The 46,626-nt window shown below is 55.5% G+C and carries 45 protein-coding genes (1 of these 45 cut by a window edge); 22 read left to right on the forward strand and 23 right to left on the reverse strand.

All coding sequences use genetic code 11. The features are described from left to right. The 3 genes in view from ruvB to ruvC are tightly spaced (at most 18 nt apart) and all read right to left on the reverse strand, a layout consistent with a single transcriptional unit that may run on beyond the window. A protein-coding gene (gene ruvB / locus C8N36_RS15015; RefSeq protein ID WP_097805503.1) for a Holliday junction branch migration DNA helicase RuvB crosses the window boundary here: on the reverse strand, positions 1-300 show its 5' portion. The gene continues 729 nt to the left of window position 1, outside the view; only the first 300 of its 1,029 coding nucleotides appear in the window; the start codon lies at positions 298-300; its stop codon lies beyond the left edge, outside the window. Positions 301-318: 18 nt separating this feature from the next. Beyond that, entirely contained in the window at positions 319-990 is a 672-nt protein-coding gene (gene ruvA / locus C8N36_RS15020; RefSeq protein ID WP_097805504.1) for a Holliday junction branch migration protein RuvA, read from the reverse strand. Continuing rightward, on the reverse strand, positions 987-1,475 hold the full coding sequence (ruvC, locus tag C8N36_RS15025; RefSeq protein ID WP_097805564.1) for a crossover junction endodeoxyribonuclease RuvC: 489 nt from the start codon (positions 1,473-1,475) through the stop codon (positions 987-989). Before ruvC ends, ruvA begins: the two co-directional genes overlap by 4 nt. A gap of 309 nt (positions 1,476-1,784) precedes the next feature. Between ruvC and C8N36_RS15030 the strand changes: the two genes are divergently transcribed. Next, positions 1,785-1,991 (forward strand): DUF1127 domain-containing protein, encoded by a 207-nt coding sequence (locus C8N36_RS15030; protein WP_097805505.1) that lies wholly within the window; start codon positions 1,785-1,787, stop codon positions 1,989-1,991. Between the two features lie 79 nt (positions 1,992-2,070). On the opposite strand, the gene C8N36_RS15035 is transcribed toward C8N36_RS15030, so the two are convergent. From C8N36_RS15035 to C8N36_RS15045, 3 genes are all read right to left on the reverse strand, one after another. After that, positions 2,071-2,415, reverse strand: a complete 345-nt coding sequence (locus C8N36_RS15035; RefSeq protein ID WP_141468117.1) for a hypothetical protein — start codon at positions 2,413-2,415, stop codon at positions 2,071-2,073. Positions 2,416-2,519: 104 nt separating this feature from the next. Next, positions 2,520-3,392, reverse strand: a complete 873-nt coding sequence (locus C8N36_RS15040; protein ID WP_097805507.1) for a 50S ribosomal protein L11 methyltransferase — start codon at positions 3,390-3,392, stop codon at positions 2,520-2,522. A gap of 63 nt (positions 3,393-3,455) precedes the next feature. After that, positions 3,456-4,688: an MFS transporter gene (locus C8N36_RS15045; protein WP_097805508.1), complete on the reverse strand. Its 1,233-nt coding sequence runs from the start codon at positions 4,686-4,688 to the stop codon at positions 3,456-3,458. 180 nt (positions 4,689-4,868) lie between these two features. On the opposite strand from C8N36_RS15045, the gene C8N36_RS15050 reads away from it, so the two are divergent. Further along, the gene (locus C8N36_RS15050) at positions 4,869-5,930 is read left to right on the forward strand and encodes a YeeE/YedE family protein (protein WP_097805509.1); all 1,062 of its coding nucleotides are present in this window, start codon (positions 4,869-4,871) and stop codon (positions 5,928-5,930) included. 107 nt (positions 5,931-6,037) lie between these two features. On the opposite strand, the gene C8N36_RS15055 is transcribed toward C8N36_RS15050, so the two are convergent. Continuing rightward, positions 6,038-6,799: an ABC transporter permease gene (locus C8N36_RS15055; protein WP_097805510.1), complete on the reverse strand. Its 762-nt coding sequence runs from the start codon at positions 6,797-6,799 to the stop codon at positions 6,038-6,040. Beyond that, the gene (locus C8N36_RS15060) at positions 6,796-7,737 is read right to left on the reverse strand and encodes an ABC transporter ATP-binding protein (protein ID WP_097805511.1); all 942 of its coding nucleotides are present in this window, start codon (positions 7,735-7,737) and stop codon (positions 6,796-6,798) included. The genes C8N36_RS15055 and C8N36_RS15060 overlap by 4 nt, the downstream gene beginning before the upstream one ends. Positions 7,738-7,888: 151 nt before the next feature. Here C8N36_RS15060 and C8N36_RS15065 point away from each other — a divergent pair, with 151 nt between their 5' ends. Continuing rightward, positions 7,889-8,866, forward strand: a complete 978-nt coding sequence (locus C8N36_RS15065) for a DMT family transporter (protein WP_097805512.1) — start codon at positions 7,889-7,891, stop codon at positions 8,864-8,866. A 17-nt stretch (positions 8,867-8,883) separates the two neighbouring features. On the opposite strand, the gene hemE is transcribed toward C8N36_RS15065, so the two are convergent. Beyond that, positions 8,884-9,915 carry a uroporphyrinogen decarboxylase gene (hemE, locus tag C8N36_RS15070; RefSeq protein ID WP_097805513.1) on the reverse strand — a complete coding sequence of 344 codons (1,032 nt, stop codon included), beginning with the start codon at positions 9,913-9,915 and terminating at the stop codon, positions 8,884-8,886. A gap of 99 nt (positions 9,916-10,014) precedes the next feature. On the opposite strand from hemE, the gene hemC reads away from it, so the two are divergent. Then, a complete protein-coding gene (gene hemC, locus C8N36_RS15075; RefSeq protein WP_097805514.1) occupies positions 10,015-10,971 on the forward strand; it encodes a hydroxymethylbilane synthase in 957 nt (318 codons plus the stop codon). Between the two features lie 115 nt (positions 10,972-11,086). On the opposite strand, the gene C8N36_RS15080 is transcribed toward hemC, so the two are convergent. Both C8N36_RS15080 and C8N36_RS15085 read right to left on the reverse strand, forming a co-directional pair. Continuing rightward, positions 11,087-12,070, reverse strand: a complete 984-nt coding sequence (locus C8N36_RS15080) for an NAD(P)H-quinone oxidoreductase (protein WP_097805515.1) — start codon at positions 12,068-12,070, stop codon at positions 11,087-11,089. Positions 12,071-12,139: 69 nt separating this feature from the next. Next, positions 12,140-12,829: a COQ9 family protein gene (locus tag C8N36_RS15085; RefSeq protein WP_097805516.1), complete on the reverse strand. Its 690-nt coding sequence runs from the start codon at positions 12,827-12,829 to the stop codon at positions 12,140-12,142. Positions 12,830-13,234: 405 nt separating this feature from the next. Here C8N36_RS15085 and C8N36_RS15090 point away from each other — a divergent pair, with 405 nt between their 5' ends. Continuing rightward, a complete protein-coding gene (locus C8N36_RS15090; RefSeq protein ID WP_097805517.1) occupies positions 13,235-14,980 on the forward strand; it encodes an alpha/beta hydrolase in 1,746 nt (581 codons plus the stop codon). A gap of 10 nt (positions 14,981-14,990) precedes the next feature. On the opposite strand, the gene C8N36_RS15095 is transcribed toward C8N36_RS15090, so the two are convergent. Then, the gene (locus C8N36_RS15095) at positions 14,991-16,349 is read right to left on the reverse strand and encodes a D-alanyl-D-alanine carboxypeptidase family protein (RefSeq protein ID WP_097805565.1); all 1,359 of its coding nucleotides are present in this window, start codon (positions 16,347-16,349) and stop codon (positions 14,991-14,993) included. A gap of 347 nt (positions 16,350-16,696) precedes the next feature. Then, on the reverse strand, positions 16,697-17,392 hold the full coding sequence (locus tag C8N36_RS15100; protein ID WP_097805518.1) for an HAD family hydrolase: 696 nt from the start codon (positions 17,390-17,392) through the stop codon (positions 16,697-16,699). A 163-nt stretch (positions 17,393-17,555) separates the two neighbouring features. On the opposite strand from C8N36_RS15100, the gene clpS reads away from it, so the two are divergent. From clpS to hemF, 4 genes are read left to right on the forward strand one after another with little or no spacing between them, the layout of a single operon-like run. Next, positions 17,556-17,882 (forward strand): ATP-dependent Clp protease adapter ClpS, encoded by a 327-nt coding sequence (gene clpS / locus C8N36_RS15105; protein ID WP_176527106.1) that lies wholly within the window; start codon positions 17,556-17,558, stop codon positions 17,880-17,882. A 21-nt stretch (positions 17,883-17,903) separates the two neighbouring features. Then, on the forward strand, positions 17,904-18,890 hold the full coding sequence (locus C8N36_RS15110) for a class I SAM-dependent methyltransferase (RefSeq protein ID WP_097805520.1): 987 nt from the start codon (positions 17,904-17,906) through the stop codon (positions 18,888-18,890). 41 nt (positions 18,891-18,931) lie between these two features. After that, positions 18,932-19,732, forward strand: a complete 801-nt coding sequence (locus C8N36_RS15115) for an SDR family NAD(P)-dependent oxidoreductase (RefSeq protein WP_097805521.1) — start codon at positions 18,932-18,934, stop codon at positions 19,730-19,732. Positions 19,733-19,769: 37 nt separating this feature from the next. After that, positions 19,770-20,660, forward strand: a complete 891-nt coding sequence (hemF, locus tag C8N36_RS15120; protein ID WP_097805522.1) for an oxygen-dependent coproporphyrinogen oxidase — start codon at positions 19,770-19,772, stop codon at positions 20,658-20,660. A gap of 3 nt (positions 20,661-20,663) precedes the next feature. Here hemF and C8N36_RS15125 read toward each other — a convergent pair whose 3' ends face one another. Both C8N36_RS15125 and C8N36_RS15130 read right to left on the reverse strand, forming a co-directional pair. After that, a complete protein-coding gene (locus C8N36_RS15125; protein ID WP_097805523.1) occupies positions 20,664-21,206 on the reverse strand; it encodes a pseudouridine synthase in 543 nt (180 codons plus the stop codon). After that, the gene (locus C8N36_RS15130; protein ID WP_097805524.1) at positions 21,203-21,655 is read right to left on the reverse strand and encodes a nucleoside deaminase; all 453 of its coding nucleotides are present in this window, start codon (positions 21,653-21,655) and stop codon (positions 21,203-21,205) included. Before C8N36_RS15130 ends, C8N36_RS15125 begins: the two co-directional genes overlap by 4 nt. 44 nt (positions 21,656-21,699) lie before the next feature. Between C8N36_RS15130 and C8N36_RS15135 the strand changes: the two genes are divergently transcribed. The 7 genes from C8N36_RS15135 to C8N36_RS15165 all read left to right on the forward strand — a co-directional run bounded on the left by C8N36_RS15135 (position 21,700) and on the right by C8N36_RS15165 (position 28,377). Further along, on the forward strand, positions 21,700-22,686 hold the full coding sequence (locus tag C8N36_RS15135) for a pseudouridine synthase (protein ID WP_097805525.1): 987 nt from the start codon (positions 21,700-21,702) through the stop codon (positions 22,684-22,686). A 75-nt stretch (positions 22,687-22,761) separates the two neighbouring features. Further along, positions 22,762-22,959, forward strand: a complete 198-nt coding sequence (locus C8N36_RS15140) for a hypothetical protein (RefSeq protein WP_097805526.1) — start codon at positions 22,762-22,764, stop codon at positions 22,957-22,959. A gap of 77 nt (positions 22,960-23,036) precedes the next feature. Beyond that, positions 23,037-23,801, forward strand: coding sequence for a hypothetical protein (locus C8N36_RS15145; protein ID WP_097805527.1), 765 nt, complete (start codon positions 23,037-23,039; stop codon positions 23,799-23,801). Between the two features lie 197 nt (positions 23,802-23,998). Next, entirely contained in the window at positions 23,999-24,877 is an 879-nt protein-coding gene (locus C8N36_RS15150) for a 5-bromo-4-chloroindolyl phosphate hydrolysis family protein (protein ID WP_097805528.1), read from the forward strand. 26 nt (positions 24,878-24,903) lie between these two features. Beyond that, positions 24,904-26,100 (forward strand): toxic anion resistance protein, encoded by a 1,197-nt coding sequence (locus tag C8N36_RS15155; protein ID WP_097805529.1) that lies wholly within the window; start codon positions 24,904-24,906, stop codon positions 26,098-26,100. 5 nt (positions 26,101-26,105) lie between these two features. After that, the gene (locus tag C8N36_RS15160; RefSeq protein ID WP_097805530.1) at positions 26,106-27,083 is read left to right on the forward strand and encodes a DUF2927 domain-containing protein; all 978 of its coding nucleotides are present in this window, start codon (positions 26,106-26,108) and stop codon (positions 27,081-27,083) included. A gap of 184 nt (positions 27,084-27,267) precedes the next feature. Beyond that, the gene (locus C8N36_RS15165) at positions 27,268-28,377 is read left to right on the forward strand and encodes an SPFH domain-containing protein (protein WP_097805531.1); all 1,110 of its coding nucleotides are present in this window, start codon (positions 27,268-27,270) and stop codon (positions 28,375-28,377) included. On the opposite strand, the gene C8N36_RS24190 is transcribed toward C8N36_RS15165, so the two are convergent. After that, a complete protein-coding gene (locus C8N36_RS24190; RefSeq protein ID WP_170125884.1) occupies positions 28,349-28,522 on the reverse strand; it encodes a hypothetical protein in 174 nt (57 codons plus the stop codon). The genes C8N36_RS15165 and C8N36_RS24190 overlap by 29 nt on opposite strands. A gap of 74 nt (positions 28,523-28,596) precedes the next feature. Between C8N36_RS24190 and C8N36_RS15170 the strand changes: the two genes are divergently transcribed. Both C8N36_RS15170 and dtd read left to right on the forward strand, forming a co-directional pair. After that, positions 28,597-29,721: a TFIIB-type zinc finger domain-containing protein gene (locus C8N36_RS15170; RefSeq protein ID WP_097805532.1), complete on the forward strand. Its 1,125-nt coding sequence runs from the start codon at positions 28,597-28,599 to the stop codon at positions 29,719-29,721. Between the two features lie 11 nt (positions 29,722-29,732). Continuing rightward, positions 29,733-30,176 (forward strand): D-aminoacyl-tRNA deacylase, encoded by a 444-nt coding sequence (gene dtd, locus C8N36_RS15175; RefSeq protein WP_097805533.1) that lies wholly within the window; start codon positions 29,733-29,735, stop codon positions 30,174-30,176. Positions 30,177-30,191: 15 nt separating this feature from the next. Here dtd and C8N36_RS15180 read toward each other — a convergent pair whose 3' ends face one another. The 6 genes from C8N36_RS15180 to C8N36_RS15205 all read right to left on the reverse strand — a co-directional run bounded on the left by C8N36_RS15180 (position 30,192) and on the right by C8N36_RS15205 (position 41,099). After that, on the reverse strand, positions 30,192-31,373 hold the full coding sequence (locus tag C8N36_RS15180; RefSeq protein WP_176527107.1) for an HlyD family type I secretion periplasmic adaptor subunit: 1,182 nt from the start codon (positions 31,371-31,373) through the stop codon (positions 30,192-30,194). Continuing rightward, complete coding sequence (locus tag C8N36_RS15185; protein ID WP_097805535.1) at positions 31,373-33,568, reverse strand: ATP-binding cassette domain-containing protein; 2,196 nt, start codon at positions 33,566-33,568, stop codon at positions 31,373-31,375. Before C8N36_RS15185 ends, C8N36_RS15180 begins: the two co-directional genes overlap by 1 nt. Positions 33,569-33,588: 20 nt before the next feature. Further along, positions 33,589-34,914: a TolC family protein gene (locus C8N36_RS15190; protein WP_097805536.1), complete on the reverse strand. Its 1,326-nt coding sequence runs from the start codon at positions 34,912-34,914 to the stop codon at positions 33,589-33,591. Between the two features lie 98 nt (positions 34,915-35,012). Then, on the reverse strand, positions 35,013-39,101 hold the full coding sequence (locus tag C8N36_RS15195; RefSeq protein ID WP_097805537.1) for an Ig-like domain-containing protein: 4,089 nt from the start codon (positions 39,099-39,101) through the stop codon (positions 35,013-35,015). 193 nt (positions 39,102-39,294) lie between these two features. Further along, a complete protein-coding gene (locus C8N36_RS15200; protein ID WP_097805538.1) occupies positions 39,295-40,386 on the reverse strand; it encodes a Gfo/Idh/MocA family protein in 1,092 nt (363 codons plus the stop codon). Between the two features lie 11 nt (positions 40,387-40,397). Then, on the reverse strand, positions 40,398-41,099 hold the full coding sequence (locus tag C8N36_RS15205) for a GntR family transcriptional regulator (protein ID WP_097805539.1): 702 nt from the start codon (positions 41,097-41,099) through the stop codon (positions 40,398-40,400). A gap of 83 nt (positions 41,100-41,182) precedes the next feature. Here C8N36_RS15205 and C8N36_RS15210 point away from each other — a divergent pair, with 83 nt between their 5' ends. From C8N36_RS15210 to C8N36_RS15230, 4 genes are all read left to right on the forward strand, one after another. Next, on the forward strand, positions 41,183-42,337 hold the full coding sequence (locus C8N36_RS15210; RefSeq protein ID WP_110767918.1) for an LLM class flavin-dependent oxidoreductase: 1,155 nt from the start codon (positions 41,183-41,185) through the stop codon (positions 42,335-42,337). Between the two features lie 121 nt (positions 42,338-42,458). Beyond that, the gene (locus tag C8N36_RS15215) at positions 42,459-43,346 is read left to right on the forward strand and encodes an aldo/keto reductase (protein ID WP_097805566.1); all 888 of its coding nucleotides are present in this window, start codon (positions 42,459-42,461) and stop codon (positions 43,344-43,346) included. A gap of 21 nt (positions 43,347-43,367) precedes the next feature. Continuing rightward, entirely contained in the window at positions 43,368-43,871 is a 504-nt protein-coding gene (locus C8N36_RS15220; RefSeq protein WP_097805541.1) for a flavin reductase family protein, read from the forward strand. 183 nt (positions 43,872-44,054) lie between these two features. After that, positions 44,055-45,365 carry a cytochrome-c peroxidase gene (locus C8N36_RS15230; RefSeq protein WP_245910852.1) on the forward strand — a complete coding sequence of 437 codons (1,311 nt, stop codon included), beginning with the start codon at positions 44,055-44,057 and terminating at the stop codon, positions 45,363-45,365. 6 nt (positions 45,366-45,371) lie between these two features. On the opposite strand, the gene C8N36_RS15235 is transcribed toward C8N36_RS15230, so the two are convergent. Then, a complete protein-coding gene (locus C8N36_RS15235; RefSeq protein ID WP_097805544.1) occupies positions 45,372-45,830 on the reverse strand; it encodes an NUDIX hydrolase in 459 nt (152 codons plus the stop codon). Positions 45,831-46,626: the final 796 nt, after the last annotated feature.

The following is a 46,626-nucleotide window of genomic DNA, read 5'->3' on the forward strand; positions in this document are numbered from 1 at the left end:
GGTCAAGATCGCCGCCAGATCCCCCGCCTTGGCCAGAACCGGCCCAGAAGTCATTCGAAAGCCCACCCCAAGTTCGCGCGCCATAATCTGCGCCAAAGTGGTTTTCCCAAGACCGGGAGGGCCGTGAAACAGCGTGTGATCCATCGATTCCCCCCGCTGGCGGGCCGATTGGATGAACACCCGTAGATTTGATCTTGCCTCGGCCTGACCGATGAAATCATCCAGCATTTTCGGCCGCAAAGCACGGTCACGGTCTTCGGGCAGTTGTTCAGGGCGCAAGGCGGGATCAGGTTCGGTCATACGGGTTCTTTATCTGCCTCAATTCGCCGGAGCGAGCAGTTTCAACGCCGCCCGTATCAACATAGGCGTGTCGGCCTCGGGAGCATCTGCGGCGGCCTGTGCCACCGCAGCGGCCGCCTCACCGGGGGCATAGCCAAGGTTCCCCAAAGCCGACAAAGCATCAGGCTGCGCCGTTGCATTGGCGCGCGGGGCTTTACGTTTGGGCGCAGGCTTTTTCGGTGTCTCAACGATGTCTTCAATCACATCACCGTCTGTGTCGGTCGGGGCCGCTGCGCCCATCGCCATAACTGCCGGTGCTTTGTCTTTTAATTCAATCACCACGCGCTGCGCCGTCTTGGGGCCAATGCCTCTGGCGACCTTGATCGCATTCCAATCGCCCAAGGCAATCGCGCGGCTAACCCCATCTGCGCCCAGCGCACCAAGGATTGCCAGCGACGCTTTTGCCCCGACGCCCTGAACACTCATCAACAAGCGGTGCCATTCCTTTTCCACCAGGGTTGGAAAGCCAAACAGTTGCAACAGGTCCTCGCGCACTAATAGGTCGGTATAAAGCGCAGCCGCTTCGCCGACGCCCGGCAACGAGGCCAGCACCCGGTCCGTGCAATACACGACATACCCTATGCCACGCACATCGATCAGCACGTGATCTGTGGCTTTGTATTCGATCCGTCCCGCAATCCGTCCGATCATGCCCGCACCTTCATTCTATTGACGCTTTGATGATGCGCATGGCAAATCGCAATCGCCAAAGCATCCGCCGCATCCGGCCCGGCCAAATCAACACCGGGCAATTGCATCTTTACCATATGTGCGATCTGGTTTTTGTCTGCATGACCGACACCAACCACAGTTTTTTTGACACTGTTTGGCGCGTATTCACCGATTGGCAGCCCAAATTGCGCAGGCACCAACAAAGCAATGCCCCGCGCCTGACCCAATTTCAAAGTGCCAACAGCGTCTTTGTTCACAAATGTCTTTTCGACGGCAGCAATATCGGGGGCATATTTGTGCAAAACATCGGTCAGTTGTTCATGCAGCGACAGCAAGCGCACGGCCAATTCGGTCCCTGTTGAATGGCAAACGCCGTTCCCGATGTGCCTGAGTCGGCTTCCGTCGACCTCAATCACACCCCATCCAAGGTTCCGAAGACCCGGATCAATACCCAATACTCGCATGGCTGCCCGCTTATGTTGCTTTTTAAACACGAGTAGCACGAAACGCGAACAAACACCAAGGTTAATGCGCAATGTCGCGAATGCGACAGCCGCAATCCAATGGGCGACACGCGAGGTACAAAACCGCCTTCACTGCGTTCAAAAACGACACAAACGACAGCGCTTTTTCGCCGATATTTCAGTCCGTTAACCAACATACAAGCCATGCAAGAATCGCATATGACCCATGCAATAAATGTCCCTTGCCGGACTCATTTGCTCAAACTATGTGCGGTTTAGAAATTTCAGTCAAACTTAAGGAGACCAGACATGGCCGCAACTGACCAGAACATCACCTTCGAAGCCACTGGCTCCCATATTGGCCTCGGAGCGCTTTTCGCATCTTTCATCGGCACATACGCCGCATGGAGAGACGCCCGTGACACACACAAATCGCTGTCCTCTCTGACAGACCGCGAACTCGACGATATCGGCCTTTGCCGCGGTGACATCGACCTTATCTCTGGCCGCTACTAAGCCGAACGCTTTGAGTGACCAAAACGACCAAGCCGCGCCTCCTTACCGGAGCGCGGCTTTTTCGTGTTTGGTCTGCGGGTCAGGCCGTAAAAAATTTGAACAGCTGCGCAATTTGAGCCGAAAGCGGATCAATCTGCATCAAAAATGCACCCGCTTTGTCGATGGCTGTCCCAGTGTTCAATGCGTCAACCTTGCCCTGATAAACATCTGACCCTAGCCAATACAGCACAAAGCTTTTGAAGGTTAACAACCCCACCAACGCGATCATCAGCTTGCGCATGACATAGCCGCTGGCCTTGTGGTCTGGTTCTTGAACAAACACGCCGTGTTTATTCAATTTGGTGACATATCCTTTGGCCATACGCGTATGCTTACGGCGAACCGCCTTCTGGCGATTTTCAAACGAATAAAGAGTGTCTTCCATTGCAGCCTCTAAGGTTCCGGCCCCCACCGGATCCCTAGAAAATATCGCTCAATTATGGCGAAACTTGGGCAAATGCGGCGAATTTACCTTAACTCAGGCTAAAATTAAGCCGCTTTGCGAAGCGTAAGTGTCACCCATTCGCCAATTGTGTCGCATCGAACAAGGTTAACGCCATTGGTTTCGTAGACTGCAATCACCTCATCTGCCTGACGGGTCAGGATGCCGGACAAGATGCCATAGCCGCCCGGCTGCAAGGCCTGCGCGAAATCTGGTGACAAATCAATCAAGGGCTGTTTCAGGATATTGGCAAAAATCAAATCATAAGGCGCATGGGCGGCAAGTTCGGGATGCCCGAATCCGGCGGCTTCAACGCAGGTCACATTGCCTGTCAGGTTGTTGGCCGTGACATTCGCCGCAGCGACCTCGACGGCGACCTCATCAATGTCAGAAGCAATCACTTGGTCTGGCCAGATACTGGCCGCACCCATTGCCAAAACAGCCGTACCGCAGCCGATGTCCGCGACGTTCTTGCCAACGAATCCTTCGGTTGCCAGACGGTCCAGTGCTTCCAAACAGCCCTGCGTTGTGCCGTGGTGGCCGGTGCCAAAGGCCATCGCGGCCTCGATCAGCAAAGGCACACTGCCTTCGGGGATTTTGTCGGCGTCATGGCTTCCGTAGACAAAAAAGCGGCCTGCCACGACGGGTGTCAGATCACGGCGCACCTTGGCGACCCAATCGGTGTCGGGAACTTCGGAGACGACGAATGGCGCGGCGTTGTAGGCAGCGGCCAGCAAGGTTAGCTCGATGTCGTCAGGTTGCTCCAGAAAGAAGCCGCCAACTTCAAACGTTTCGCTTCCGTCTTCGATGATGAAAACCCCAACGCCTGTGGGTTCCGGATCCATGCTTTCCAAGGCAAGGCCAAGCGCCTCTGCGGCGTCTTTTTCAGGCAGTTTGGTAAAGGCGGTAAAGGTCGGCATGGGGTTCTCCGAATGCGTGTTCCGCGCCGTCCTACACCAAGCATCCCCCCTACGCCAGCGCGCCTATTCAGCGGGCGCAGGCAGGCCGCGGGCAAAGACCGTTTCATAGCCCGGTTCCGGATGGCGTGGGATCATCAAAGCCAGCGCAAGGCTGATCGCAGCCATCGCCGCCGCAAGACCAAAGACCGCACCAGGGGACACCAACCACAGGTAGCCAAGCAAAGCAGGCAGGAAAACCGCCGCGATGTGATTGATGGTAAAGGCCACGGCCGCAGTCGGCGCAATATCCCCCGGATCGGCGATTTTCTGAAAATAGGTTTTCAGCGCCAAAGCTAGTGCAAAGAACAAATGGTCAATCACATAGAGAGCGGAGGCCAGTAAAACACCCCAGCCAAACCAGTAGATGCCGCCATAGGCCAGAAACACAATAATCAATCCGACGTATTCAAACACCAAGGTCCGGCGTTCTCCAAAGCGTGACACCGCGTGGCCAAACACTGGGCCCAACAGGATGTTTGCGACCAGATTGATCAAATACAGGCTGGTGATTTCATGCACGTCAAAGCCAAAGCGTTCGACCATCATAAAGCCGGCAAACACCACAAAGATCTGTCGCCGCGCACCCGCCATAAACTGCAAGGCATAGTAGAGCCAGTAGCGACGGCGCAGGATGAATTTTTTCACCTGCGGGTTCGGGCTTTCGAATTGGGGGAACATCAGCACGCAATAGGCAACGATCACAAGGGTCAGCCCGCCTGACGCCATAAAGACGGTGTTGTAGGACAGCTCCAATCGTTCCCACGTCATCACAATCAACAGATAAGCAACCAGCGTCGCAGCAGAACCCGCAGCGATGAGCCAACCCAGTGTTTTGGGCGCGCGCTCTTTTGACAACCATTGCAACTGGAGACTTTGGTTCACGGTTTCATAATAGTGAAACCCGATCGAGCTGAAGAGCGTGACAAACATAATGCCGCCAACAGATGGAAACCAAGCTGTGACTGCGGTGGCCACCCCCAGCAACGCCAAGGAAATCATCGCCAATACTTGTTCACGCACAAATATGATGACCAGGATCACGCCCACGGCCAGAAATCCGGGTATTTCGCGCACCGTGTGCAGCCAACCAATGTCCGAACCATCAAACTGCGCGACTTCGATCACAAAGTTATTGAGAAGCGCCGACCATGTCGAAAACGACAATGGCATGGCCAAAGCCATCAAAAATAGCAAGGTCACAGGGCGTCGCCAGATCGGCAACGATTGGGCATCGGTCAGGGATACAGATTTCATCACTCGGCTCTACGCCCCCAAACCTGTTTTGGCGAGTCCGCTCTTGGTGCTTTTATGCAGGGTGTTCCCCGACACTGCACACATTCACAAAAAACGAATAATGATTCGTGCATGCGTATGACATAAATCAAGGCGGCCCCGGCTCTCTTCGGTGATTTTGCCCAAATCAGGAAAGGATTGCGCATGGACCTTGTCCCTTTGGTGGAACGGATCGGTGAAAACCCGACAGCGGCCTTGTTTGGCCTCATCACCGGAATCCTTTTTGGGGTTGCAGCCCAGCGATCCAGATTTTGCCTGCGGGCCGCAACCGTTGAATTTGCGCGCGGCCGCATGGAAGACAAAGTCGCCGTTTGGTTGCTAACCTTTTCGACAGCGGTTGTCTGGGTCCAAGGTGCCCAATGGATCGGCCTGATCGATACAACCGAAGCCCGAATGATGGCCGTTCCGGGCAGCTGGTCCGGAGCAGTTGTGGGCGGTTTGATCTTTGGTGCCGGTATGGTTTTGGCACGCGGCTGTTCGGGACGATTGCTGGTTTTAGCGGCAACGGGTAATATGCGGTCCATTGTGTCGGGTCTGATTTTCGCAGTTGTCGCCCAGATGAGCCTGACGGGATGGCTGGCCCCTTTGCGCAACTATATTGCCTCGCTCTGGATCACATCAGGCGGGCGCAACATGGATTTGCTGGCAGCCGTTCATTTGCCGCAAGAGGCGGGCCTGATTATCGGCTTGTTGATCGCATTGCTGGCGCTAGAACTGTCGCGACGCAATCGCATCGGCTTTTCCCGACTGGTTTTTGCATCAGGTGTCGGGTTCGCGGCCGCAGTTGGCTATTGGCTGACCTTCTCCTTGGCGCAAGTCGCCTTTGAACCCGTCCAAATCGAAAGCCTGACCTTTACCGGCCCTTCGGCCAACACACTTATGTTCTTTTTGGATCGGACATCGGTGCTGGAATTCGACATCGGGCTGGTTCCCGGCGTTGTCGTCGGCTCGTTCCTATCTGCCGTTCTGGCCAAAGAGTTCCAATTCCAAGCTTTTGAAGGTGCTGGCCCAATGCGCCGCGCAATGATCGGGGCGGTCTTGATGGGATTTGGGGGAATGCTGGCGGGCGGCTGCGCCATTGGCGCGGGGGTTAGCGGCGGATCAATCTTTGCCGGAACCGCGTGGCTGGCACTGTTTTGCATGTGGATCGGCGGAATGGCGATGGACATGGCCCTGGGTGGGCGCCGCGAAACCGCTCCGATCTAGTCAAGACACCTACTAACACGGGATGGGCCGCGTGGGTTTGGCAATCAGCGCAGCTTGCAGGGCAGGAACGGGACGGCCAAGGCCATCTCGTTCCTGTTTCTTTCGGGTTACTGACGGATGCGCCAGCCGGTTTTGAAGATCCACCAGATCACTGCCAAACACAGCGCTGTAAACCCGCCAATCGCAAACAGACTGGTTGCAATCGGCACATCCGCCACGCCAAAGAAAGACCAGCGAAACCCCGAGATCAGATAGACCACCGGATTAAACTTGGTGATAATTTGCCAAGCGGGTGGCAGCATCGAGATCGAGTAGAACGCGCCGCCAAGAAAGACCAAGGGGGTAACCACCAGCAGCGGAATCAGCTGTAGCTGCTCAAAGTTTTTCGCCCAAATGCCGATGATAAATCCAAACAAGGCAAAGCTAACGCAGGTCAGCACCAAAAACAGCAGCATCGCCAACGGATGCATAATCACCAGATCAACAAACAAGGCAGAGGTCGCAAGGATGACTACGCCGATAAACAGCGCTTTGGTGGCCGCAGCCCCAACATAGCCCAGCACAATTTCCAAGAAACTGACCGGGGCCGACAGCAATTCAAAGATAGTGCCGATGAATTTGGGGAAATAGATGCCAAAAGACGCGTTCGACAGCGCCTGCGTCATCACCGACAGCATAATCAAGCCCGGTACAATAAAAGCCCCATAGCTGACCCCTTCGACCTGATCGATCCGCGATCCAATGGCTGTTCCAAAGACCACAAAGTACAACGACGTCGAAATGACAGGGGAGATAAAGCTTTGCGCCAAGGTGCGGAAGAACCGCGCCATTTCATAGCGGTAGATCGAAACGACGGCTTGCCAATTCATGCTGCGCCCTCCTGTTGTTCTTGGGCATTTACAAGGCCGACAAAAATGTCTTCCAGAGAGCTTTGAGAGGTATTCACGTCGCACACCTTGAGGCCCGCATCCGGCAGCGCCGCCATCAACCTGCCAATCCCCGTCCGGTCTGCTTTGGCGTCAAATGTGTAAACAAGGCCTTGGCCATCGTTGGTCAGTTCCAGATTGTATTGGGCCAAAGATGCGGGGACCTCGGTCAATGGATCAACCAGATCCACCCGCAATTCTTTTTGACCCATCCGCGCCATGAGGGCGGCTTTTTCCTCGACCAACAAAATCCGCCCACTGTTTATGACACCAACACGGTCGGCAATCGCCTCGGCTTCTTCGATATAGTGGGTCGTCAAGATGATGGTGACGCCATCACGTTTCAGTTCTGCTACGGTTTCCCACATGTCGCGGCGCAGTTCGACGTCAACGCCCGCAGTCGGTTCGTCCAGAAACAACACCCGTGGCTCATGGCTCAGGGCTTTGGCAATCAACACGCGGCGCTTCATCCCGCCCGACAGCTCCATAACGCGCGCATTGCGCTTGTCCCACAGCGACAGTTTGCGCAGCACTTGTTCAATAAAGGCATCGTTGCGCGGCTTGCCGAACAAACCGCGCGAAAACCGCACTGTGTTGATCACCTTCTCAAAAGGTTCCAGATTGATTTCTTGCGGCACCAGCCCGATCAAATTGCGCGCCGCACGGTAGTCTTCGATCACATCATGACCGCCCACTTCGATCGAGCCCTCTGTGGGCAATGTGATGCCGCAGACCGCTGAGATCAACGTTGTCTTGCCTGCCCCATTGGGACCAAGCAACGCAAGGATCTCACCCGCTTCAATGTCGAGAGACACATCTTTGAGCGCTTCGAATCCACCTTCATATACTTTCCGCAGGTTGCGGATGCTAACCATCGCCATTGTCGGTCCCCCTTTTCGCGCAGTCGCAACCTATCCGCCGCACGAATAATGGCAATTCAACAATCATGCACAGCACCCATGCATTCCGCGAACGACGTATTGTGTCGTTTCTGGGCTGGACCAAGGCAATACACACCTCTACGGCTTGCCTATGAACTCCGAAAAACTCAACCGCCCCGGAATGGGGATCGTATTCATCTTGATTGGTGTTGTGGCGATCTCTGTGAATGATCTTTTGGTTAAAATGCTGTCGGACGGCTATCCTCTGCACCAAACCATTTGGTTTCGCTCCTTTGTCGGATTGATGTTTTCCTTTGTGTTTTTGTACTTTGAAGGTGGCCTGAAGGTCTTGCGCACATCAACGCCGGGCATCCATGCCCTGCGCGGCACATTGATTGTATTCGCAAATATGACGTTTTATGCCGCGGTGGCGGTCATGCCCTTGGGACAAGCAACAGCACTGTTTTTTGTAGCGCCCTTGTTTATCACCTTGCTGGCCATTCCTTTTCTTGGGGAACCGGTTGGCCCTATGCGGCTGGGTGCGGTGGTGGTTGGCCTAGTCGGCGTAGTGATCGTTCAACAACCTTGGAGCAGCGAAATCACGGTATCGCGCGGCGTGTTGTTTTTGCCGGTCATTGCTGCCTTTTTGTATGCTTTCACACAGGTGCTCACCCGCAAATTGGGGGTCTCTACACCGGCATCCGCCCTTGCTGTCTATATTCAAACCACCTTCTTAATCGTTTCGACTGGCTTCTTTTTAGTGGCCGGCGACGGGCGATATGCGGAAGGGGTTGAGGATGAGAGCATCAATTTTTTGCTGCGGGCATGGCGCTGGCCGGATGCCGAAGACATTCCGGTTTTTCTGGGGCTAGGGCTGTGTTCCGGTGGGATCGGCTATTGCCTAAGCGCCGCCTACCGGTCGGCCAATGCCGCGACCATTGCTCCGTTTGAATATGTCGGGCTGCCACTGGCGATTTTCTGGGGGTGGCTGGTGTTTGGCGAATGGCCCGATTTGGCCATGTGGATGGGCTGTGGGTTGATCATCGCAGCCGGATTGTTCGTTTTCATCCGCGAGCAGCTGAAAAGCCGCCCCCTGCCCGGTCGTCGTGGGCGCTGGGGACGGCGTTAAGGAACCAGCAGGTTCGGTTAGACCTTGCCGCGCACCGCGTCGATCATCAATTGCACGTTCTCGGGATCTGCATCCGGCGTAATGCCATGACCCAGATTGAAAATATGCGGGCCTTTTGAGAAGGCTTTGACGATCCGTTTGGTTTCATCCACCAGTGTTTGACCACCTGTCACCATGTGGCTACTGGCCAGATTGCCCTGAACACAGCCGCCGGGCTGCACATGTTCGGCCCCCCATTCTGCTGTCACACTGTCGTCCAGCGCCACACAATCAGCACCGGTTGCTTTGTGAAACCCGATGTATTTGTCACCCGCTTGGCGCGGGAAGGCGATGACAGGCAGATCGGGGAAGCGTGACTTCAGCTCACCCGTTATGATCCGCGCGGGTTCTTTGGCATAGCGGTCAAAATCATCGCCTTGCAAAGACCCGGCCCAGCTGTCGAAAAACTTGACAACTTCGGCCCCTGCTTTGACCTGCTCGGTCAAATAATCGATTGTGGATTCGGTCAAACGATCGATGACCTTCTCGAACAGCTCGCGATTTTCTGCCTTCAGTGCATGCGCTGGCCCCTGATCTTTGGTGCCCTGACCTGCGATCATGTAGGTCGCCACAGTCCAAGGTGCGCCTGCAAATCCGATCAAAGTCGTCTCTTCTGGCAATTGTTTACGCAAAAGCCGGACAGTCTCGTAAATCGGGTTCAGCGTGTCGTGGATCATCTCGCCGCGACCCAGTTTGTCAAAATCGGCGTCAGATTGAATTGTCGACAAGCGCGGACCTTCACCGGTCACAAACCACAGGTCCATGCCCAGCGCTTGCGGCAGCAGCAAAATATCGGCGAACAAGATCGCTGCATCAAACCCATAGCGCCGGATCGGCTGCAAAGTGACCTCGGCTGCCAGTTCCGGATTGTAGCATAATGACAAGAAATCACCGGCCTGTGCGCGGGTCGCTTTGTATTCCGGCAGATAGCGTCCGGCCTGCCGCATCATCCAGATCGGCGGTGTGGGCAGTGTCTCTCCGGCAAGCGCACGCAAAATGGTTTTGGTCATGGGGCACCCTTCCTCTTTGTGCCTGTGGTCCGGCACCTGAGACAGGATGTCAAGCGCTGCCCATTGTCACCCCGCGATTGCAGCGCTAAAGCTTGGGCCATGACACAGATGCCCTCAGCAGACGCCCCGTTGAAAATTGGCACCCGCGGCTCTCCGCTGGCGCTGGCCCAAGCCCATGAAACCCGCGCGCGCTTGGCGGCGGCTTTCGAATTGGCCGAAGACGCTTTTGAAATCGTGGTGATCAAAACCACCGGTGACGATCGCAGCCTGATTGATGCGGATCGCCCGCTCAAGGAAATTGGCAACAAGGGCCTGTTCACCAAAGAAATCGAAGACGCCATGCTGAATGGCGACATCGATATCGCCGTGCATTCCATGAAGGACATGCCGACACGGCAACCCGAAGGGCTGATCCTCGAGACCTATTTGCCGCGCGAAGACACCCGCGATGCATTTATTTGTCCGGCACATGCAACCCTGCATGACCTGCCCGAGGGGTCGGTTGTCGGCACGTCTTCTTTGCGCCGCCGCGCTCAGCTTTTGGCGCGCCGCCCTGATCTGAACGTCGTGGAATTCCGCGGCAACGTACAAACCCGCCTGAAAAAACTGAACGAAGGCGTTGCCGTCGCCACGTTCCTTGCCACGGCAGGTTTGAACCGGATGAATATGACAGAAGTGCCGCGCACCGCCATCGACGCCGATGACATGCTGCCAGCTGTTGCCCAAGGGGCCATTGGCATCGAACGCCGCCTTGATGATGCGCGCATGGAAATGATGCTGGCCAAAATCCATGACACCACAACCGGTGTCCGCCTTGCCGCTGAACGCGCCTTTTTGGCCGAACTGGACGGTTCGTGCGAAACACCGATTGCAGCCCTTGCCGAATTGACGGGCGATACTATGAGGCTTCGCGGTGAAATCCTGCGTCCGGATGGCAGCAAGTTCTATGCGGGTGAAATCAGTGGCCCCGCCGTTGATGGCCCCGAATTGGGCCGCACCCTTGCCAAAGATTTGATGGCCAAAGCAGGTCCAAATTTCTTTGACTGGAAAGCCTGACGTTCATCGCCGCAATAGATGAATCGCGGCGCCGGTTGGCTTTCATAGAAAACAGCGCGCGGTAGCGCACAATGTAACAGCGGGCCCCTGCTTGAGATGCAAGGGCCCGTTTGCTTTAGGCGACTTTCAGAACGATCTTGCCGATATGGCCTGAACTTTCCATCCGGGCATGCGCTTTGGATGCATCTTCGAAGGCGAATTCGGAATCCATCACAGGGGCCACTTTGCTTGCGTCCAGCAAGGGCCAGACCTGCGTGCGTAGCGCTTCAGCGATGCGTGCCTTGGCTAAATCACTTTGCGGGCGCAGGGTGCTGCCGGTGATTGTCAGACGCCGCATCATTACCTGCGCAAAGTTCAGTTCAACCTTTGGACCTTGCAAAAACGCGATTTGAACCAAACGCCCGTCATCAGCCAAAGCTTTGACATTCCGGGGCAAATAGGGGCCGCCGACCATGTCGAGGATCAGATTTGCGCCGCCTTCGGCACGGATAACCTCCACAAAGTCTTCGTCGCGGTAGTTGATCGCCTTTTCGGCCCCCAGCGCCAAACACGCCTGACATTTTTCGTCCGATCCAGCGGTCACAAAAACGCGCGCGCCGAACTGCGCAGCCAGTTGGATCGCTGTTGTCCCGATGCCGCTAGACCCGCCATGCACCAAGAATCGCTCGCCCGCCTGCAAACCGCCCCGTTGGAAGACATTGGAAAATACGGTGAAAAACGTCTCAGGCAAGCAAGCCGCCTGTTTCAAATCCATTCCAGTGGGAATTGGCAAGCAATGCGCCGCCGGTGTGGCCACATATTCGGCATATCCCCCGCCCGGCAGCAGCGCACAGACCTGATCGCCAACCGCGGGCCAATCCACGCCAGATCCAACAGCCACAACTTCACCAGATGCCTCAAGCCCCGGCAAATCCGAAGCGCCAGCCGGTGGGTTATACATACCCGCCCGCTGTAGAGCATCGGGACGGTTCACGCCCGCATAAGCAACTTTTAAAACAACCTGCCCCGGACCGGCTTTTGGCATTGGGCGTTCACAGGTCTTTAAAACCTCAGGGCCACCATGTTCGGTGATTTCGATTGCGCGCATGGGTGTTGTCATCAAAAGGCTCCTTTTCGGCTCCCCTTGTTGGTATCACCCGTGCTGCGCGGCGCAAGTAGGCCGCAAATCTTATAGGGGTTTGCCGCCCGGCACATCACCGGTCCCGCCGTCTGGCGCTTTGACTTGCTCAAACAGCTTGCCCAGCCCGTTCATCACACCGCCGATAACCGGCGACTTTCGCAGAGCAGCTTTGGTTTTTTCGAACTGCATGACGTTCTCGATACGCCGATCAAGGAACTCCCATGTGGCACTATGCCCCTCGGATTGATCGCCCAACCAATACAAAACCACTGACGAATAGACCGCAGAAAGTGTGGCGCGCTTGGAATACCAGTTCAGATCACGTGACGAATCGCCCATAGCGGTCCAGATCCGATCCGCCGTGCCCCAGATCAGCTTGGCCCCGTCGGCCGCATTTTGCGGTAAGGCAAACAGAGTAGTGCCGCGCTGCACCAACTCACGATCCTCGACGGCTTCGATGCGCGCACGCACCGCAAAGCTGACTTTGTCGCGAATGCGCATATGCGCGAAACCAGCTTCTTTCATCCGCGCCACCATCGCATCATCGCCGCGCTGGTGGTACAACACAGCAAGGTCCAGCGCGCCGCGTGGGCAAAGCCCTCGTGCCACCACGGGATCGATACCGCAATCTTGCACCGCTGCGCGAAATGTCTCTTCGTTCCAGCCATCAAAGGGCACATGCACCAGCGCCGCATCCAGTAACGCATCGGTCGGGTTGGCTAGGATTTCGTCCGGCATCTTACAGGCTCCTTTGGCGGGTGCCCCTAACCTAGACAAGAATTGAGCGGCTTTCCATAGCGCCCGCTCCTGCAATTTTGCCCCCCCAATAAAGTAAGGTTGTGATTTTTGCATGCTGGTCAGCGTTCGTGACACCCATGTAGATCTGGCCATCCGCCGAGCCCGCAAGTTGGCTCCAAATAGGGCGCTACGCGAAGGCAGGATGACACAAACCCGTGTTTGGACTGCAAGGAAATAAACGCCCCCCCAAAGGCAGCCACTTTGAACCGTCTACCATCTCTCGGCTTTACATGCCCCCAGTGGTTTTACAGCATGCGCGCGGGCAAGGTAAGGCATCCCTGCCCTTGTTTATGCCGCCTCAAACTGCGAAAATCTTAGTCTAGATAGATATAGATCGGGTTCCGCATGTCTCTGCGCCGCTTATTTTTTGCTCTCACATCGATGGTTTTGCTGCCGGTTTCGCCGCAAACGGCGCTTGCGCAAGATATTTCTCGGGTGGTTGCGATTGACCAGCTGGCTCAGTCCGATCCCTTTGAGGCCCTTAGTGCCACTGATGTCGCGCTGCGCAGCCCCCAAGTTTTGGGCACGCCGCCCAATTTGCGGATATTGGTTGATTTGCTGCAACTGCGCGCCGAATTGCTTGAAGACATTGGCCAAACCATGGCGGCAGGCGATGCGTGGCTGGCCGTTGCCCGCACCCGCGCCTTTTCGCGCAAGACGCTGCAACTTGACCCGGTTCCAGCCTTTGAACGGGCCGCGCGTCTCTATGAGCAAGACCGCGCACTTGGCCACGCGCGCCGCGCGACCGAAGCTGCCATTGCTGCCGAAACTGAAACGGGACGCGACGGCGAAGCTTTGGAACGGTTGTACCAATCGCTGGCTAGACTGGCAGAGCGCGACCAAGATCCCACAGCCGCGGACATGGCCCGCGCCGCGCTCGAAAGCATCACAGCCCCTGCACTAGAGACGCAAATTCCGAAGTCACAAGACGGCTTTCGTGTTGTGGATGTCTACTACGCCACCGATCGGGCCCGTAGTGGATCAAAAAAGCCGACGGAGTTCTATGGCAGCGACCGCAATTCACATCTGGAGCTGGGCATTGCCAGTGTGACAATTCCGGAAACGCATGTTCCGGGCATGGTGGAGCGCCCGTCGGTTTGGCGCTTGGATTTCAGCCCATCGCCGTCAAAACATATTTTGCTGCATTCGGTTAAGCCAGTTGATCCTGACTCGTTCTTCGGCAAGTTGCAGGGCGAATTCACGCAAGCCCCGTCGCGCGATTTGTTCGTCTACATTCACGGCTTCAACCACAGTTTTGAATATGCCGCCCAGCGCGCGGCGCAGATCACTTTTGACATGGGTAACTCTGCCGTACCGGTGATGTTTTCTTGGCCGTCGAGAAACAAAACCTCTGCCTATTTCTCAGATGCGGCTGTCGTGCGGCTGTCGGGGCGGCGATTGGCCGTCTTCCTCGAAGATCTAGTGGCCAGATCCGGCGCAGAGACGATCCATATTCTTGCGCATTCCATGGGCAGTCGGGCTTTGACAGATGCCTTGGAAATCATGGCATTGCGCCGCAATGCAACCCCGCAAGATGCACCTGTTTTCGGTCAGGTGATGTTTGCTGCCCCAGACGTGGATACGGAACTTTTCGCCACGATGGCCAATGTGTTTCGCCCGTTGGCGCGGCGTTTGACGCTGTATGCCTCATCTACCGATTGGGCGTTGGCATCGTCTCGCAAACTGCATGGGGATACCCCCCGTGCGGGACTTGGGGGCGCGTTGCTTTTGGCGTCTCAGGGTATCGACAGTATCGACATGACATCGATGGGCGATGACATGCTGGCGCATAACTACTTTTCAAATGACAGCTCGGCCCTTGCCGACATGGCAACGCTGTTTTGGCAAGATGCGTCACCGAACCAGCGCTGTGGGTTACACCCCCGCGCTTCAACGCAAGCCGCCTCTTGGGACTACCGAGAAGGCCAATGCCCATCCAACGATATGATCGGCGTCTTCTCTAATCTCGAACAGAAAAATGTCCATCAAGCAGAAGAAGCCCGCAAACTGGTTGTTGAACTGGTTCCGGATCAAGGTCGGGTCGAGTTTATCTTGTCGCTGATTGACCGGCTGATGGTGACCGGACGCTGATCCCGTTAGATCAACTTGGCCCGATCATAAAGCAGGTGACTTGCCGTGCTTGTAGACGCTTGCACGCCATTTCAGCAGTATCCCGGGATAGGCCCATAAAGTTGGCGTCAAAGCCGCTTTTTCCCTTTACGACTTTGCGCAAGGACCCATCCAGCGTGGCGGTTTCAGCCAAGGCCGTTTTAAGCAATACCTTTTCAGCGGCAAAGCGGCTGGGGTAGCGGCCGACGTTGACCCCCCAATGACGGCCGCCGGATGTTGACAAACGGGTCACAACTTCTGCCTTGCGCGCAGGTGTTGGCACCTCGCGCGGGGCCGCCGCTGCTGCCAAAGTCACACCTGCGGGCCGCAATGTGGGTTTGATCGATACGGATGGGGCAATATCCGATGCGGTGGGCGCAACTGCCGCGACACTTTGAACTGATTTCAGGACGCTTTCGATATCGTCTTGCATATCCGCCACGATCAAGGCTGTTCCCGGATCTTTGACCGCGCGCGCTTGGGGACGCAGGCTTCGGCGTACAGCTGCGGATGCAACACGCACGGACTTCGCCCGCGCACCCGTTTGAGCCGCCGGTTCGTTCGAATTCAAAGACGCTACATTTACGCGGCGCATGGACCCTTTGTAGGCTGGCATACGAGGGGCCCGGAATACGACAGTTGTTGGAGCACGTTTGAACCCGAGATCCAACAATTCAGCAACTTTAGCATTTCGCGTCGCTGTGGATCGTCCGCCAAACACCGTGGCAATAACCCGTTCACGACCACGTTCGGCCGAAGCAACAAGGTTAAAACCGGCTGCGCGTGTGTATCCGGTCTTGATCCCGTCCGCGCCGCGGTATGCGCTTAGCAAACGGCGATTGGTATGGGACACCTGACGGACACCTGCATCGACCGTTTTGCGTGAAAACAGGTTATAGTACATCGGATAGTCATAGATCACGTGGCGACCAAGGATCGACATATCGCGCGCCGTCGACAAATGACCATTTTCGGTCAAACCATGTGCATTCCGAAAGGATGTCCGGGTCATGCCAAGCGATTTGGCCGTGCGGTTCATCCGGCGGGCAAAGGCGGCCTCCGACCCTTCGATTGCTTCGCCAATGGCCGTTGCGGCGTCATTTGCCGATTTCACGGCGGCAGCACGGACCAGATAACGCAGTTTGATTTTTTGACCGGTGCGCAGGCCCAGCTTTGAGGGGGGCTCAGACGCAGCATGGGACGAAATCTTGACCAAGGTATCCATGCTGATTTCGCCGTTCTGCACCGCCTCGAAAGCGATATAGAGTGTCATCATTTTGGTCAAAGAGGCCGGATGTAAACGCGTGTCAGCGTTTTCGGAGTGCATCACTTTGCCCGAACGCGCATCCATAACCAAGGCAGCATAAGGGGCTGCCAAAGCACTGAGCGGCACGAATAGAGCCAACCAAATCAACGTGAATATATACAAGCCCAATCGGCCTGTTTGCCTGCGACGTCCCGTCACGATCTCTGCCTTTATTCTGCCTCGGTGCCCCCGATTTTTCGGTGAGCTTATTTTCTTATTGCCTTAACCATAGCATGGAAATCATGTTCCGAAAACCCTGCAATCTGTTGATTTATAGTAACTTTCTGTTAACGGACGATTCAACATATAGCGTATTGCGCACAGCAGACCCCTAGACAGGCCAATAAGGCGGGATTGTGGCAAATTAAGGCAAAATTGTGACCGGTTTCGGACTATCCGATTTCCTCGACCAAAGCCGCCAATTCAGACAAATCGTCAAGCGGTTTGAACCGCGCATTTTGAGGCGGCAAAGCATGTTCCAGATCCCAGCCCAGGGCATGCGGCACATAAACTCCCCAGCTGCCAACTTCGACGGCAGGGCAAATGTCGGACTTCATCGAATTGCCAACCATCATCGCCGCGCCCGTCCCTCCGGGCAGAGCCCCAAATATCCGCGCATAAGTTGCCGGCACTTTTTCGGACACAATTTCGACCCCGTCAAACAGATCCCCAAGACCTGATTGCGCCAACTTCCGTTCCTGATGAAGCAAGTCGCCCTTGGTGATCAAAACCAGTGAATGGCTCTCGACCACGGCTTCGACGGCTTCGCGGGCATGGGGCAACAGTTCCAAGGGGTGGTTCAACATTTCGCGCCCAGCGCTCAGCAGCTCGGAAATCACCTCGCTTGGAACTTTACCCTCAGTGACCTCAATCGCGGTTTCAATCATCGACAGGGTGAAGCCTTTGACCCCGAATCCATAGTGGCCGATATTGCGCCGCTCTGCCGCCAACAACCGGGCATCCAGATGCTCGGCTTCGGCGAAATCAGCCAAAAGTTCAGCGAATCGTTTTTGTGTCAGGTGGAAAAATCGTTCGTTGTGCCAAAGCGTATCATCCGCATCGAAGCCAATTGTGCGTAATTTCTTCACCTTTCCCCCCTCAGCAATCACCCGCCCCCTTTTCGTCGCGGCCAGACAGGTTATATAACCTGTCTGAAGGTATAAAGGCAAAGTACGCTTGATTATGACAGATGCTCTGACACCAAAGACAATTGGCCTAGAAACCGGTCGCTCTTTTTCTACGCCATTGGCAATGTCAGACCAGGGTTCCCCTGAAGATGGCGATGGCGACGCCGGGGTTGCGACCAAAACCCGTCCCAAGACCAAACGACCACCTCTATACAAGGTGATGCTGCTCAATGACGATTACACGCCGATGGAATTTGTTGTGCATGTCTTGGAACGGTTTTTCGGCATGACCCATGCGCAATCTTTTGAGGTTATGCTGACAGTGCACAAAAAAGGTTTGGCCGTTGTTGGTGTCTTTTCCCATGAGATTGCAGAGACCAAGGTTGGTCAAGTGATGGATTTTGCCCGTCAGAACCAGCACCCGCTGCAATGCACCATGGAAAAGGAATAGACCCGCGCGGGTCGCCTGAACATGAGCATGGAACGCATCAGCCACGCGGTCGCCACGGGCGGCCTTTCTCTGCCAGAGGGAAAAATTGCCCTGTTTGGTGCCCTTGCCGCCGATGGACTGGGCGATCTTGATCCCAAGTCGGTTGACGTCATCCAAACCTTGCACCCGGAATTCACCGTCTGGGAAAAGCGGGCCTGTGCCCGAACCGCTCCCGACGGCCCCTACGTCGCCGCCATTGTTACCCTGCCGCGCGCACGGGCATTGTCACAAGATATGATTGCACGCGCGATCAAGGCTGTGCCAGACGGTCTGATTATCGTGAATGGGGACAAAAACCACGGCATTGAACCCATCCTCAAAGCCTTGAAGCCGCGCGTTCAACTGCTGGGTCACGTCTCCAAGGCGCATGGCAAATGCCTTTGGTTTCAAAGCTCGGATGCGTTGGCCGACTGGGCACTTCCCGAAATGTCAAAAAATGCCGAGGGTGACTTCACCGCCCCCGGAGTGTTTTCTGCGGATGCTGCGGACCCTGCTTCGCGCCTTTTGGCCGAGGCCCTGCCAACCACGCTTAAGGGGCGCTTTGCCGATTTGGGCGCGGGCTGGGGATGGCTGTCGCGCGAAATCCTGAAACGGCCCGGCGTTACACAATTGCACTTGGTTGAGGCCGAACTCTCTGCTCTCAACTGTGCCCGAGCCAATGTCGCGGATGATCGCGCCAGTTTCCATTGGCACGATGCCCTGACATGGAAGCCCCCTGTGACGCTGGATGGCATCGTCATGAACCCGCCGTTCCACACCGGACGCAAAGGCGAACCCAGCTTGGGTCAAAACTTTATCACCACGGCCGCCCGTTTGCTGGAGCCGCATGGCCAGCTGTGGATGGTGGCAAACCGCCATCTGCCCTATGAGGCAACGTTAGAAGAAAAATTCCGCGACGTGTCCGAAATCGCGGGCACATCAAAGTTCAAAGTATTACACGCCGCACGCCCCTCTCGCCCAAAGCGATGACTTCGGCTACCGTCTCCCCCGCACAGGTATAGGATTCTCTCATGGGTTTCTCCATCGAAGGCAAAACAGCCATTGTCACCGGCTCTGCCAACGGGGTTGGTTTGGCCATCGCCCGGCATTTCATCAACAAGGGCGCGAATGTCATGTTTGCCGACATGGACGAAGACAGCCTGATCAAGGAATGCGGTGCCGATTGCGACGACGGAAACATGCGGTATTTCGCCGGCGATTTGCGCGAAAGACTGACTTTGGCCAATCTGCTGTCTGCAACACTGGACGCCTTTGATCGGGTCGACATTCTGGTGAACGGATCGCGGCAAATCATACCGTCATCGCCGCTCGATCTGAATGACGGGTCCGTGGAACAGATGCTGACGCAAAACCTGATGACATCCCTGCGCCTCAGCCAGCTTGTCGCCAAACGCATGATCAAACAATCCAAAGACCAAAGCGAAGGGCACGCAGGATCAATCGTCAACTTGTCCTCGATTGCGGCACGGCGGACGCATCCTGAATTGCTGGGTTATTCGTTGTCTTGTGCCGCACTGGACCAAATGACCCGATCACTTGCCGTGGCTTTGGCCCCAAACCGAATTCGGGTCAATTCGGTGGCATTCGGGTCGGTTATGTCCGCCAGCCTCAAAGACATTTTGCGGGACAACAAAGAATACCGTACGGATATCGAACAACACACACCTTTGGGCCGCATCGCTGCCCCCGAAGAACTGACCGACGCCGTGCAATTTCTGGCCAGCGAAGGCGCAAGCTTTGTGACCGGTCAAATCATGACCGTCGACGGGGGGCGCACCTTGCTGGACCCTGTAGCGGCCCCCGTGCACTAAGCCTTACACCACCAGACTTCCGCCTTAAGGACCAACAATGACCGAGACATTTACCGCTGAAAAATCCCGCGCCAGCGCATGGTTTCACCAATTGCGTGATGAAATCGTCGCAAGCTTTGAGGCGCTGGAAGACAGTCATTGCGAAGGCCCCTTTTCAGACCAGTCAGCGGGACGCTTTGAAGTCACACCAACGACACGCACATCCGATGATGGTTCAGACGCCGGCGGCGGTTTGATGAGCGTGATGCGCGGCGGCCGGGTGTTCGAAAAAGTCGGGGTTAATATCTCGGCGGTGCATGGCACTTTGGGGGCGGCGGCGCAAAAGGCCATGGCAGCACGCGGCGTTCCGGGAATCGCGGAGAACCCGCAATTCTGGGCCAGCGGTATTAGCCTTGTGGCGCATATGCAAAATCCGCATTGCCCGGCGGTTCATATGAATACGCGCATGTTCTGGACGCCCAATGCATGGTGGTTTGGCGGCGGCTCCGACCTTAACCCCTGCCTTGAATACGACGAAGACACCGTCCATTTTCACGGCGCGCAGCAGGCCCATCTCGACCCGCACGGAACCGAGCTGTATCCCGAACTGAAAAAATGGGCGGACGAATATTTCTATATACCGCACCGCAACCGGGCGCGCGGCGTTGGCGGTATATTTATGGACGACCGAAATACCGGCGACTGGGAAGCGGACTTTGCTTTGACCCAAGATATTGGCCGTGCCTTTTTGCCAGCATATGTCCCGCTGATCGAAAAGCGCCGCAGCCTGCCCTTTGGCGAGCCTGAGAAAGACGCGCAATTGATACATCGCGGTCTCTATGCGGAATACAATCTGGTCTATGATCGCGGCACCAAATTCGGTTTGGCCACCGGTCACGATGCAAATGCTGTTTTGATGAGCCTGCCGCCCATGGCAAAATGGGTTTAACCGCTAAATCTGACGCCATTCGCCGGACGTCAAACCACTGACATCCCATTCACCTACCGACCAGCGCACCAACCGCAAACAGGGCAACCCGACATGGGCTGTCATGCGGCGCACCTGACGGTTTCGTCCCTCGGTGATCACCAGTTTGACCCAAGAATCAGGCACCGTTTTGCGAAACCGCACCGGAGGCGTCCGAGACCAAAGATCAGGGGGCGCGATTTCTTCTGCCTGCGCGGGTCGGGTCATCCCGTCTTTCAGCTCTATTCCTTCGCGTAAGGCATCAAGCTGAGTTTGGCTGGGCGTGCCTTCAACCTGAACCAGATAGGTCTTGGGCTTCTTGAATTTGGGGTGGGCGATTTTGGCCTGAAGGCGGCCATCATCCGTGAGAACCATCAAGCCTTCGCTATCGCGATCCAAGCGTCCCGCCGGATAGACCCCAGCGAGATCGATGTAGTTGGACAGGGTTTCGCGCGGGCTACCTTCGGTGCCTTTGTCTGTGAATTGGGACAACACACCAAAGGGTTTGTTGAACAAGATCGTGGTCATGATCGACGCTCCGCAAAGAAATCCCGCAGCAAGGTGGTTGCCGCATCCGCCGAAATTCCATCAAATAATTCAGGCGCATGGTGGCACTGTGGATGGGAAAACACCCGTGCCCCCTGCTCAACACCGCCGGATTTAGGATCGGCCGCGCCGTAATACAGCCGCCCTATGCGGGCGAAGGAAATCGCACCCGCGCACATCGGACAAGGCTCAAGCGTTACATATAGATCATGCTCTGGCAGTCGTTCGACTCCTAGCGCAGCGCAGGCGGCGCGGATTGCCAAAACTTCGGCATGTGCGGTGGGATCACTCAATTCACGCGTCCGGTTTCCGGCCTGCGCAATTACAGAACCATTTGGGGATACGATCACCGCACCGACAGGAACCTCGCCACGTTCGGCGGCATTTTGCGCTTCGCGCAGGGCAATATCCATATGGCTACGAAAGGTCATAGCGCCCTATAGCGTCTGCGTCGCAAATGGGCTAGACGCGCAGCATGACAAAATCCAACACACCTGAGCCCACATCAACTTCCGCGCCCAAAGGCGATCGTATCGCCAAGGTCATTGCCCGCGCAGGCATTGCCAGCCGCCGCGACGCTGAAAAGATGATCGAAGACGGCCGTGTCGAGGTCAATGGTGAGGTGATTACCCGCGCCGCGCTCAACGTGACCGAAGCCGATAGTATCAGTGTGGATGGAAACCTGTTGGACGCCCCAGAAGAACCGAAGCTGTGGCTGTATCACAAGCCCACCGGTCTGGTGACAACCAACAAGGATGAACAAGGCCGCGAGACGGTTTTTGATGCTCTGCCGGATACGCTGCCACGCGTCATGACAGTTGGTCGGCTTGACCTCAATTCCGAAGGCTTGCTGCTGTTGACCAATGACGGTGACGTCAAGCGCAAGCTTGAACTGCCCTCGACCGGCTGGCTGCGCCGCTATCGTGTCCGGCTTAACGGTCGCCCTACGGATGAGGTTCTTGAACCCTTGCGCAAGGGGATTGTGGTGGACGGGCAGCGTTTTCAACCGATGGAGGTCACAATTGACCGCCAGCAGGGCGCAAACGCATGGCTGACCATCGGCCTGCGCGAAGGAAAAAACCGTGAAATTCGCCGCGCGCTGAATGACGTGGGTCTCTTTGTGAACCGGCTTATCCGCATTTCCTATGGCCCGTTCCAATTAGGCCAGCTGAAACAGGGCGAAGTGGAAGAAGTGCGCCGTAAAATCGTTCGCGACCAGTTGGGTCTTGCGTCTGAAGCACCGACAGGGACAGCAAAACGTGCCGTCAAACGCACCCGCCCCGGCGGCAAGCCCGGACCTGCGGGCAGATCCCCGTCGGGAAAGCCGCAAACCGGTAAATTTGACAGCAAACGTCCGGCATCATCTGCAGGCCGCGGGCCGGACAATGGCCCTGAAAGAAATTCGGGAAAGAAACCCGGAAATCGCCCGACAAAGGGGCCCGGACCACGCCGCACCCGTTAAGGTGCCGTTAACGTATCCAGAAGTTACCCGCGTTCTGCCCTGATTTCGCCCGGATTCGGCGGCAAATCTAAACGCATGATTATAACGCTCTTAGCTCTTGCGACTCTTGTTGCCACGATGTTCCTGATTTTGGGCAACCTGCGGGTGGTGGCCCGAGACACCTACGATGTCCTCGCCAATTTTACCCAACGCGCTCAGGCCGAAGGCCAGCTGGTGCCAAGTCTGGCATTTGGCGCATTGTGGTTGCTGATCTTTGCGTTGAGCTGTTTCTAACGGAGAGTGCGATGCGAAGTGCGAGACATCACCAAAACCAAGTCCGGGATCCAAGTTTTGATTCAGGCTTGAACGTCATGTTTCTGGCGGCTTTCCCACTGGTCTTGTGGCTCTTCCAAGGGTCTTTGCTTGGGATTGCCACAGCGCTTTTGCAAATCGGCATGTTTTCAATCGCACTAAGGCTGATCTCTCGTGGTCAGGAAATTCACCGCAGTTATAACTTGGCACAAGTGGCCACACCGCCCAGATTGCCTCGCAAATTGATGGGGTCGGTTTTAATCGGGATCGTCGTCGTGATTTTGGCTGGGCATCACTTTGTGTCGTTGGCCCTGCCTGTTGCCCTGGGCTTTGCCGCTATGGGGCTAAGCATTGCAGCCTTTGGAATGGACCCGCGCAAAGCCAAGGGCGTCGACGACCCTGCGCTGATCAATAAGCTGGCAGCTGAACACGCATGGGACAATGCCGAAGACACTTTGTGCCAAATCACCGATCGCGTTTCACTGTTAGAAGACGCGGATTTGACGCGGCAGGCCGAAGCCGCACGCAGTATTGTCCTTCGCTTGATGCGGACGTTTGGAACCCAGCCACAAGATGTCAGGCGCATCAGCAAACTGGTCGACAAATTCACTGAAATCATGCGCAGCGAAGTGGACAGGCTCGCGGCGGAATGGGATGGCGACAATTACCTTTATGCGCGCAAACGCTATGTGCTCAAAATTGATACCCTGAGACAAAGTTTCGAAAGCCATGCCCGCGCGGGCAGCGAACGAAGTGGCCGCGACTCCTTCGACTTTGAGGCAGACCTGCTTTTGGATCGAATGCCGCGAGAATCGGCAGCCTGACGCCCAAGTCTCGGGTCTGATGCTGCCAAGCCCCAGTTCCCCCTAGCAAAGGCCCTGCTTTGCACCTAAGTTGCAATGCGATAACCAGACAAAACCAGGGGGGTCTATGTCCGGAAATGGCTTGCAAAAGCTTAGTTATATTTTGTTGATTGTTTTGCTCTTCGGTCTGTCGACCGGATGGCTTGGAGGGCTTTGATATGGCCCAGCGATTTGGTGGCCAGCACAGCCCCGATGGCGGCCAATCTGGCCCCAAGCCCAAGGGAGCATACCACAAAGCAAAGGTGAAACCCGCTGGTGCGCGGTCGAACGTCTTGTTTGTGCCGCCCGTTGTCTTGGCAGCTACGTCCATCACGGATGGCGCAGTTGGTATGGCTATTGGTCTGGTGGGTGCCGGTGTTTTGATCCTTGGCGCATGGCTATTGCGCGAAGGTTTGAATGCCGAAGCCGCCTATGATGAACGCAAGGTCGCGCGCAGGCCCGGATTTCCACGCAAAATCGCTGCGGCGGTCTTGTGCGGCCTGGGCGCAGCAATTGCGGCCTATAGTTCGGAGCCGGGTTTGGTGGCACCTTTGATCTTTGGCGGAGCTGCAGGTGCTCTGCACCTTGGGGCGTTTGGTGTTGATCCCCTCAAGGACAAGGGCATGGAAGGCATTGATACCTTTCAGCAAGACCGCGTTGCCAAAGTCGTGGATGAGGCCGAGGCCCATCTGAATGCGATGAGCGATGCCGTGAAGCGCGCCGGAGACCGACAGGTTGAGGCGCGGGTTGAACGCTTTCAGGTCAAGGTGCGCGAAATGATCCGCACAGTCGAAGAAGACCCGCGTGATCTGACCGCAGCCAAGAAGTTCTTGGGCGTCTATTTGATGGGGGCCCGCGATGCTGCGGTCAAGTTCTCGGATATCTATGCGCGCAACGAAGATGCTCAGGCGCGCAGTGATTTCATGATGCTTTTGACCGATCTTGAAGAGACATTTGGCAAGAAGACCCAAAAACTCCTTCTGGATAACAATGCCGATTTATCGGTGGAAATTGATGTGCTGCGGGAACGGTTGCAGCGCGAAGGTGTACGCCTTTAAAGGCGCTTTATTAAATAGGGGATCCCATGTCAGAGAATGTTCGCAAACAAGCCGAAGAGGCGCTGGCCTTGGTCGATGAAGTCAACGCAGTGATTCTGCCCGATCCGGGCGACGCAAATGCGATCGTTCCTTTGGCCGAAGCCGCACCAGCGGTTGGCGAAGAAATTCGTACCCGCATGGACGAAATCGATATGGGTGACACCAATTCGATCGTCTCGTTCGGATCTGCCGCCCAAGCAGAATTGCAAGAAATCAGCCAAGCCATGCTGACCGATGTGCGCAACAAGGATGTTGGGCCCGCCGGCAATGGTCTGCGCGACATGGTCACCGCAATCCGTGGCTTTTCGGTGTCTGAACTGGATGTTCGCCGCGAGCGCACGTGGTGGGAGAAACTGCTGGGCCGCGCCGCACCTTTTGCAAAGTTCACCGCACGTTTTGAAACAGTTCAGGGCCAGATCGACGATATTACCGATGATCTGCTAAAGCACGAACATACACTGCTCAAAGACATCAAATCGCTTGATCTGCTGTATGAAAAGACCCTTCAGTTTTACGACGAGCTGGCTTTGTATATCGCTGCCGGTGAAGAAAAACTGAAAGAGCTGGATGAAAATGCCATCCCTGCCAAAGAAGCCGAAGTACAAGCAGCAGCCGAAAACGATCAGGTTATGGTCGCCCAAGAGCTGCGCGATCTGCGGGCCGCGCGTGATGATCTGGAACGCCGGGTACATGACCTTAAACTGACTCGACAGGTCACCATGCAAAGTCTGCCTTCGATCCGCTTGGTTCAGGAAAATGACAAATCTTTGGTCACCAAGATCAACTCGACACTCGTCAACACTGTTCCACTTTGGGAAACACAGCTGGCACAGGCCGTGACCATTCAACGCTCTGCCGAAGCTGCAGTCGCCGTACGCGCTGCCAATGATTTGACCAATGAATTGCTGACCTCGAACGCGGCCAATCTACGCGATAGCAACAAGATCATTCGCGAAGAGATGGAGCGCGGTGTCTTTGACATCGAGGCTGTGAAGCAAGCAAACGCTGATCTGATCGGCACTATTCAGGACAGCCTGAAAATTGCTGACGAAGGCAAAGCGCGCCGCGCCAAAGCCGAAGAAGAGCTCAAGAAAATGGAAAGCGAACTACGCGACACGTTGGCCTCAGCCAAAGCACGCAAAGACGGTGTGGGCGATAACGCTGCCACCGCTGTTCCGGGCTAAATCAGTTGCGTCGGCGCGGGTATTTCACCGCCCTTGCGGCTTTGATTGGTGTCACATCCTTGGTGGGATGTGACGTATCTTCGCTTGCGCCGCGCAAAACATCTGTGTCTCCGGCGGCCCGTCCCGCCGGACTGGCTCCGGTTCCTACAGCAACACCTGCCGTCAGAGCGCCGGTGCAACCCTCGGCTGCCAGCCGCGAATTGACCGAGTATTACGCACGTGTCCAAAATGACCTTTTGGTTCGCGGATTGCTGCGCACGGACGGCGGTGGCCCCGACACGATTTTTACCGATACCATGCTGGTGCGTAATTTTGAGCAAATCGCACTTGCCGAAGAATATGAGCGCGGCGCTGGTTTAAAACCTTCATCCGGTGCGGCCAGTGCGGTCAAAAAGTGGACCAAACCGATCCGTATGGTCACTGAATTTGGCGCTGGTGTACCAAGAGATCAGATCACCGAAGATCATGGGCGGGTGACACGCTACGCAGCGCGGCTTTCTCGCGTGACCGGCCACCCGATTGAGATGGTGACAAGCGGTGCCAATTTTCATGTGTTGTTTATGTCCGAAGATGACAAAGACACAATCGCGCCGCGTATTTTGCAGATCGTTCCCGATGTGAACCCTTCAGCCTTACAGGTTTTTGACAACCTTCCAAGGTCGATCCACTGCCTTGTTGTGGCCTTTTCGGACACGCCGAACGGCTATGACTACGGCCAAGCCATTGCAGTTGTACGCTCTGAACACCCTGATCTTTTGCGCAGATCCTGCATTCATGAAGAAATCGCCCAAGGTCTGGGACTGGGCAATGATGATCCGCGCGCGCGCCCGTCGATTTTCAACGATGACGATGAATTTGCGTTATTGACCGAACACGATGAAATGCTTTTGAAAATCCTCTACGATCCCCGGTTAAAGCCCGGAATGACCCGCGCCCAAGCCCGCCCGGTTGTGATTGAACGCGCCAGCGCGCTGGTTCCCTGATTTATGGACCTTTGCCCTTTGGCAAACAAAAACCTGATCAGGTGGACTGGTTTTAAGGCATGGACGGCCTTAGATGGCACTTTAATCAGCCTTTTCCCCCAAGAACTTTGACAAGTGACGGTAGAAACCACCGCCTTGAATGGTTATCTTTGCGCTATCAACGACCCAAAAGGGACCGAGTTTCATGGGCATTTTCGATTTTCTTTCCGGCCAATTTATTGACGTCATCCACTGGGTGGACGATACGCGCGACACGATGGTGTCGCGGTTCGAACGCGAAGGCCACGAGATCAAATATGGCGCAAAGCTAACTGTGCGCGAAGGTCAGGCGGCTGTATTTGTACACGAAGGCCAGATGGCTGACGTGTTCACACCCGGCTTGTACATGTTGGAAACCAACAACATGCCGATCATGACCTCTTTGCAGCACTGGGATCACGGCTTTAGCTCTCCGTTCAAATCAGAGATCTATTTCGTAAACACCAACCGTTTCACCGATTTGAAATGGGGCACGAAAAATCCGATCATGCTGCGCGACCCCGAATTTGGTCCGACACGTATCCGTGCCTTTGGCTCCTATACCATCAAAGTCACTGACCCCGCCCTGTTCCTGACCGAGATTGTCGGAACAGACGGCGAATTCACCATGGACGAGATCAGCTTTCAGATCCGCAACATCATTGTTCAGGAATTCAGCCAAGCGATCACAAAGGCAGGCATTCCCGTCTTGGATATGGCTGCGAACACCGGCGAAGTCGGCAAGCTTATTGCCAAAGCGATCAGCCCGACAATTGCGCAATACGGGCTTGAACTCCCGGAATTGTATATTGAAAATATCTCGCTTCCACCTGCTGTTGAAAAAGCGCTGGACGCCCGCACATCGCGCGGTATCGCAGGCAACCTTGACGATCATATGAAATGGAAAGCAGCCGAGGCCATGGGCCAAGGCGGTGCGATGGATCAATCAATGGGAATGGGATTTGGTGCCGGTATGGGCATGAACATGGCCGGTCAAATGGCTGGCGCGATGGCCCCTGCCGGTCATGCCCCGCAGGCTGCGGCCCCTATGGCCCCTCCGCCGCCACCGGTTGAGCACGTCTGGCATCTTGCTGTTAACGGTCAAACATCAGGCCCGTTTTCCAAAGCAGATCTGGGCCGCATGGCCAGTTCAGGTGAGATGACCCGCCAAACCAATGTTTGGACAGCTGGTCAGGATGGCTGGAAGAAAGCAGAGGATGTTCAGGAGTTGGCGCAGCTGTTCACCATCATGCCGCCGCCACCACCACCAGCATAACGATTTTGGGCACAGCGGCGGGTACACAATCCGCCGCTGTGCCCGTCCAGTTCGGTTTTCGGGATTTCAAATGGCCCGTTTCACAGGTTGCATCCCAATCGTGCAACCCATTTTGATCAATCTCTCTAATTTCAGAATTATTCACACCTAAGACTCCCTTCTCCAAGGTATCGGGCGTAGCATGTGCGAAAACCCCTTGATCGCGTCTTAAGAGTTCAAATGTCCGAGATTCCTCCCCCCCCCGAAATGCCAAAGACCGCTCAAGAAGAGCATCGGTTTCCTTGCGACCAATGTGGGGCGGACTTTCGATTTGATCCCAAAGCCGGGCAGTTGATATGTGATTTTTGCGGCAACACGTCTGATGTCGTCGAAAGCGGACCTTGGAAAGGCGGGATAAAAGAACTCGATTTCCAAGCTGCTATGAACAACCTGTTGCCCTTGCAGGAAATCGAAGAGACCCGCGTTTCGAACTGTCCAAATTGTGCCGCTCAAGTGGAATTTGACCCGAACGTCCATGCCGCTGAATGCCCGTTTTGCGCAACTCCCGTAGTTACAGATACCGGCTCCCACCGCCACATCAAGCCAAAGGGCCTTCTGCCTTTCAGCCTAAGCGAAGCGACGGCCCATGAGGCCATGAACAACTGGCTTGGCGGTTTGTGGTTCGCGCCAAACGGGCTTCAAGCCTACGCGCGCAAGGGGCGCAAAATGAACGGGGTCTATGTGCCCTATTGGACCTATGATGCCGACACCAAGTCGCGCTATTCGGGCGAACGCGGCACCATCTACTATGAAACCCGCACCGTGGTGCGCGATGGCGAAACCAAGCAAGAACGCGTTCAAAAGATCCGGTGGTCGCCGGTGTCAGGTCGGGTCGCCCGCTTCTTTGATGACGTGCTTGTGCTTGCGTCAAAGGCGCTGCCCAAGAAATATACCGATGCACTGGAACCTTGGGACCTGACCGAATTGGAGCCCTATAGCCCAGAATTTTTGGCGGGCTTTATGGCCGAAGGGTATCAGGTCGATCTGGATGCTGGCTTCAACGAGGCGCGGACAATTATGGACCGGCAAATCCGTCGCGATGTAAAATTCGATATCGGTGGCGATAGGCAGCGGATTCACGGGCTGGATACAGCCGTCTCGGATGTGACCTTCAAGCACATTTTGCTACCGGTCTGGATGGCGGCCTACAAATACCGCAACACAACCTACCGGTTTGTCGTGAACGGCCGCACGGGACGGGTTCAAGGCGAACGCCCTTGGTCCGCATGGAAGATCACCTTTGCTGTTGTTGTGGGGCTGCTCGTTGCCGCTGGCATCGGTTATGTGATCGCAACAAATCAGTAAGAGGCAGAGCTATGCGTGCAATATTGCAACGGGTCACACAGGCCCGCGTCGACGTGGACGGCGAAACGATTGGCGAAATTGGCGAAGGCCTGCTGATCTTGATCTGCGCCATGCAGGGCGACACGCAAGCGCAGGCTGACAAGCTGGCGGCAAAGATCGGCAAGTTGCGGATTTTCAAAGACGAAGACGGACGGATGAACCGATCCGTCAAGGATATCGGCGGCAGCGCCCTGATCGTCAGCCAGTTCACCCTTGCCGCCGATACTTCGCGCGGCAATCGCCCGGGATTTTCAACCGCCGCCCCACCTGCCGAGGGGGAGGCCCTGTATGAATATTTTGCAGATCAAGTGGCTGCGCAAGGCATGCCAGTGGCCAAGGGGCAATTTGGTGCGGACATGAAAGTCCATCTGCTAAACGACGGTCCCGTAACTATTTGGATGGACAGCGAGACCTAGTCCTTGACCCACGCCCTATGGCTCTCGGAAGGCTTCGCGCGATTTGTAGAGCGGCTTGAGCAAGTATTGCAAAATCGTCTTTTCACCCGTGTGCAATTCGGCCTGCGCCTGCATACCCGGACGGATTTCCATCGCGGCCTGACGGTCAGTCATGGACGCCATATCCACACGGATTGATACCTTGTAGTGGGTCTCTGTCTCGGGCCGCCGTTCATCCTTGAAGGTATCGGCTGAAATGACATCGACACGCCCCTTTAGGGTGCCGTAGATCGTATAATCATAGGCAGTCAGCTTGATCGTAACCTCTTGGCCCGGACGAATGTTGGCGATGTTCTCGGGCTTGACCTGCGCTTCGACAAACAGCTCTTCGTCCAGAGGAATAATTTGTAAAATCTCTTCACCCGGACGGACAACTCCGCCAATCGTCGTGACACTGAGATTGTTGACGATCCCGTGCATCGGCGATTTCAAAACGGTGCGATTCAGCTGATCCTGAGACGCCTTCAAATTCTGTTGCAGCGTCGCCAACTCTTTCAGAGTTTCAGAAAATTCCTCAGCGCGGGCCAAATCGGTCTGCGTGACGATGTCGTCATACAGTTTCTTGGCATCCGCCTGCGCCTTGCGGGCCCGCGTTACCTCAATCAGTGCGACCACCTTCTTTTTCAGAAGGTTCTCCATCAAATCAAGCTCGCTTTGCGCTTGGTTCAACACACTGCGCGCACCGCTACTGCGGCTGACAAAGTCCGAGTGACGGGCCATTAACAATGCCCGCTCTGATGCCACCATCTGCGGCGACCGCGTCGCCAAAGATGCGGGGACGTCAAATGTCGACGCCCCCGCCAGTTCGGCCTCGAGCCGCAGGCGGCGGATCTCGAGGGCGGTAATTTGGTCACTCAGATCATCAACCGAGCTTCGAAATTGGGTTCCATACAAGCGGGCAAGTACATCGCCGCGTAAAACTTCGTCACCTTCTTTGACAAGAAGTTCGGACAAAATTCCGCCTTCAAGGTTCTGGATGATTTGCGGGCGCGAAGATGAAATCAATTCCCCTTCGGCACGCACAATTTCATCAACCCAGGCAAAAGAGGCCCAGATGACAAAGGCCCAAACAGTGATCGCACAAAGCCAGATCGTCATCGATGGCCCGTTCATATCCTTGGACAATTGCGCCGCAAGGTTGGTTGAAGACACAGCCATTATGCAGCTCCCTGTCCGGCAGTACGCAGATGATCAAGAACTTGGTCACGTGGCCCATCAATGGCCATTCGACCGTTGGCAAGAACCATAGTCCGCGACGCCAGTGACAAAATCGGCACCCGGTGCGTAGCAATAACCGCAGTCCGACCTTCCAGCCAAACCTCCAACCGGGAAATCAGCGTCTTTTCAAGGTTCTGGTCTAGTGCTGCTGTTGGTTCATCCAACAGGCAAATGTCCGGATCTTGCAGCCACAGCCGGGCCCAGCCGATGCTTTGGCGTTGGCCAACAGACATGCCTTCGCCGCCATCGTGGATATCCAGATCCAACCCCTTCGGGTGTGACTTTACAAACTGGCCAAGCCCCGCAAAATCCAATGCTTCAAACAGGCGATCATCATTGCGTTCGAGCAAATTCAAATTGAGGTTGTCGCGCAGGGTTCCGTGAAACAGACGCACGTCTTGGCCCAGATAGCCAATCGTCCTGCGCAAATCACGCGGATCAATCTGCGACATCTCTGTTCCGTCGATGGTCAGCTTGCCGCTGGATGGTGCATACAGGCCAGTCAGCATTTTCAACAAAGTTGATTTGCCCGACCCGTTCGCGCCAAGCACGGCCAAAACCTGTCCGGCTGGAATTTTCACAGCCTGCAAGTCGAGCACCGCAGCGCCTTCGGGATCATACCGATAGGTGGCATCGCGTAGCTCAAATTCCCCACGAAGCGTTTCGCGGCGCAGATATGTGCGTTCTGTGGACCGGTCTGAATCGACATGGGCAATTGAATCCAATCCGTCCAGCGCACCTTTGACATTGCCCCAACGGGCCATAATTCCGGACAGTTGCGTCAAGGGGGCCAAGGTCCGTGAACTCAAAATACCCACAGCGATAATGGACCCGACGGTGAATTCACCTGCAAACACCAGATAAGTGCCGGTAATCACCGCGCCAACATAGGTCGCTTGCTGAATGCCTTGGCTCCAAAACGTCAGGGACGCCGCAAGTTTGCGTTGTTCGGATGATTTGAGCGCCTGAACCGCAACCAACTCTTCCCACGAGCGCGCGAAGCGGTCTTCGGCACGCTGGGTTTTGATCGTGTCCAGCTCCACCACAACCTCTTGCAGCAAGCGAGACTGCTTGGATGATGCGCCCTGCATTTCTTGCGTGAGGCGGATCATCTTTTTCTGCATCAAAAAGCCCGGAATAACCATCAGGACGCCGCCTGCGATCAAGACCCAAACCACCGACCCTGCGATGGACCAAACCAAGGCGAGAAAGACAAAGATAAACGGGATGTCGGCCAACGACCCAACGGTCGAAGCGGTAAAAAATTCCCGTACGGATCCAAATTCACGCATCGCAGAAAACAGCTGGGATGGAGACCGCCCTGCAAGATCGGACCGCATGCCAAGCAGCTTGTCCATCAGGGTCTTTTGAACCCCAAGCTCGATTTGGCGCCCTGCCCCATCCAGCAATTGCGACCGCGCCACCTTTAAAAAGGCCTCAAGCAACAAGGCCATACCGGCACCTGCCGCCAGCACCCATAGCGTCGCTTCGGACTGATGCGGAATCACGCGGTCATAGACCTGTAACGAGAACAGCGCGACAGAAACAGCCAACAGGTTCGCAACAAAGGAGCCCAGCGCAACTTCGCCAAAGTGGCGTGAAAACCGTTTGAATTGCCCCCAGAACCAATGGGATTTTTCATCGATGCTGGCATGGGATTGAGACAATGCTTGAACCGGCGCTTCGGCCCGGAGCAACTGCCCCGAAAAATACGGTCCGAATTCTGCAACCGCGACCTCGGATCGCATATCTGTACCGGTTTCGTCATAGATGGTCAGGCCGCCGTCCTGCTGGCCAAGAACCAGGACAGTCTGGCCATTCGTCATCATGGCGATCGCAGGCCAAAGTGTTGGAACCAGACTGTCGGGTTCCTCCAACTCTGCGATCAATCCAGCCGCTTCGAGGCCCGCTTTCATCGCCACGGCATCGTAACTATCGTAGCACCCGGCTTCGCGGGCCAATGCCTCAAGCACGTCCGGACGGCGGGCTTCGACACCTAACCGACCCGCCAGCATGCGGATCATGTCAGCGCGCGACGTTGCCTTCTCTGAATACAGCGAACTACGTTTCAAACCGCTGGGTGTTGCGCCTGCAGGCACGGCCTTTAGAACCGCCTCTTTTGCACGGTCGGCCATTCGCAATATCTGGGGCGTCGTCAAATCTGCGCCCCTTCTGCAAGACCGCCGCGCAGCCGGGCCAGTTCCAGCTCGGCCCGCTCGGCCTTATATTTCAAATCAATCTCACGCACGAGCGCCGCCGCATAAGTTTCAAACACACCAACTACATCCATTACCTGACGTTGCCCGCCGTCATACTGTGCCTGAAACAGATCAAGGTTCACTTTGGCCTGTTTGGTCAGGGTTTTTGCCTCGCCAATTTGGCGGGTAAAGGCTTCAAGCTTGCGCGATTGGGCGGCAATCTCGCGCGCGGCGTCTTCGCCAGCCTCAGCAACACGGCGATCTGCCGTTTCTTTGCTAATGTCCAACGCCTCGAATTCAGCCGATGTGCCAAGGCTAAACAAGGTATCGATGGTCACATCAATTCCGACCGATGGATCACTGCTGCCACCGGATGCATTGGCATAGAGCCCCGGCAAATGGCCCGCTCGGGCGATTTTTGACTCGGCGATTGTGCGTTCGCGTTCGCCTTTGGCACGCAAGACACCCAGAACGTCGGCTGACGTCTCGGCGCGCAAGTCGCCGACGCCGCGCAAGTCATCTAGATTTCGGGAGGACATTGCATTCAGTTCAGCCATCGCGGTTACCGTGGCCTCTTGGGCTTCGCTAGAACGTGACCGCAACGTGGCAATCTTTTGCTGCACGATATTCAGATCCGACATGTCCGATATGCCGCCGTTGACCCGTTCTTGCATCACCCATTCAAAGTGCCGCATTTCCTTGATGGCAATCTCGGAATGCTGGGTGATGGCCCGGTTCCGTTCGGCCGTCAGATAGAGCGACAGCGCATCATGCACGCGGTCATTTCCGTCCTCAACCAAGGTCACCGCCGCCAGTTCAACATTTGCTTTTGCAAGATCGCGTTCCGCCTTCTTGCGGCCATTGTCGAAAATTACCTGATTGATCACCAGATCCGCCACAAAATCGCCAAGCGAATTGAGCGACACGCTGGGGCCAATGCTTGGCAACCAATTGTACTTGGAGGCTTGCTCACGCAGTCTTGCGACCCGCAATTCTGCTTCTGCCACGCGGGCATCTGATGCCATCACGGCATCGGCAACACGGCTATAGGGCGTTCCGGATATCAAGAGTGATGGCCGGGACTGCAACGCGCGTATAATTTCAGAGGCGTCCGAGGCTCGGACAACCGCCTTTTTGGGTTTGGGTGCTGCAGATACACTTGTCCCGGCAGCCGTTTGTGGTTCGGCCCCCTTGAAGCGAGAGACAACGCCCTCACCCATATCTGTCATGCATCCAGGCAACATCGCGACAGCGATGATCAAGCCCAGACTCCGCCTGCTCATACTCATAGTCGTGCCCCCGTATCGGCGCGAATTCATTATTATCGTTTTTCGGGATCTGGGGCCCGGTTCAGCCGGGCCTCCAGACGTCTTACTGGTACTTAGACGACACCTGTCGACACATTGGTGATGTCGTCGTCAATCAACAAAGTCGCATCGCCGAGGGTAAAGACGTTGAACGTCTCGGAACCCTCTGTGTGCGTACCGGATGCCGTTGCGCCGATGATAGTAACACTGTCATCCGCACCACCATGCACAACCAAAGTGTCGGTGTTGGACGACAGCGCGGTCAACTGCGCTTCGGTAATAGTCAAATGGCTGTCTTCCGCGAACTCAAGATCGATGGTTTCGATATTGAAATCGGACAAAGTCGACGCCAGCGCATCCGTCATCGTGACTTCGGAGGTCGCTGGATCATCGGTCACCAAATACGAGCCGGACACATTGCCGGCCTCATCGGTTTGCGACAATACCAGATGCGTTCCATCGGGCACAGCATCAGCGAATGTGTGGAAGGTCAGATCCAGCGCATCAACATCCACCTGACTGTCCAAAGCAACATCAACCACGCTTGGGTTCGCGCCCTCGCCATCGACAACACGGCTGATTTCAACTGAATCATCGCTGATCTCGGTCCGGATCTGATCGACACCTTCGTGGTTGCGGCCATAACCTTCCCAAGCAAGCTGATCAGGTGCAACTGTATCAACCATGATGTCTTCGGTGGTTGATAGTGTGTTACCTGCCAGATCGGTTGCAGCAATCGTTGCAACCTGAACACCGGTTCCGGACTGGATCGAACTAGGCGGAATATCTACGCTCCACGCGCCATTGGCAGCGACGATGGCCGTATGAGCCACACCGCCAAAGGTCACAATCACGGTTGAACCCACCTCGACCTCACCTGTCATGGTAAAGCCTTGGGTTGCTTCCTCGGCGTTGATCACGTCATCTGCAGTCGTCGGATCGGGTGATACAGCCAGATTATTCACCAGCGTATCAACCGCAAAGTCGACACTGGTTTGCTCAGTGTTGCCAGCGACATCGGTGGTGTAGATCGTGGCTGTTTCGTTGGACTCGCCAGAAGGCACTTCGCTCGCCGTAAAGCCGACCGACCAGTTTCCGCTAGCATCGACCGTGGCCGACCGAGTTACCCCGTTAAAGGAAACTTCCACTGTGCCGCCCGGTTCCGTTGTGCCTGACAAGCTAAACCCGTCAGCAGCTTCGGCTGCGTTGATGACATTGTCACCTTCTACAGATTCAGCGCTGGTCGCAAAATTGCGGACTTCGGTGTCAAACTGCAATGTGTCCGTACGGGTCAGGATGTTCCCAGCCGTGTCAGTGGTCGTTGCAGTGATATCGGCTGTGTATGTTCCTTGAGGAATTTCGCCAGCTGCAAAAGGCGCAATCCAAACGCCGCTTGCGTCGGTTACAACCGAATGGGTCACCCCGTTCATGGTCACGTCAACAGTCTGGAACGGTGTCGATGTACCGGTCAGGATTACCCCATCCGACGCCTCGACAAAGTTGACCATATCGTCACCTTCGACAGGGTCCGCACTGATCGTCAACAGCCCTGCGTCCGTATCGATCACGACGTTTTGGGTGATCGTTTCAGAGTTTCCGGCCAAATCGGTAGAAACTGCGGTCATAGTGAGCGTCTGCTCGCCACTCGGCAATTGAGCCGCCGTGAAATTTGCAGTCCAGCTTCCGTCTGCCGCGACAGTGGCCGCAACGGTTACACCCGCCAAAGTCACCTGAACGGTGCCGCCCGGTTCGGTTGTGCCTGTCAGTGACAGCCCTTGCGCCGCTTCGTCAGCGTTGATTACACCATCAGCACCACCAGGTGTTGAGGTGAAGTTGAAGTTGCGCACCAATGTGTCAACATCCACAGAACCGGTTGCAGTGGCAGTGTTGCCCGCCGCATCCGTTGCAACCGCCGTTACCGTCTGCGTGCTTTCACCGGTTGGAATGTCAGCGGCCGCAAACGATGCCGTCCAGCTGCCATCTGCAGCAACAACCGCAGCCTGCGTGACAGTGCCCATGGTCACTTGTACCGAAGCACCGGCCTCGGCTTGGCCTGTCAGGACCACACCATCGGCGTGTTCTGCCGCGTTTACGACCCCGTCGCCTTCGACCGTATCTGTCACAACCGACACATTTGTTTCTGTGTCGATGTTGATTGACCCATTGGCTGTGGCAGTGTTGCCCGCTAAATCCGTCGAAACAGCGGTCACATCCAGAGTGGTGGTCCCAGTGGGCACCGAAGCGGCCGGAATCGTCACGCTCCAATTGCCCGAAGCATCCACGGTTGTGTTCAAAACAGTACCCGCAACGGTAACCGCAATCGAAGATCCGGCTTCACCCACGCCATTCAAAACAACACCGTCGGCGCGTTCTGCTGCGTTTACGATACCGTCGCCTTCGACATTGCCTGTCGCCATGGCAATCTCGTTTTGGGTGTCGATGTTAACGTCACCCCAAGTCGTCGCAACGTTGCCTGCCAAATCTGTCGATGTCACTGCAACTTCAGCAACAGTGGTGCCCGCAGGCAAGAAGCCCGCGCCCACATCAACAGTCCAGCTCCCGTCGTCAGCAACGGTGGTGGTCCATGTGTTGCCGTCGATCTCAACCTCGATCGCGGAACCAGCTTCGCCGGTTCCAACCAAGGTGACAGTTCCGCCATGCTCAACAGCATTCACGGTGCCATCACCACCCGCCGTAGAGGTGTCCACGGTCACAGCAGCTTCGGTATCGACGTCAAATTCGTGGGTCATGGTTGAGATGTTTCCAACCAGATCGGTTGAAACAATCGTCGCCATTGTCGAATATGTGCCCCCAGCCAACATGCTGGAATCGAAAGTAACGCTCCAGTTCCCGTCGCCATCGACGGTCACAGACTGCATTTGACCCTCGATGGTCACTTCAACGGTAGATCCGGCCTGACTGGTTCCTGTCAGTGTGACGCCCGCAGCATGTTCACCTGCGTTGATCAGATCATCCCCTGTCAGCGGGGCATTGCTCAGACCAATTTCGTTGACAGTATCGACCCGAATTTCTTCGTTGATTGTGGTCGAATTGCCAAAGCTGTCGGTCGCAGTGATCACAACCGCTTGAACATATTCACCCGCGGGCAAAACTGTTTCGTCAAACGTAAATGTCCACAATCCGTCTTCGCCAACAGTGATGGTTTCAACATGCTCGCCGATTGTGACGGTCAAGGTTGAACCCGCTTCAGCGGAGCCCGAAAGCTCAACACCATCCGCGTGATCATCTTCGTTAAACAAATCACCCGTCGACACCGTGCCTTCAACAGCCTCAACTGCTGGTGGTGTTGTGTCGATCTCAAAGGATGGCCCCCCCAGCTCGGTCACTTCTCCGGCAGGGTTGGTCACCACAACGGGGACATTTGTATAGACGCCATCGTCCGGGAAATCTTCGCCTTCAAATACGGCTTCCCACGTTCCATCCTCGCCTATATCCGTGGACACGGTGTCTTCGCCAATCGTCACGATAACTTCGGATCCAGGTTCGCCCGTGCCGGTGATCGTGATGGACGGCTCGTCATCACCGCCAAACTCATAACCTGCTTCGGGGTCATCGACGTTCGGGACAATAGGTGTCGATCCGCCGCCACCGCTGCCGCCGCCATCATCTCCGCCACCGGCTGCCAGTAGCGCCGCGGTCCCAAGACCAACCGCACCAAGACCGGCACCGGACATGCCAAGTCCGGCCGCGCCCAAAAGGCCGGCCCCAAGCATGCTTACTTCTTCGTCTTCGGGATAGAACGCACCATCCAAAGCGACCTGCGGCTCGTCCACAAAGATCAATTCGTCAGTCGGGCTCCATTTACCCCAAGTCTCGGTCGGGCCGTATTGGGCAAACAATGCGCCGCCATCGGCCTCGACAAGGCTGACTTGATTAAGCTCGCCGTTGGCGCTCAGGAAAAGGCGGCTTCCGCCCCCGTCTTCCGAGAAATACTGTTCAAGAACGATCACCCGGCCATCCGCCAAAGTAATCAAAAGATCATCTGCGGCGCGATCATAGCCGCCCAGTTGTGATCTGTCCAAGTTAAGGGAAATATCGCGTCCATTGCCAGCATCAATGAGGAAACCCTCATTTTCTCCACCAACAGAACCACGTTCAACTGCACCCACACGGGTGCGCACCACGAAATCGATCGCGCTCATGAAAACACCGCTTTACCTCTGTGTGACCTATTATTTTTTTTTGGTCACTTATTTTGCTCTGCCCAAGAAATAACTCAATCTCATGTCTGAGGCTAGGAAGAATCTTGAGAAGGCCGCGAAATCTTGGGGTTAGAGGCCGAATCGGCGCAATTTAGACCGGTTCCTGTGGCAAAAAAGCGGCAATCTCAAACGATCAAAGGATTACACTTGCGCCGGTTCGGGCAGATTTTTGGGCGGCGTGCCCCATCCGAACAGCCCATGCACCATCTTCCAAACTGACATCAGCCTGACCTTCGCCGCGTACAACTGCCAAAAATTTCTGGTGCTGATAAAATGTCGATCCATTGTGGTCGCCAGCCTGAAGCAGCCTGTCTTCGACCGGGATTTCCAGCGCGACCGGACCGGGTGGGTTGCGAGGGCTAATGACGACTTGTGGCGTTGGAGGGGCACCCAAGTGTTCTGGCCAGAACCGGCCCGGCCCCGGAACCTGAGCTTCAATTTTGCCCTTTGGTCCGACTGCGCTCAGCTCTTCTTGGAACCGCGCGCCTTCCGCGAACATGCACAGTTCCAGCATGGCACGCGCACCATTGGCGAAATCGACAATCACGTATCCACTGTCCCAGATATCCGGAACTTCTCCGTCATAGGTTTCATCCAGATGGTTCACCGCCTGACCTGCACTGGCCATCACGCGGACCGGATCGGATTTCAAAGCAAAGCGCATCAAGTCAAAGAAGTGACAGCATTTCTCCACCAAAGTGCCACCGGTCTTGTGATTGAACCGGTTCCAGTCCCCCACTTTGGTCAGGAATGGAAAGCGGTGTTCGCGGATCGTCAGCATTTTGACACCGCCGGTGGCCTGCTCCAGCTGCTCAAGAAATTTGGCAACCGGAGGCATGTAGCGGTACTCCATCGCGATCCAGATTGGCGCCGGATATGTTGTTTTGATCGCGTCGATCCGAGCAGCGTGATCCGGATCCGTATACAATGGCTTTTCCATCAACAGCGGCAGAGGTCGGCTTTGTGCGATTTCCTCAAGCTGATCAATATGTAGATAGTTGGGACTAACCACCAAAAGACAATCCAAATCCGGCTCGGCCAACAAGTCATTAATAGATTCAACAAACACTGCATCTGGCGCGATTTCTTGGGCGCGGGCGGCCATTTCGGAGTCTGGCTCAAAGATTGCATGAACACGGGCACCGTCCAGCAAAGCGATATTGCGCAAATGCTCGCGCCCCATCATGCCGCAACCAATGACGCCGTAATTGAGGGTCTTTTGCATGCTTTTCTGCCTTATCTTAACCGTGATACATAGGTGGCCACGTTGGTGTCGATCCAACCGCGTGAAACTTCGACACGGTTTCCGTCTGCTGTCAGGCTGACCCGCGTCGCCAGCAATGCTGGCACACCGGACTGTTGCCCGAAGTCATTCGGGGCCCAGTCGGGAACCGCGCTAACTGAGAATCTGTCCTCTGCCGACGTGATCCACAGCCCCAGTTTTTCTCGGTAATACAGGTATAGGGATTCAGACAGATCAGCTTCGGAAACATCCGCCGCGCAATCTGCATCCAGCCAAATTTCTTCAACCACTGCTGGCGTACCGTTTAACCGGCGCAAACGTCTTATGCGATACGCTTCCGAGTTGGTCCCGAACTGCGGTAGGTCGGCAGGTTTCCCAACCCGCTCGACAGATAAAACATCAGCCGTTGGCAGGCCGCCACCGTCAAGCAATTCGACACGAAAAAACGTATATACTGACTGAACATCACTGCGGGCACGAATATAGTTGCCGGACCCTTGAATGCGTTCCAGCAGACCTTTTTCAGTTAAATCCGCCAGTGATTTACGCAATGTCCCGACCGAAGTTCCAAGCTGCGCGGCATAGTCTCTCTCTGGCGGCAGGCGCTCTCCGTCCGCCAGTCGTCCGGCATTTATCTCACGGATCAACATCTCGCTGATTTGCAAATAAAGCGGCAGGGAATGTCGGTCTCTCATCAGATGGCTTTCAAAATTGATCCACCATTGATTTACTTAAAATCGAGTGCTACGCAAGAGAAAATGCATGGGAGGTGCACCTTATGACAATCGTGCCAATCACGTCGCCCGATCTGGATGCGGCAGAAGTATCCTGGTTCGCCGCGCTTTGCTCGGATGACTATGAGTTCCTAGGGGTTCCAGACGGAAAACTAAGGTCCAGCTGGGCGCATTGTTCCAGCATCGTCAAAGAGGCCGAGGCGCAGGGGTTTCGCAACATCTTGTGCCCGTCATCCTATCAAGTTGGCCAAGACACCCTTAGCTTTGTCGCAGGATGCGCCCCGATTACAGACAAGATCAACATGCTGGCCGCCGTGCGCTGCGGTGAAATGCAACCCATTATGCTGGCCCGCACCATTGCGACCTTGGATCACATGCTAGAAGGGCGACTAACGGTAAACATCATCTCGTCGGACTTTCCGGGCGAAAAGGATGACAGCAAATATCGCTACCAGCGGTCGCGCGAAGTGGTCGAAATTCTCAAGCAGGCGTGGACGCAAGACAAGATCAATCACCACGGTGACGTGTATAACTTTACCGACATGGGTGTTGATCCGGTTGTGCCTTATCAGACCGGCGGGCCGTTGTTGTATTTCGGTGGTTACAGCCCGGATGCGTTGGATCTGTGCGGCGAGCATTGCGACGTCTACTTGATGTGGCCGGAACCGAAAGAACAGCTTGCCGAACGTATGAAAGCCGTGCACGCCGTGGCCGAGAAATATGGCCGCACCTTGGACTACGGTTTGCGTGTGCACTGCATTGTGCGCGACACCGAAGCCGAAGCACGGGAATACGCGCAACACATCGTGTCCAAGCTGGACGACGACAAAGGCTCCGAAATTCGCGACCGCGCCCAAGACAGCATTTCCCTAGGTGTCTCCCACCAAGCCAAAAACCGCGAACTGGCTGACATGGAAGGTTTTGTCGAGCCAAACCTGTGGACGGGCGTAGGACGGGCGCGATCAGGATGCGGTGCCGCGCTGGTAGGATCAACCGATCAGGTGCTGAGCAAGCTGGAAGAGTATCAAAAGATGGGCATGCGGGCCTTTATCCTGTCTGGATACCCACATATCGACGAATGCCAACACTTTGGCCAAAAGGTTTTGCCGCAGATGAAAACCTGTTCACTGCCTGAGGCCTATGGACGTGTTCCAACATCCGCGCCCGCAACGCCTTTGGCCGCGGGGCCCCGCCGCTAATTCCCGCAAGCCCTTGACACCCGCCGGTATCGCCACAGTTGAACCACTTCGACGAACGCGATATCGGGCACACATTAGACCCAAGATGACTGCCGAGCAGACCGGCACGACGGAGACCAAAATGGACCGCATCAAACTTAACGACGCGTTGGACGTAAGCCGCCTTGTCTATGGCATGTGGCGTATTGGTGATGACGCCGACACCAGCACCGCCCATGTCCAAAACAAGATTTCCGCCTGTCTGGACCAAGGCATCACAACGATGGATCAGGCCGACATCTATGGCGGATATGAGGCCGAAGAAATCTTGGGCAATGCCCTGACACCCGGCCTTCGCAATCAGATCGAAATTGTCACAAAATGCGATATCGTCGCCCCTGCGGGCCGGTATGCCGATGCAAAGGTCAAGTACTACGACACCAGCCGCGCTCATATTTTGGCCTCGGTTGAACATTCGTTGCGGTTGATGAAGACGGACCATATTGACCTTTTGTTGATCCACCGCCCCGACCCGTTGATGGACCATCACGAAACCGGCGCAGCGCTGGACGATGTCATCGCCAGCGGCAAAGTTCGCTCGGTCGGCGTTTCGAATTTCCGCCCTTATGACTGGGATCTGCTGCAATCGGGCATGAAAAACAAACTCGTCACAAACCAGATTGAGATGAGTTTGCTCTGCCATGAACCGTTTACCAATGGCGATCTTGCCCATTTGCAGCGCCTTGCTGTGCCGCCGATGGCGTGGTCCCCGCTGGGTGGCGGTGTCTTGTTTGATAGCGCAATTGCGGCACTGCGCACAAAACTGGCAGAAATCGGTGCTGACCAAGGGGTCGACGTCGCTGCCGTGGCTGTCGCGTGGCTTTTGGCGCACCCTGCCCGCATTCTTCCGGTCCTTGGCACCAACAATCTGGACCGTATCAAACAGATCAGCGATGCTGATCGTGTGACCATGGACCGTGTAACCTGGTACGAGCTGTACACGCTCGCGCTTGGCCACGAAGTCGCCTAGGGTCAAGAGAAAGCAGATCACGTGACCATACAAGCCACCAGTTTTGACCCGGCCCAATCTGATCCCCGCGCGTTTCGCGACGCTTTGGGGCGCTTTGGGACGGGGGTCACTGTGATTACCTGCGCCACGCCGACCGGCCCGATCGGGATCACCGCCAACAGCTTTGCCAGCGTGTCCCTAGATCCGGCATTAGTCCTTTGGTCTCCGGCGAAAAATTCTTCGCGCTATCCGTTCTATGTGGCGGCCAAGCATTTCGCCATTCATGTCCTTGGCGATGAACAACAGCATATTGGCAATGGGTTTGCGCGCTCGGCAGAGGCGTTTGACGGGCTTGATTGGGAAACCAATGCCCAAGGCGTGCCCATCATAAACAACTGCCTGTCCCGCTTTGAATGTGAAACTCATGCGATACATGATGGCGGTGACCATTCCATTGTCGTGGCCAAGGTTTTGCAGGTCTCTACCCGCACAGGCGATCCGTTGATGTTCTTTGGCGGACGATACGGAGCCTTCACCCCTGAGTGACTCGATTCGCACGGGTCGACGTTCTGCTTTTGGAAACAAACGTCCAATATTCACCAAATTGTGGACGGCTCGTGGCGGATGCCCCCCCAAAACGTGACATTTCCATCACTTGCCACAAAAGCAATCCTTGGACACTCTGGGAGAATTCCCAGATAACTTTTTTGTGATCGTTCAGGTGTTCAAATGCGAATTTTTTCAAACCCACTCACCGCCCTCTTTCTTATCCTCGCAATGAACGCAGCCGGATCTGCGCGCTCCGAAACAATGACCGCTGCCGACTTTATCGCCTTTGATGCAACACAGGCAAAGCTTGGCCAGCTTTTGTTTTATGACAAGGCTCTGTCGGGCAATCAGAACATCAGTTGTGGCACCTGCCATCATCATTCACTCGATGGCACCGACGGAATGAGCCTCGGCATTGGTGAAGGCGGTTCCGGCATTGGCCCCAACCGTTCACCAGGCGATGGTGTCACCCGAATTTCGGCACGGATCCCGCGCAACGCACCTGCTCTTTGGAACCTTGGCCACCGCGACGTGCGCGCATTGTTTCATGACGGGCGTGTTGAGGCGACAGACGCAAAGGGAGCCCGCTTTGACACCCCGGCTGGGGCCCGATTGCCTATGGGCTTAAACTCGATATTGGCTGCACAAGCGCTATTCCCCATGAGCTCCGGTGCCGAAATGGCCGGTGCTCCGGATGAAAATCCGGTTGGAGCCGCATTTTCGGATCAAATCGATAAAGGCTGGGACATGGTCGCAAAGCGCGTACATGGCATTCCAGATTATACCCCTGCATTCATCGCGGCTTTCCCGCATGTGAAAAACGTCGAAGACATCACAATCGTAGAGATCGCAAACGCATTGGCCGCCTTTATAGGAAACGAATGGCAAAGCTTTGACAGCCCCTATGACGATTGGGTCAAGCACGGGACCGCCCTACCAGAGGATGCTGAAAGAGGACGCCAGTTGTTTTTTGGAGAAGCAGGCTGCGCCCAGTGTCACAACGGTCCGCTTTTTTCCGATCAGGACTACCATTCGGTAGGAGTGCCAACGTTTGGCCCGGGCCGAGTTGAGGGGCAACGAGACATCGGACGGATGGAGACTACCGGCAATCCTGACGATGCATACAAGTTCCGGACACCTTCCCTCAGAAATGTCGCCTTGAGTGGGCCCTACGGGCATAACGGTGCCTTTCCTACCCTTAAAGACATAGTACGGCACATGGCAAACCCAGCAGTTTCACACGCCCAATGGCAGCCCGACATGGCTGCATTGCCAAAGATCGCATGGCTACAACCTGACGATTTCAGATTGGTTACTGACACTGCTGAAACTTTGCGCATCCTCAGCAATCTGGAAACAACCCAAATCGTCGCGAGTGAGGCCGACCTTGAAGATATCGAGGCATTTCTCAACGCACTTACCGGGCAAACCGCGAAGAAATTGCCATTGGGCCGGCCTTCGGAAGTACCAAGCGGCTTGCCCGTTGATTGATCTGCGCTAGCCCGCTTTCAACAATTCTCGGATTACAGGCTGTTTACGTGGCTTGCGATCCAACGATTTTATCAGTTTAGAAAGTTGCTTTTCATGAACTCGGCGCGCCGCCGATCTAGGAGTGAACCAGCGCCGAGTGCGTTGCTTACGCTCTTTCCAATCACGCTTCATCTTTTCGACAATCATAGGATAGACGCGCACCACACAAGGCAGTTTTGTACCATCGTCCAGTACTTTGATATACTTATAGGTCCCGATCATATCCCGACTGATCCGGCCTTTGATACCTGCCTCTTCCAGCGCTTCGATTGAAGCTGCTTTCCACGGTTTGGTGTCGTCCATTTCCCAGCCTTTTGGAACAATCCAACGGCCTGTGCCGCGTGACGTCACCATCAAAATCTCGAGTTTGCCTTCACCATTCCAGCGCATAGGCAATGCCGCAATCTGTTCGCCTTTTTTACCCATTTTGTCCTCGCACTCGCAAAAGCAAGCTTTTTGTAACCCGCCCCCAAAAGGTTCGCTCCTGCTGACGCGGAGTCTTTGGGGTAAAAACCGTGACTTTGTCCATCGCCAGTCACTCCCTAGAGCCCGACAAAGAAATATTGCTAAACATCTGAACAAGATCAGGATCGCCTGCGGCTCTGTTAGCCGACTTTTGTGCGGTTTTTGGGCGTCCTTCAAGTCGTCAAACAAAATTTCATGGAGACTTTCGCCAAAACAAACCGTTTTTCGGACATTGCCCCCGCTAAAGTGAAGGTTCTGCATCGCTTTCGAAGAAACGTCCAATCGCAACAAAATCGATGGACAAGGCCCCGTCTAATTGAGGGGTCATGGCGGCGAAAACTCGAAGCCAGACCAATTTAATTAGTAACGGACCGAAACCCGCTCAGCGAGCGTCGAAAAGGTACAAATCAAATTATTAGACCGAAGGCGATTGGTGCAAACGGAAGCTTACAAGAGATGAACCGTGTGGTTTGTATATTGCCCGTTCATTCAGGACGGCATTTACTATGTAGCGGTCTAGATTTTCTGCTGAAGAATTTCAGTTGATTCCGGGATCACCCCCGGAAAGGTCTGTTTTTATGTTCAACAATCGTGACAAGTGGAGGGGTTCATTCGGTGAGTTTTAAGAGGCATTCTGCGCGTGCTCGAGAAGAGAGTGGGTTAAACGCCAAAGGCCGCCCGTTGAGGGCGGCCTTTTGGGTATTATTGGTTGCGGGAGTAGGATTTGAACCTACGACCTTCAGGTTATGAGCCTGAC

The sequence above is a fragment of the Pelagimonas varians genome (genome assembly GCF_003208435.1).
Classification (GTDB): domain Bacteria; phylum Pseudomonadota; class Alphaproteobacteria; order Rhodobacterales; family Rhodobacteraceae; genus Pelagimonas; species Pelagimonas varians.

Coding starts and splice junctions, on each gene's coding strand:
- ruvA (WP_097805504.1), bottom strand. CDS start 990: ATGATCGGACGGATTGCGGGACGGATCGAATACAAAGCCACAGATCAC.
- ruvC (WP_097805564.1), bottom strand. CDS start 1,475: ATGCGAGTATTGGGTATTGATCCGGGTCTTCGGAACCTTGGATGGGGT.
- C8N36_RS15030 (WP_097805505.1), top strand. CDS start 1,785: ATGGCCGCAACTGACCAGAACATCACCTTCGAAGCCACTGGCTCCCAT.
- C8N36_RS15035 (WP_141468117.1), bottom strand. CDS start 2,415: ATGGAAGACACTCTTTATTCGTTTGAAAATCGCCAGAAGGCGGTTCGC.
- C8N36_RS15040 (WP_097805507.1), bottom strand. CDS start 3,392: ATGCCGACCTTTACCGCCTTTACCAAACTGCCTGAAAAAGACGCCGCA.
- C8N36_RS15050 (WP_097805509.1), top strand. CDS start 4,869: ATGGACCTTGTCCCTTTGGTGGAACGGATCGGTGAAAACCCGACAGCG.
- C8N36_RS15055 (WP_097805510.1), bottom strand. CDS start 6,799: ATGAATTGGCAAGCCGTCGTTTCGATCTACCGCTATGAAATGGCGCGG.
- C8N36_RS15060 (WP_097805511.1), bottom strand. CDS start 7,737: ATGGCGATGGTTAGCATCCGCAACCTGCGGAAAGTATATGAAGGTGGA.
- C8N36_RS15065 (WP_097805512.1), top strand. CDS start 7,889: ATGAACTCCGAAAAACTCAACCGCCCCGGAATGGGGATCGTATTCATC.
- hemE (WP_097805513.1), bottom strand. CDS start 9,915: ATGACCAAAACCATTTTGCGTGCGCTTGCCGGAGAGACACTGCCCACA.
- hemC (WP_097805514.1), top strand. CDS start 10,015: ATGACACAGATGCCCTCAGCAGACGCCCCGTTGAAAATTGGCACCCGC.
- C8N36_RS15080 (WP_097805515.1), bottom strand. CDS start 12,070: ATGACAACACCCATGCGCGCAATCGAAATCACCGAACATGGTGGCCCT.
- C8N36_RS15085 (WP_097805516.1), bottom strand. CDS start 12,829: ATGCCGGACGAAATCCTAGCCAACCCGACCGATGCGTTACTGGATGCG.
- C8N36_RS15090 (WP_097805517.1), top strand. CDS start 13,235: ATGTCTCTGCGCCGCTTATTTTTTGCTCTCACATCGATGGTTTTGCTG.
- C8N36_RS15095 (WP_097805565.1), bottom strand. CDS start 16,349: ATGGATGCGCGTTCGGGCAAAGTGATGCACTCCGAAAACGCTGACACG.
- clpS (WP_176527106.1), top strand. CDS start 17,556: ATGTCAGACCAGGGTTCCCCTGAAGATGGCGATGGCGACGCCGGGGTT.
- C8N36_RS15110 (WP_097805520.1), top strand. CDS start 17,904: ATGAGCATGGAACGCATCAGCCACGCGGTCGCCACGGGCGGCCTTTCT.
- C8N36_RS15115 (WP_097805521.1), top strand. CDS start 18,932: ATGGGTTTCTCCATCGAAGGCAAAACAGCCATTGTCACCGGCTCTGCC.
- hemF (WP_097805522.1), top strand. CDS start 19,770: ATGACCGAGACATTTACCGCTGAAAAATCCCGCGCCAGCGCATGGTTT.
- C8N36_RS15125 (WP_097805523.1), bottom strand. CDS start 21,206: ATGACCACGATCTTGTTCAACAAACCCTTTGGTGTGTTGTCCCAATTC.
- C8N36_RS15130 (WP_097805524.1), bottom strand. CDS start 21,655: ATGACCTTTCGTAGCCATATGGATATTGCCCTGCGCGAAGCGCAAAAT.
- C8N36_RS15135 (WP_097805525.1), top strand. CDS start 21,700: ATGACAAAATCCAACACACCTGAGCCCACATCAACTTCCGCGCCCAAA.
- C8N36_RS15140 (WP_097805526.1), top strand. CDS start 22,762: ATGATTATAACGCTCTTAGCTCTTGCGACTCTTGTTGCCACGATGTTC.
- C8N36_RS15145 (WP_097805527.1), top strand. CDS start 23,037: ATGTTTCTGGCGGCTTTCCCACTGGTCTTGTGGCTCTTCCAAGGGTCT.
- C8N36_RS15150 (WP_097805528.1), top strand. CDS start 23,999: ATGGCCCAGCGATTTGGTGGCCAGCACAGCCCCGATGGCGGCCAATCT.
- C8N36_RS15155 (WP_097805529.1), top strand. CDS start 24,904: ATGTCAGAGAATGTTCGCAAACAAGCCGAAGAGGCGCTGGCCTTGGTC.
- C8N36_RS15165 (WP_097805531.1), top strand. CDS start 27,268: ATGGGCATTTTCGATTTTCTTTCCGGCCAATTTATTGACGTCATCCAC.
- C8N36_RS15170 (WP_097805532.1), top strand. CDS start 28,597: ATGTCCGAGATTCCTCCCCCCCCCGAAATGCCAAAGACCGCTCAAGAA.
- dtd (WP_097805533.1), top strand. CDS start 29,733: ATGCGTGCAATATTGCAACGGGTCACACAGGCCCGCGTCGACGTGGAC.
- C8N36_RS15180 (WP_176527107.1), bottom strand. CDS start 31,373: ATGGCTGTGTCTTCAACCAACCTTGCGGCGCAATTGTCCAAGGATATG.
- C8N36_RS15185 (WP_097805535.1), bottom strand. CDS start 33,568: ATGGCCGACCGTGCAAAAGAGGCGGTTCTAAAGGCCGTGCCTGCAGGC.
- C8N36_RS15190 (WP_097805536.1), bottom strand. CDS start 34,914: ATGAGCAGGCGGAGTCTGGGCTTGATCATCGCTGTCGCGATGTTGCCT.
- C8N36_RS15195 (WP_097805537.1), bottom strand. CDS start 39,101: ATGAGCGCGATCGATTTCGTGGTGCGCACCCGTGTGGGTGCAGTTGAA.
- C8N36_RS15200 (WP_097805538.1), bottom strand. CDS start 40,386: ATGCAAAAGACCCTCAATTACGGCGTCATTGGTTGCGGCATGATGGGG.
- C8N36_RS15205 (WP_097805539.1), bottom strand. CDS start 41,099: ATGAGAGACCGACATTCCCTGCCGCTTTATTTGCAAATCAGCGAGATG.
- C8N36_RS15210 (WP_110767918.1), top strand. CDS start 41,183: ATGACAATCGTGCCAATCACGTCGCCCGATCTGGATGCGGCAGAAGTA.
- C8N36_RS15215 (WP_097805566.1), top strand. CDS start 42,459: ATGGACCGCATCAAACTTAACGACGCGTTGGACGTAAGCCGCCTTGTC.
- C8N36_RS15230 (WP_245910852.1), top strand. CDS start 44,055: ATGCGAATTTTTTCAAACCCACTCACCGCCCTCTTTCTTATCCTCGCA.
- C8N36_RS15235 (WP_097805544.1), bottom strand. CDS start 45,830: ATGGGTAAAAAAGGCGAACAGATTGCGGCATTGCCTATGCGCTGGAAT.